This is a genomic window from Sporomusa acidovorans, assembly GCF_900101845.1.
Taxonomy (GTDB): Bacteria; Bacillota; Negativicutes; order Sporomusales; family Sporomusaceae; genus Sporomusa; species Sporomusa acidovorans.
The window spans coordinates 1-57,671 of sequence record NZ_FNAM01000009.1; the positions used below are offsets into that span (position 1 = coordinate 1).

Here is a 57,671-nt window from a genome sequence, read left to right on the forward strand (position 1 = left end):
AGCAATCGCCTGAATAAAATAGCTGCTTTGGCGGAGAATCCCATAAATCGGCAATTACTATCCGGATCGCAAATACTCTATCAGGGACAGACCTATACTCTTACTATTTTATCTGGCGGCAACAAACCTGAACTAGTATTATCAACCGGCAGTCTCCAGGTAAAAGTACCGCAGCATTATGTTGACCATCAGCAGGTCTCTAGTCTCACCGAACAAATAGTAAAAGCCTGGTTTGTCAACCAGGCTAGAACTTTATTTCTTGAGAAAACTAAGCAGTGGGCCGACGCAATCGGCGTCTGCCCCGCCAAAATAACGATTAAAGATCAAAAAACCCGTTGGGGCAGTTGTTCAAGTCTCGGCAATATCAATTATAATTGGCGAATCGTCATGGCTCCCCCCAGGATAGCCGATTATTTGGTTATTCACGAGTTATGCCATATACTTGTTCCTAATCATTCGGCAAAATTTTGGGAGCAGGTCAGACGCTTCTGCCCTAGCTATCAGGAATGCCGGAAGTGGCTGAGTGATAACGGCAAGCTTTTATCCCGGTTATTCTAGTTATTTGTAGGAAGTAGTTGTTTATCCTCGAGATATTTCAATAATATTCCGGCTGTGGTACTAGTGATTTTCAAACAAGTACGGCGCTGCTCCTGACTGCCAAATTCATGAGGGTTAAGTATCCGGCAACAAGCCGCGCCAAACTGCTTGGTAAAAACTTCATGAAATTCATGGGCACTGCCATAAACCGGTCCGCGACTTTGTTCTTTATTCACCCTGCCTTGGAGCATTCCAAGTACCATTGTCGCACCGGAAAGTGCCCCGCACATACAACCCGCATGTCCCAGACCACCACCAAAACCTGAGGCCATCCGCAGCGCTTCATCAGAAACATCCAATTTGTAAAAATCCCGGAAAGCCCTGACAACCGATTCGGCACAATTATACCCTTCTTTAAAATATTGTCCGGCCAAATCCTTGGCCGTTTCCTTTTGATTTTGTTCGCTCATTACTTGTCCCTCCGTTGCTGTAATTTTACCTATAATCTAGCTTCCTGTTTTACCATTTCATAGGGTAAAGAAATTTTTACGATCGTTCCTTCATTTTGCTTTCCGCTAATTTCAAGCCCACATTGCGGGCCAAAATAATGCTGAATACGTTTATGAACATTGATAATTCCCAAACCAGTAGTTTGACCTTTCCCGGCAACTCTCTTTTCATTACGGAAAATATGCTCAATTTGATTTTTAGTAATGCCAATGCCGGTGTCGGTTATTATTAGTTCATATTGCCCATCATGAATATCACCAGCTATCTCAATCGTACCGCCATCCCGTTTTGGCTCAAGTCCGTGAATAATTGCATTTTCCACCAAAGGCTGCAATGTCATAACCGGAATTTTCTGATCCAATAACTTCTCTGGAATGTTAATTGTGGTTTGAATTCGATCCCCGAAACGCATTTTTTGTATCAGCAAATAATTTTGAATATAACGAACTTCTTCATCAACAGTGATCATTTCATCAATATTCCGCAAATTGTTGCGCAACAAGTCTGATAAAGCATAAACCACTTCTTGTGTACGGGGTGCTTCTTCTAAAAGGGCAAGACGAGCAATGGTATTCAAGGTATTAAATAAAAAATGAGGATTTACTTGCGATTGCAGAGCCTTTAACTCAGTTTCTCTTAGCACTTTTTCTAAATCGGCCTTCGCTTTCAATTCATCCATTAATTGTTTTTGTACAATGTTTGCCATAGCGATCTCTACAATGTAATTTGTCATTATATACAGTAAATCAGCAGCTGCTCTAACACGTTCTTCGGGAACCACCCGAATTTCTGTCAACATACCTAGCACAGATTCTTTATTAAGATTCAGATCAGCTACTCCTTTAAGTACTTCATCGGCAATATTTTCTCCGTCCTGTGGCAGTATGACCTGCCCTGCCAAAAAACCGCCTAAATGCTGCTGATTCAGACTAATGGGCGCTCCTAAATCCATGAGCCCCGCATGGCAACGATAAACAGAAGGACGCGACAAACTTGCCGCCATTCTCCCCCCACAATCATCAGAACCCATACAACGGGCCAGCCCTTTGGAAGTGGAGCGAACATAATTGCAAAACCGGGTAAAATTGCTAGGGATTGTTATTGGCTGCCCGGCACTATCCACAATTACGGCAGCCAGACCCGTAGCATCGGAAAATTTATCCTGGATTTCCTGTAGCACTTTAACATTAACAATATCCGCCAAGGTTAAGCCGTGATGAACTTGCATAATAACTCCTCCCCATGGCAATAGGTCCGGAAAATACACAAGACTATTTTTAAATGACTATGAATATTTTGCCATCGTCACCTTAAATTCCTGCTTAAAATCTAATATTCTTGTATAGGTAAAAAAAAGCACTCCTATAAAAGGAGTGTCTGCTAAATGCGTTTGGTTATCAGGAAGGCTATAAAACCGCCAATCGCACCGGTTACTAACTGCGGCCAACTCATTGCCAGCATAATGCCGGCAGCAAGTTTGGGTGAAATAGCGATAAATGTCAACAGCCAGGCAAATAGTACATATAACAATCCACTTTTTCCTAATGTTGCCAAAGCAACACGCAGCGCCGGGCGCTGCCTGCCTGCAAATAGAAATAAACAAACATATGCTGTATTTCCTAACGCCACAGGAATAATAAACACAGGCAATGGCAATAATTGCTGAAAGTACGCCACCACTGGTGTCACGACCGCAATAACAAGTGCTGACCATAACCCTATTTTTTCAGTTGCAATAAGCAGTGAAGCGTTAACCAAACTTCCAATAAGAAAAGTAGATAAAAATGGCGGCAAAGGAATAAAAAACCGTAAGGACTGAAAAATCAAGGTAAGCGCCAGTAAGAGCGCTGTTCTCGTTATCGTCCGATTGTCCGACATAATAACGTCATTACCTCCGGCGACGGCTATTATAATCGCGTCCAAACATCATATAGGCTAAAAGTCCCAACAGAATAAGATTGCCGAGCATACCGCCGATTATGCCCAGATCAACTAATACATTAACGACTGTTAAACCGCCAAGAAATAACATAGACCGTTTCATATCGGTAAATGGATCGCGCCGCAACAATAAGTAAGAAATCCCAAGTACCGCCAAATCGATAATTACCCAGGCCAATGTGCTGAAAACAACATATTTTAGCATACTGCCGACAATCATAATAGCTAATATTTGAAACCATATTTGATTCATTGCTATTCCCCCTTCTTTTTCTGGATATGTCTGTTGTTAAAGAAAGTATTCCCTAAAATAAATTATGCCCGGATTTCCAAAATTCCTGCCTTTAAACCTTTTACTTTGGATAATATCAAAAAACCAATAAAAATTTTTTTATTAATGTTTATAGTTTCCATAGTTTGAGCATACTTTTTAATGAATATCATATTTCCAAGGAGTGAAAACCATGAGTGACGAAAGAGATTACTCTTTTACTTTGTTTGCACCACACCGCGTGCGCCAGCCAAAAAATGACCAGCCGGCAGTAGAAGTGCGCCCCAACGGCCGAATTGTTTTCAACAAAAATGCCACACAATTACTGGAAAATAATAGTTTTTGCATGCTTGGCTATGATCCGGAAAAGCGTGCTTTAGGCATTTTACCGGTAGAAGAATTGAAACCAAATACATTTCCCGTACGTTACGCGGCAAAAGGCGCTTACATTGGGGCAAAAAAATTCTTTAAGCATTTTAACATTTTACCAAGCCAGCTAGTCGAAAATACGCCGTTCAAAAGCGGTGAATTTATTGGCATAAATTTATAGCTTCTATTGTTTTCAATTTATCATTCGTCCTATGCAAAAGTTACTCTGTTTGAGTAACTTTTGCTTTTTATCATTTCGCATTAAAGAAGTTAGCCACAGGCCGGGTGATATATTGCTCCGTCACTGGTGGTTGACTTCCGCTTTTGCAGCATACCGCCTCCTAAATCTTTATGCTTTGATATAGCCAGCAAGGTATTTCTTAAAAAAGAACTGTTTTCTCTTGTCAATTATTATTAAGTTGCTGTAAAATTAAAGCAATACATTACTTTTTTAATATAGGAGCAAATATCATGGACAATCAATTAAAAAACCTTAGCGCACCCGAACTTAAAGCTGCTTTTGAAGCCTATGGGTATATAAGTGATAAAGAACTGTTAACTACTATTTATCTGGCTTTAAAACTGGAAAAACCGCTATTGATTGAGGGCGCTCCCGGTGTTGGAAAAACTGAAATTGCCAAAGTTCTTAGTAAAGTTTTTGATACTGAACTTATTCGTCTACAATGTTATGAAGGTTTAGATGAAAATAAAGCCCTATATGAATGGAATTATCAACGGCAATTAATTAAAATTCAAATGAGCCGCGATAATACCTCCGGCGAGGCCATTTCGGAACAAGATATTTTTTCGCCCGAATATTTATTAGAACGTCCGCTGTTAAAGGCTATTCGTGCCGAAAAACGCGCGGTCTTACTTATCGATGAAATTGACAAAACCGATGAAGAATTTGAAGCTTTCCTATTCGAAATACTTTCAGACTTCCAAATCTCAATTCCCGAACTGAGCACAATTAGCGCTAAACACATTCCTATCGTAGTTTTAACAAGTAACCACGACCGCGAACTTTCCGAAGGCTTGCGCCGTCGTTGTGTTTATCTGTATATCGATTATCCTTCGATTGAAAAAGAAATCAACATCATTCGCACTAAAATTCCAGAGGCCACGGAGAAACTAGCGCTGCAAATTGCAACTGCCGTCAATCACCTGCGGAATAATTTAACACTGAGCAAACAGCCTTCCATTGCCGAGACGTTGGATTGGACAAGATCGTTGCTTGCTATGCATGCCGATCATTTGGATCCAGCTTTAGTCAGACAAACAATGGGCCTGCTGTTTAAAAATCGCGACGATTTGCTGGCATTTCAAAAGGATTTAGGACCAGATGGATTATGTTCTGCAGTCAATCAGACGACAGGCCCTAAACCCCCAATTTTTCATTGCCATAGTAACGCAAGCTGTGAGGGTTAAATCTTGAACTCACTTACAGATAACATTGTCGGGTTTATTCAAATTTTGCGCCAGCTCGGAGTACGAATTAGCATTGCGGAGACTATTGATGCTGTCGATAGTTTAACGGTTATTGACAGCTTTGATCAGGCTGAGTTTCGGGCAGCATTAAAAAGTACCTTAATCAAAAATGCCGAAGATCAAGCTGCATTTAATGAAGCCTTTAACTTGTTTTTTGTGCCGCCCGAAACCAAGCGGGAACAACGCACTGCCTGGGATTCTAAGCAGCAGCATGATCTGGAGCAAACAAAACAGGCAGAGGAAGAGTTAGTTTTCCAGGGACAGCCGTTGGAGATTCCCAGCGAACTCAAGGATGTTTATAAACGCTTGTCTGATCAGGAAAAAGAGCGGATTCAGGAGTTTTTGGAAAAAACCTCCACCGGCCATAAGGTTACAAAATCCTTTCAGCCGGTAGTAGAAAATTTACTGAAAAGTTCTCTTTCATACTGGCAGCGCCAGTTGTCACCCGAAGATTTAGCACAGCTTGCTGCGGCCCGTCGCCAGTTGCTTGGTCATGAAGAACTTGACCATGTGGTAGATTCGGCGGCAGGAATAGGTGGCAGCGGCCGCAATCCACTGCTGTATAAAAATATGCAGGACATTGCTGAGCACGAAATCCCCCAAGTTACAGCCCTAATTAAACGGTTGGCCAGCCGCCTGACTACCCGTATCTCCCGGCGCTTCCGCATGACTGGCCGGCGCAAGCTTATTGATATTCGCAGAAGTATTCGCCGCAATATGCATTATGGCGGTATTATGATTTCTTTAAAATATAAAACGAAAAAAATCCATAAACCGAATATTGTCGTTCTTTGCGATGTTTCGGCTTCGATGACAAAATTCGTTCGGTTTACCCTCCCATTGCTGTTTGGCCTGGCCAGTGTTGTAAAAAATATCGAAAGTTTTCTTTTTGCTACCGATCTGGAACAGGTAACCGGTTATTTTCGCCGTGACGCGGACTTTGCCCAAGTATCCGAAAAATTGCTGGCAAACTCCGCACAGATAGGCCAGGGTACCAACTTGTTTATTGCTTTATCCAGTCTCGAAAATAATTACAGGCAATTACTCACACCTTCTACGCTATTGTTCATTATCAGCGATGCCAATACCTTAGCGCCGCTAGAAACGGCAAATCAGTTGGCGGTTATTAACAAAAAGGTTAAACGGGTTTTGTGGCTGAATACCCAGTCCAAAGACCGCTGGCCGCAAAATAGTTCTCTCCCCTTGTTTGTCAAGCATTGCGACATGTTCGAATGTTATTCATTGGCACACTTGACAAAGATATTATCCCTTAACTTAATCCGGAATTAATGATAAAAAACAAAAGGATGTGTTCTCTATGTATTTTGACGGACCTTCGCTGTTGGCGCACTATCAACGCTGGTTAACTACGTATCGTGAACCAATCGAAGAAAAACTTGCCACTGCTCTCAGTCACCGGGATCAAAAACAAGCTGTGCATAATGCAATGGAAGTACTCCTAACAGAAGTTTTACCAATGGCTATTGCGGAAATGATCCTGTATAACAATGGCCGCCTAGAAGAGGCCATCCAGGAGCAGGGTGGCGGTTGTTCAAGCTGTGCGAACAACATCATTGAGTAAAAAAATGCTGGAAGGCCATAGCGCCTCCAGCATTTTTTTTATGAACATGACGTACAATTTCCACAACCCTGGGCAGGAATAGACGAACCATAGATGCCCAGGCGTTTGCCAAATAAGGTAGTTTCGGTATCGACACGTAAAGGTATTTGATCATTGTAGTTGATCATCGAACTATGGGTGTATACTGTGACGTCATTAATGACGATAATTTCAAAATTATCTTTTTCATGATCTTCAGGTTTTCCCAGTCGCACGGACGGGACGGCGGCAGCCCGCGGAGTGCCTCAACCGGGTATTAAACGCTTTTCAATCTTGACTGTTATTGCCCCGCCTTCCTGGCCAATGAACTCTTTTGCCTGCTCAACAATCCTTAAATTCATGACGTTTCTCCTTTCTTCTCTGCCATGTTTTACGGTTCAGGCGGAAAATAGTATAGCTCTGCCTGCAAACTTCTTTAATGCGGAATATATATTTACTATTTGCGCTTACATTCTTCATCTATAAGTTTCCAGTAAGCGTCCTGGATTTTATGAGTAATCGGTCCAACGCTGCCGTTGCCAACAGGCTGGCCGTTTAAAGCTATAATAGGGGTAATCTCACTACTGGTCCCTGAAACAAAAGTTTCTTGTGCTGATTTGGCAAATTCCTCATCAAATTTTTTCTCAACAACGATTAGACCAAGTTCGGGAGCAATTTTTTCAATAACCAAAGTCCGGGTTACACCGGTTAAAATTAGATTGCATGTAGGATGTGTCCACAGAACATCATCTTTGATAACAAAGAAATTGCTGCTAGTACCTTCCGTAACAATGCCGTCACGGACCTGAATACCTTCAAAGCAACCTGCGTCCTTGGCCTTTTGTTTTCCCAGCACATTGCCGAGAAGATTGAGTGATTTAATATCACACCGCAGCCATCTTTCATCAGGAATTAATAATCCTTTAGCACCTTCTACTTTATTTTTATCCGGTACCGCACTGACAGGACGAATTGACATGGTTAAGCGTGGTACGACCTGTTCAGGAAATCCGTGCGCTCTGGGCGACACGCCACGCGTAATCTGCAGGTAAATAGCACCATCCTTAATACCACTTTCTTTTATAAGCAACGCATGGAACTCAACCAATTCTTCATAAGTATAAACTGCGGGGATCGTTAATTCCCGCAGGGAGCGGTACAATCTGTCAAGATGCAGCTTTAGTGCAAAACAATAGCCGTTGTACACTTTTGTTACCTCATAAACACCATCCCCGAACTGATGCCCCCGATCTTCCATAGGCACAATATTTTCCTGTAAATCTATTATTTTCCCGTCTAACAAACCAATTGGCTTCATAGTAAAAAAGCCTCCTTACGTTTTATAAAAGTCTCTTGCAGTCAAACTAGTTTAAACCTATAATTAATGGTGATATCTTGCTCTATTTTTAATCATCGAAATAGTTCTGATATACAATTTCTAAGCTGCGCCAGCAACAGGGCCGTAAGCATCGTAAGGAGCAATGAAATCTATGGCTAATCAACGTATAGTTGCTCTAGATTATATCCGCGGTATTTCCATGCTCGGAGTGCTTGGCATTCATACAGGTGCCTATTCGCTCACATACCCGGCTGTCAATCCACATCTGTTCGCTTTATACGAAATCGTTACCCGCTTTAGCGTGCCGATATTTTTCTTTGTATCGGCTTTTGGCTTATTTATCAGCCAACCACTCAGCAGGGATTTCCACTACCCAACATTTTTAAACAGACGTTTTAAAACTGTGCTTTTACCCTATTTAGCCTGGTCCATTCTTTATATGCTGCATTATACCTGGATAAGCGGCGACACAAATCTCTGGCACCGGCCGCTGATTTACGAATACTTTTTATTTGGGTTAGCTTCCTATCAGTTATACTTTTTAGTGATTCTAATTTGGTTCTATGCACTCATGCCCCTCTGGCGACAACTTGTCCGCTTTATTCTCAAGGCTCCAACCGTAAACTTACTTGGCTTGTTATTGGTACAAATTGCTTTTAACTATTACTCCAGTTATATCCTTAAAGCAACCTATGACAATTACTATCTAAATTTGGCAATCCAACACCGTATGAGTTATTTAGTCTTTCATTATTTGTTTATCTTCATTCTTGGTGCTGTTTGTGCAGAACGCTATTCTCAGTTCCTTAATTTTCTTAAGGAAAAGAACGGACGAATTACGATTTGTTTTTTTCTTACATTAATTGGAATGCTAATCCACTATTATTATCTTGTTTACCATAACCAGTACACATTAGAGGCAACCGCTAACACGGTTCATCAGCTAAGCCCCCTGGGTGTACTTTATACCGTGGCTTGCTGTTTATTCTGGTTTAAAATCTTCTCCGGTCCCCTTCCTGTTTACTTAACGGCACCGTTTAAGCTATTAGGTAAGTATTCTTATCCAATTTATCTGATTCACCCCTTAGTTATGTATTATTTAATTATTGAACTTAACCAAATGGCCAAATCGTTAACACCGCTGACAACAATTTGTTTTTACTTCGCAACCCTTGTTGTCAGTATTGGTTTAGCGTTTATGATTAATCAAATCGGCCAGCGGATTCCCTTATTGGGTTTACTGCTTAGCGGCTCATACGCCAACAAAAATAGGCTTCAGGGAAAAAGTTAATTTTATGCAACCAACTAAGGCGGACGATTAGTCCGCCTTTTTGCTTAAGATAAATAACCTATTTTTTTTAAGTGTTCGCGCTCCGCAGTGCTGATAACATTTTCAGCATTAAACTCACTTTCTTCGCCTGGCAGACGCTTATGACGGCGTTTTATCCGTACACAATACAAGAATAACAATTGACAAAATCGTTTGATCGATTTATGCTGCCCAGCATTGGACTGACAGCTGGCCCATTCCTGATAAATTTGCTCAATAATATCGGCTGCCGTTGCGGTAAAGTTTTGCCGTGAAACAAACTCGACCAATTGCAGGCATTCACGGATCAGTATATAAAGCGCCTTTTGGCGAAATAAATCATTCATAGGTCCGGAATTCAGTTCAGCTACTAGCAGGCGGCGACCTGTCTCCAACAACGGGTAAACTACCGGAAAACTCTCCGCCAGGGTTCGCTGCGTTACAGCCAGCCGTGACGCCTGCATGGCACCGCCGAGCGATTGCCGCCAAACATTAATATTTCTAGCCTGCACTGCCAAATCAAGACTGAACATAGCTATCTGCCCATTTAGCTGACTAAAGGGATTGAGACTATCCATACTGGCTAAATGAATACATTCCGCAACAATATTTTCTAATGCCTTGGCTGACAACATCTTTTTGTCAGCCAATTGTTTAACATATTGTGTTATTATTGCAAACATAGCGACATTACCGGTCTTTACTACCTGATGCAGCCAGGCAGATATTATCCCTGCCACTTGTTCATGGATTGATCCGTCTGTCGTTTCCGTTGCCAGCCAGCCTGCCAAATTCGCCTGGATTTCCCGAATAAGTCCGTCGTCCTTCCGGCGTAAAGCAATTAACCCTATGAGTCGTATGGCCCTGATAAAAGCCATATGCACGGTTTCATCCTTTAGAATTCCCGTATTGGTAAAGATAACCTCGACCGCACGTGCCGCCAAAAAGTTCTTTCGCTGTTTTAAACTTACTACGGCAATTAAGCCAAGCTGTTCGATGGCCGCCGGCAATTCTGCCGCAGTCATATTTTTTAGCAGAGGCCGAAAGGCATCGATAGCGTGACCGGCAGCATCTAGCTGGTTAGAGCGCAAAGCCAAATAAATAGACGCAGTTAACCGTACCGGTTCACCAACCCGTGCTAGACCATGGCCTAGCGCCAGTTTCAATAAATCAAGGGCCTGGTAAGCATCAGCGGATTTTCCGGTAGTTATACTGGTATTTAAAATTTTATAAAGCTGACGCATAATCGGTTTGCCAGCCGTCCTATTCACCTTGGGTTTAGTAGATAGTCCCCGCAAATAGGACTCAATATGCCTAAAGCGCCAGTCAAGCCGCCTGGTGTAGAACCACCAGGCGGCTATACATATTGCCACTGCCGCAACCGACATTAATAACCACACTGCCATAAGGGTATCTCCCTATCTAGCGTTAATTTCTCCCTGATATACTATACCTCTGGAAGCATCTACAGTAACTACCGTCCCATCCTGGAGACGGTCTGTTGCACCTTCAACGCCAACAAGTACCGGCATGCCAAAACTTACCCCTACGATAGCTGCATGGGAGGTCAGTCCACCCTCTTCAGCAATAATAGCGGCTGCCTGAGCGGCATAAGGAGCAATTTCCTCATCAACACTATTGACAACTAAGATATCTCCCTGCCGAAACTTAGTTTTTAGTTCCTTAAGAGAAGTAGCCACAACGATTTGACCAGTAACCGCTTTTTGGCCAATCCCTGTGCCACGCAACAGAATATTGCCAACAACATGAACCCTGATCATATTCGTTGTTCCTGACAACCCAGCCGGTACACCTGCCGTAACTACCACTAAATCACCGTCTTTAACAACCCCGGCCTGCAGCGAAGCGGCTACCGCACTTTGCACCATTTCATCAGTATTATTGAAACTAGGTCCTAAAATGGGATAAACACCCCATAACAGCAGCATCCGCCGCACTGTTTTTGCGCTGGGCGTAACAGCCACAATGGTAGACTGCGGACGATATTTGGATACCATGCGTGCAGTATAACCCGACTGTGTGGAAGTCACAATAGCGGCAGCCCCTAATTCATGAGATATTTGGGCAGTAGCATGGCTGATCGCATCGGTCGTAGTACGCTGCAGTTGAATACCTTTCCCCACTAAAATATCCCTATGATGCAAGGAGGTTTCTGTACGGACGGCAATCCTTGCCATAGTCTGTACGGCCTCCAAAGGATACTGTCCTGATGCCGTTTCTCCGCTAAGCATAATTGCGTCAGATCCATCGAAAATGGCATTGGCAATATCGCTGGCCTCCGCCCTCGTAGGCCGGGGATTTGCCACCATGGACTCGAGCATTTGCGTGGCTGTAATAACCGGTTTGCCTGCCTTATTGCATTTTTGTATCAGCATCTTCTGCACCAACGGTACTTCTTCGGCCGGAATCTCTACACCCAGATCGCCTCTGGCCACCATTATTCCATCTGATACCTTGATGATTTCATCAATATTTTTTACACCCTCGGCATTTTCAATCTTAGGAATAATATCCATCGAATAATTGCCATCTTCAAGGATCTTGCGAATCGCTAACACGTCAGCTGCCCGCTGAACAAAAGAAGCAGCAATGAAATCCATGTGATTTTCAATTCCAAATTTAACATCCGCAATATCCTGCTTTGAAAGCGGCGGTAAATTAACAGCAACTCCGGGGGCGGCAACCCGCTTGCGGTCACCGATTTGGCCACTGTTGTTTACGGTAGTAATAATTTCATCGCCTTCCACGGCATCTATATGAAGGCTTACCAAGCCATCAGAGATTAGAATAGTTTGACCCGGAGCAACCTCCTGTGGCAAAAGTTTGTGATTAACGGAAGCGATTTCCTTGGTACCGACTATATCTCGACCTGTCAGTACAAACTTCTGGCCTTTCTCCAGCTTGACCTTGCCTTCTGCAAACAGCCCTAAGCGCATTTCCGGGCCTTTCGTATCCAGCATAAGAGCAATCGGTTTTTTTACATTGTTGGCAGCCTCGCGTACCCGGACAATTCTTTTTGCATGTTCTTCATGCGAGCCATGGGAAAAATTAAAACGTGCAACGTTCATGCCGGCTTCCATCATGGACTCTAAAACACCTGGTTTATCTGTACTAGGACCTACAGTACAAACAATTTTGGTTTTTTTTAGCAACTATATCACTCCTTCATTTCTACTATGATTACCGTATTACGTGTTGACATAGGATAGCATTTGCTTCATTGGCTTCCGATTCCAAAACCAAAATTTCATACAAGCCATCTCCAAAGGCCGAAACCACACCCGCTGGGCGTATATTGGCAAGCACCCCTTCTTTACACAGTACATCTTTATACATTTCCGCCTGTGCCCGATTAGAAGCTATATATACTACGGTCCACATAAAGTATCCTCCTATTAGCTTCTTTTACTAATAACTACCTCAAGAACTAGCCATGAGTTTATTATTATAACTCTGTTCTCCAAAATCGACTGTATTCCTGCTAAAAAAAATGGTTTTTTCTGACAAGCCCTTGCAACCTATAATTCATCAAAATGCCTGCTTAGGTCCGGGTGTTACCAGTGCTTACTTCTTTCTCCCCTATTTGAAAAACTTGTCTAGATATAATTCACCATCTATATGATTTTTCCTTTTATTATAGAATGAGTATATCTAAAGAAAAATAGCCCGAATAAAGTCCCGGCTATCATAAATATTAATTAGTTCAATAAATTCAACGCGGAAACTGCCATGATCTCTACCGCATAGCTAAACCCGCTTTCATCCATATCAAATTTAGGATGGTGATGCGGATAGACGATTCCCTTTTCCTTATTGCCAACACCAATGCACATAAAGCAACCCGGTACCTTTTGCTGATAATAGGCAAAATCTTCGCCAACCATAACCGGTTTCATCTCGATGACGGCATCCTTGCCAAGCACGTCTTCAGCGGATTGAGCAACAACCTTTGCCACCTCGGGATTATTAATAACAGGCGGGAAGCCATAAACGCTTTCCAGACTATAAGTAGCGCCTGCAGCTGCGCAAATACCGCGGCAAATTCTATCAATGCAAGCAAAGATGGTTTCACGAGTGTTTTGCGAAAATGACCGGACCGTTCCCTGTAGGGTCGCGCTGTCAGGTATAACATTAAAGGCGTCGCCGGCTTTAAAAACTCCGACAGATAGTACAGCCAACTCATTGGCAGCCACATTATTGCCGGTAATGGTCTTTAACGCCAGCACAATTTGGGCGCCGACAGACAAAGGATCTATCGTTTGATGCGGCATAGAGCCATGGCCGCCTGAGCCCTTAACCGTAATGGTGAATTTGTCGGGTGAAGCCATCAATGGCCCATAGGTTAAACCCATAGTACCGACTTGCAGCGGCTGCCACAAATGCGTGCCAATCACCGCATCCACACCATCCACCGCACCAGCGGCAATCATCGCCAGCGCGCCGCCGGGAAGTTTCTCTTCACTTGGTTGAAACAGCAATCTGATTGTACCTGTCAGTTCTCCCTTAATTGCGCTAAATACTTTGGCAATGCCTAGCAGCACAGCCGTATGGCCGTCATGACCACAGGCATGACAACAGCCGGCGTTTTGTGAGCGGTACGGCTTATCAATTTCATCTTGAATAGGCAAAGCATCAATATCGGCACGGATGGCAACTGTTTTGCCCGCTTGGCCACCGATAATGTCAACGATAACCCCTGTACCGGCGACTGAGCGGGGGCTTAGCCCCATAGCGATAAGCTCAGCGATAATTTTTTTCTGAGTTTCAACTTCTTCCCCGCCGGTCTCTGGAAAGGTGCGAAAATGCCGCCGCAGAGTAATGACAAAATCGTTCCCGTCTTTTACCAATTGATGAATACGCTTGTTCATATGTGTTGTCCTTTCCTATTCGTAATAGCAAATTGCTCATATTGTTGTTTTCCTTACACACATAATATAGAAAATCCTGCTTGTTCTTCTTTAAAACTTCAACATGTTGAAAAAAAAAACAAAGGCCAGACCTGTGCAAGGTCCACCCTTTTTCAATAAAACTACCAATAATATATCACTTTATTTCTCTCATATGTAATATAACCATAACGAAGTTTTTCCACCCTCTGGGCATCGGCTTTCATTTGTATCAAGTTCGTCTCCTGGCCATTACCATTAGCCGCCCCAACCGAAGAAATCATCATCATCATGAAAACAAGTATGGAAAAAAAGGTAACAAGTATCTTCTTTTTCATATCTACCAGCCTTTCGTACTACTACTGGTAATATTCGCGCCCTTTTGGTTAGTTCCTGCAACTACCGGCCAGGCTGCTTTTAAGAATTATTTTCCAGCAATTTAGGAGACAACTTCCGTAATTCCAACCATAAATATGCCGCCGTCAGAATAGACGAAACAACATCAGAAACCGGCATGGCCAGCCAAACTCCGTCTAATCCAAATATACGGGGCAGTATGATAATTGCCGGTATCAAAATAATAACTTGGCGGGACATGCTAAGAAAAATCGCATACCCGGCCTTGCCGGCAGCCTGAAAATAATTGGCGCCAATAATTTGAAAACCAACAATAGGCAGCACTAAGGTAAATATTTTAAGTCCATTCGCCCCCATAGCAATAAGGTCGGTGTTGTCATTAAACAGGCGAATAATTTGCGTGGAAAAGAGTTGTGTTATGGCAAAGCCAATAATGGAAACTACGGTGGCCGCATATATTCCCAGTTTCATAACTTCTTTTACGCGATCATAATTTTTAGCGCCATAGTTATAGCCAAGTATTGGCTGAACCCCTTGACTAATGCCAAATATCGGCATCAATATCAACATCCCTACCCGGTTAATTACGCCAATTGCTGCGACTCCCAGTTCTCCTCCATAGCGGAGCAGGCTGAAATTAAATAGCACGGTTACAGTGCTGGCAGCAATTTGCATTAAAAATGGCGACAAACCAATTTTACAAATATCGTAAACAATATTTTTATCAAGGCGCAAATTCGAATAGCGAAGCTTAAGAACACCCTGATCGCCGGCAAGATAGCGAAGTACCCATGCCGCCGCGACTGCCTGTGCCGCAACGGTAGCTAACGCTGATCCTGCTATTCCCAGTTTAAACCCAAAAATAAACAACGGGTTTAAGATAAAATTCAAAAACGCTGCAATCAACATCGTTGCCATTGCCACTCTGGGATTGCCTTCAGCCCGGATAATGTTATTAAGCCCAAAGCCAATATGCATAAAAATGCTGCCTAAAAGTATGATTCTGGTAAATTCGCGGGCATAGGGCAGTACATGCGGTTCAGCCCCCAATAATACCAATAGCTCATCCAAAAAAACAAGGGCTAACACTGAAGTCGCTAAAACAGCTACAATCATTAAACTAAATGCATTTCCAAGTATAACCTCAGCTTCGCCGCGGTTTTGCTCACCTAAACGAATTGATACCAGTGTGGAAGCGCCAATGCCAATCAGCATACCGATCGCCATTAAAATAATCATAATGGGAAAAGCGATCGTTACGGCAGTAAGGCCGATATCACCAACCCCGTTGCCGACAAAAATACTGTCTACAACATTATATAAAGCATTGACTACCATCCCGACAATGGCAGGTAAAGAAAACTCCCATAAAAGCTTGCTGATCTTTTCTTGCCCTAAAGCTTCGGATTGATCCATACACTTTCCTCCACAAATTCTAATGATAATTTATACTATGCGATTGTGTCGTATTGCAGCTAATGACATCATGCAAATTGTTCATTCTATATTATAACCTTTTTGGGCTGGTTTTGCCTAAAGCCATAACAAAATGCGAAAGAAAATGAGATTGCCATGAACATCCCCCGCCTGGCAATGATTTGTTTTACTCCAACAGGCGGAAAATGCAGCACAGCAATCTCGTTCTTGCTTTTTCTCTATCGCCTTCCAGACTACTGAAAAGAACACTTATTAGCGATAATTTACTTCCGTATTCACACAGGTGACCAACGATTTGCCCGCTAGGCCAAGTAAAAGGTTATTGGCTGCTAGCATCGCCATCTTGTTACGGGTTTCTATCGTGGCACTGCCAATATGCGGAACAACAAGAATATTGGGCAATGTAAGCAGCGGATGATCTGCCGGCAATGGTTCCGGATCTGTAACATCAAGCGCCGCGTAGGCGATCTCGTTATTAACCAAAGCCGTATATAAGGCCTGTGAATCGACAACCGGACCTCTGGCTGCATTAATCAAATAAGCTGTCGGTTTCATTTGCGCAAACTCTTCTGCCCCGAACAGGCCTCTACTTTCGGGGGTCAATGGCGTCAATACAATAATAAAATCAGCTTCTGCTAAAAGTTCCGAAAAAGTGCGATACTCGACTTTTAGCTGTTCCTGATCAGTTCGCGGCCGGCGGTTATAATAAATCACCTTCATCCCGCTGACCTGCGCTCTTTTGGCAACCGCCGCTCCAATCGCACCCATACCGACAATACCAAGCGTCTTATTATATAAATCTATACCTAATGGGAAATGCACTCCTGGCCGCCACTTTCCGTCCCGTACCCAGGCCCAGCTTTCATGAATGCGCCTGGCCGCGGTCATAAGCAGCCCAAAGGCCAAGTCCGCCGTGGTCTCATTCAGTACGCCGGGGGTATTGCCAAATGGAATTTGCCTGCTGGTACAAGCCTTAATATCTATATTATCATAGCCAACTGCCGGCTGGACAATAACCTTTAAACCTGGCGCTGCAGCCAACAGCGTATCATTTACTTTAATGTTTCCGGTGACAAACAATCCCTCTGCTTGTTGTAACCATGGTATTAAATCCGCTAGCTGCGGCGGCGTAGTCTCCTGCCACTGATAAATTTCACACTGTTGCTTAATTGCCGCCAGCGCTGAAGGCAAAACCTGTCCTGTAATGACTACTTTATGCTTATTCATATCTATCCCACCTACCTTTTACTAGGTAATTCGCCGTCTTTTCCTTTCCACCTTCTCTACGAATTGCAGTTTTCTGGATTAAATGCAAGAATTTGTTATAAAGCCAAAACCCCTTCGCGTGATGTGAAGGGGTTTTACTTGCTATTGAAGAGATTCTATTCGCGAAACTACCTGCTCCGGTGTCATACCGGCCGCATCAATAACCGGCGCTTTCGTAACTGTGTTTTGTATATCCATTAGGTTGTTATCCATGCCCATAACGACACAGGCCATTACGTTTTCCGCGTTTTTAGGACTAACTACGGTGTAGCCTCTTTTTTCTAAAGCCTGTTTAATTGATGATAAATTATCTTCAACAGCCACTTTTTTTGCCACAAAGAACACCCCCCTTCCTACTTTATTATGGCCCAAAGATAAATTCTCCATTACTTGAACTGAAAGCTGATAGCAGCCGCTTTGACTGATTGCGTGATATGACCGCGGGAAATAATAAGTTCTTTTTATTCAGCAATCTGATACACCGGATAGGAACCAAAGTTTTTATGCCACAAACATTTGGCTTCAACAGCATGGACAGCGGCGGCAATATTACATTCGGCAATACTGCCCTCCATATCAAAAAAGAAAATATACATACCCAACCCGGTACGCGCTGGGCGCGACTCAATACGGGTAAGATTAACTGCTCTTTGCGCAAATTCACCTAATATATGATATAAACTGCCTGGACGTTCGCCATTGATCTGGCAGACCAGAGTCGTTTTGCATTTGCCTGCTACCTGAGTAACCGGTTGCTTTTCCAAGCCGATAAACCGCGTAGAATTGGAAGAGTTATCCTGAATATTGGTTTTTAATACTGTTAAACCATAAATTTCACCGGCCTTTAGGCTACCTACAGCCGCAAATAACCCATCACTGGCTGCCACGATTCTAGCAGCTTCGGCGGTACTATCAACCGGTTTCAATTTGGCCTCGGGATATAGATTTTCCAGTGTTTTCCGGCACTGAGCCAGAGCTTGAGGATGAGAAACAATAGCCGCTATTTCTTGACTTCCTTTTTTCGCCAGCAAATTGTGCTTAACCGGTAGGATTACTTCTTTTGTAATATATAAATTAACGTCATGGGCGATTGTATCCAGCGTAATATTGACCGAACCCTCCAATGAATTTTCTACAGGTACAATACTTTCATCAACTTCGCCTGCGGCAACAGCCCGTATGGCGGTATCAATACCGATAAACGGTTTGAAACGTGCACCGGTTTTACCATACAAGCGTAAAACCGTTTCTTCACAATAAGTTCCCTGCGGGCCTAAGTAACCGACTGTCCTTATCATATGATCCCTCCATAAAATAAAAAACCCCCGTCCCCGAAAGGACGAGAGCTTATCTCGCGATACCACCTTTATTATCCGCCTTGCGGCGAATCTCTCATAGAGCACAGGCCATTGCCGATACTCCCCTTCGCTGATAACGGTGAAGGTCTCCGGCTCCGCCTACCATCTGCGCCGTTTCCGGCTAGCTTTCAGCAAGCAACTCCAAGGTGAACTTCAGCAAACCCATGCATACCGGTTCCCACCCTCCCGGCTCTCTGGAAAGCAATCGATCTACCTACTTTTCCTTTTCATCGTCTTTTACCTGTTATTTTTCCTAATATAGCATGCAAACAGTATCTTTTCAAGTATAAACTTTAGTTTTTACTTTGTTTTCATTAAAAAATTGCTCAAAATAGTACTGCCTTGCGGCGTTAAGATGGATTCCGGATGAAACTGTACGCCTTCAACGTCAAATTCCCGATGGCGAAGCCCCATAATCAGATCATCCTGGGAAGTGGCTGTGACCTCCAGGCAATCAGGCAGCCCGTTTCTGTCAACAATTAAGGAATGATATCTGCCGGCAGTAAAGGGCCTGGGCAAATCCCGGTAAATTCCTTTTCCCTTGTGAATAATATATTCAGCTTTGCCATGCACCGGCTGCGGCGCCCGGATAACCTTCCCGCCAAATACCTCACCGATCGCCTGATGGCCAAGGCAAATGCCCAAGATGGGAATCTTGCCGGCAAACTGATCAATAACGGCTTTACTTATGCCAGCTTGAGCGGGTGTTCCCGGCCCTGGTGAAATAATAATACCACGATAACTGGCATCTTCTATTTCCTTGACTGTTGTTTTATCGTTGCGAATGACAGTGACCGGATAGCCTAAATTCGCTACATACTGATAGACATTATAGGTGAATGAATCATAATTATCAATCAGTAATATCATGGTATTCATCCTCCTCAATGAGCTGCATTAAAACCCTGCCCTTATTCTTGATTTCCTGGTATTCCGTCTCCGGCACGGAATCAGCGACTATCCCCGCCCCTGTCCGCACCGTAACTTGCTGTCCGTCAACGATTAAGGTGCGAATGGTAATACAGGTATCCATATTTCCCCGAAAATCGAAATATCCTACCGCACCGGCATAGGGACCGCGTATGTCGCCCTCTAACTCCTGAATAATTTCCATTGCCCGTACCTTGGGCGCGCCGCTTACCGTACCTGCCGGAAAGCAGGCAGTCAACACATCTACCGCCGAGAACCTCGGGTCAATCTGACCTGATACTTCAGAAACAATATGCATAACGTGAGAATATTTTTCCACTTCCATCATCCGGTCAAGTTTGACCGTTCCGGGAAGGCTGACCCTGCCAATATCATTGCGGCCTAAATCTACGAGCATGGCATGTTCCGCTAATTCCTTGGCATCGGCCAGCAATTCGGCAACCAGTTCATCATCTTCAGCCGGCGTCTCGCCCCGCCGGCGTGTGCCGGCAATTGGACAAGTCAGAACTTTTCCATCTTCTAACTTGACCAGTCGCTCCGGCGAGGCACCAACAAGCTGCTTATGGCCGAAATTTATATAAAACATATAAGGTGACGGATTATCCTGTCTTAACTGCCGGTAGAGCGTAAACGGATGCCGTGTCAGTTTGTAATGGAAAGGGCGCGACAACACAACCTGAAATATGTCGCCGGCCGCAATATACTCTTTGCCTTGCTTTACCATGCGGATATACCGTTCTTTAAGCAAAGCTTCCTCTTCCTCACTACTTCGTTCTGCCCGATTATCCCCCTCCGCTTTTCCAGCCAAATTTTGCTTGGTTTCCGGTAAAACTACAGGCTGTTTAAGCTTTGCAACAAGGTGTTCCAGCTCATCTATCGCCTGATCATATTCTTTTGCAGCCTGCGCACCGGGAGTATGTTGTATCAAATTGATCAGCCGCGTGGAATGAGTCAGATGATCCATAACAATGATATATTTGCAAACTAATAATTCCATAAGCGGTAAATCATCAGGTATTGTCAAGCCGCATACCCTTTCCCAGGTAGCCACTGCTTCATAGGCGGCATACCCGACCGCCCCGCCGGCAAAAGACGACAGTGCGGATATTTCCGGCATGGAAAATCGTTGCAAGAAATCTTTTAGCAATCCATGCGGTTTTCCTTGCTGGTGCGAGATACGGCCATCTACTAAAACATCAGTATGGTCATGATAGGCAGTGAACGTTGCCAACTGCCTTGTTCCCAAAAAGGAATAACGACCAAAGTTTTTTCCGGTTTGCGCACTCTCCAGGATAAAGCCCGGGTCGTCGCCCACCAGTTTATAATACAAAGACACCGGTGTTTCCATATCTGTTGATAGCTCCATACACACAGGAAATACGGTATAGGCTGTTGCCAGCCGGCAAAATTCTTCTTTTTCCGGAAAAGCCTTCACCCTTGCTCCCCCCTGTCAAGCGCCAGTCTGAGTGAGGCGGTAAATTCGCGCACAGCAGCAACGTCCTGTTTCATCAAGCGTTCCATAACTGCGCTGCCGACAATAACGGCATCAGCCTGTTTAGCCGCCTGCCGCGCTGCTTCCGGAGTGCCAATACCAAAGCCAATAGCCAGCGGCAGGTCGGTTTCCCGGCGTACGGCAGCCAACAGCGGTGCAAGCTGGCCATAATCAATATGGCGCACGCCGGTAACGCCGGTATTCGAAATGCAGTACAAAAAACCGGCAGCCTGGCTGCAAATGGGTTTAAGACGCTCAAGGGTAGTTGTGGGCGCAATAAATTGAATAAGGTCTATTCCCATTTGCCGGCAGAGAGGTTCCACAGCAGCCGATTCCTCCAGCGGCAGATCGGGAATAATCAAACCGCTAATGCCGGCCTGAGCAAAGTCTGCGGTAAATTTATCAATGCCATACTGCAAAACAATATTGTAATAGGTCATAATCGCCAGCGGGATTGTTGTTTCTTGCTTAAGCTTGGTTACCAATTCAAGAGTTTTCCCAACCGTAGCCCCTGCCGCTAGTGCCTGGGCAGCCGCCTGTTGGATGATCGGACCGTCAGCCATCGGATCAGAAAATGGCAGGCCAATCTCCACCAAATCGGCTCCTGCTGCTTCGACCGCCTTAACAGCTTCCAAAGTTGTATGATAGTCGGGATAACCGGCCGTAATATAGATAATCAGCCCCTTACGGCCGGTTGATTTGCAATTGCATAGCTTTTCTGCCAGTTTCATTCTGCCGATCCCTCCATTACTTTTGCTACCATCTCTACGTCCTTATCCCCCCGTCCGGACAAACAGACAATAATTGCATCGTCTGCCGCTGTTTGGGGCATCAGGTACTCTAAATAGGCTACTGCATGGGAACTTTCCAAAGCCGGAATAATGCCTTCCACCCTGGCCAGCCGTTCAAATGCCGCCAAAGCTTCTTTATCCGTCACTGCCGTATATTGTACCTTGCCGGTATCTTTAAAGAAGGAATGCTCCGGCCCGACGCCGGGATAATCAAGACCGGCCGATACCGAGTAAGCGGGAATTACCTGCCCGTCACTATCCTGCCGCAGATAACTCAAGGCCCCGTGCAAAACCCCTGGTTTTCCGTATGTCAGCGAAGCTGCGTGTTCGCCGGTAGCCAGCCCTTTGCCGGCAGCCTCGACACCAATCTTAGTTATTGTGTCATTATCCCGGAATTGGTAGAATATTCCCATGGCATTACTGCCGCCCCCCACGCAGGCGATCACGTATTTCAGCCTTTCGCCGGTCTCGGCAATCTGCGCTGCCGCTTCCTGGCCGATAACTGCTTGAAAATCTCTCACGATTATGGGGTATGGGTGCGGGCCGACCACAGAACCGATAATATAGTGGGTGTCCTGAATATGAGTAACCCAATATCTAATAGCTTCACTGGTCGCATCCTTCAAAGTGCCGCTGCCGCTCGTCACCGGCACAACCTTGGTTCCTAACAATCTCATGCGAAAAACATTAAGCGCTTGCCGCGCCATGTCTTCTTCTCCCATAAATACGCAGCATTCCATGCCAAACAGCGCAGCCACCGTGGCACATGCCACCCCATGCTGTCCGGCTCCGGTCTCAGCAACAATGCGTTTTTTCCCCATACGCCGCGCCAGGAGCGCCTGGCCGATTGCGTTATTGATCTTGTGCGCACCGGTATGAAGCAAATCTTCCCGTTTCAAGTAGATTTTTCCCCGCCCATAATGTTTGGTTAAATTGGCGGCATAATACAACCGGGTCGGTCTGCCGGCATATTCCCTAAAATAAAAGTTCACCTCTGCTTGAAACCCGGCATCGTTTTTTAATTTATAATAGCTTTCTTCCAGCTCAAGCAGCGCCGGCATAACCGTTTCCGGCACAAACTGTCCGCCATATTGCCCAAATCTTCCTTTTTTATCAGGCATCATAACCTCTCCCTTCTTGTTTGGAACCAATCAAAGCCAGTTCCCAGGTCTTAGCTGCTATATTATCGGCCGTAACCAGACTCTCCCCTACGAGAATGCCGTTTACACCGGCTGATTTTAATTTTTCAGCATCATGACCATCCTTAATGCCACTTTCACTGATAATCAGGCGGCCCGGCTCACAATAAGGCAACAACCTAAACGTTTGCTCAATATCAGTCGTAAAAGTCTGTAAATCCCGGTTGTTAATCCCTATCACTCCGGCATCAGTCTGCTGCACCCGTTTTAGCTCGGCCAAGGTATGCACTTCCACCAAGCAGTCCATTCCCAGTTTACGGGCGATTTGCAAAAAACGCACCAGTTCGCCGTCTGATAAAATAGCGGCGATCAGCAGCACCGCGTCAGCGCCGGCAGCCCTGGCGGCATATAACTGATACTCGTCAATGATAAATTCCTTACACAATACCGGCAGCTCAACATTTGCTTTGACCCGCATAATATCATCCATGCTGCCGCAAAAAGCAGCGTTGGTATGCACCGACAGGGCAGCAGCACCTTGACTGGCATAAATTTGTGCAAGTTCAATCACCGTATACCGGCTGCACAATCTTCCTTTAGCCGGCGAAGCCAGCTTGCATTCGGCAATTAAAGTCCAATCCTTGCGGGAAACTGCGCTGCTAAAAGCAAAGCATCCTGGCATTATCTCACCTAGCCCCGCAATCGGCCTGCCTATTTTGGCGGCTGCCACTGCTTTTCTTGTTTGTTGGACAATTTTAGCTAACATAGATTACCCCTCTGCCGAACAGCGGCAATAAACCGCTCTATTTTTGCTGCATCCTTAACCCCATCGGTCTCAACGCCACCGGAAACGTCTACCCCATCCGGCTTAAGTATTTGGATGGCTGCGGCCACATTGTCCGCTGTCAAACCGCCGGCAACCAGTAAAGGCCGTGGTGCCTGCATTGCCAGAATTTGTGCCTGCCGCCAGTCAAAAGGCCGGCCTGTTCCGCCCTGCTGTCTCACGCTGAAGCTGTCAAATAAAGTCCATGCCGCCTGATAATCCTTAAAGGCCGCTCCACTAACGCCCGGTTTTATCGGGAATGCCTTAATAACCGGATAACCAACCTGGCGGCAGTATTCCGGGGATTCGTCGCCGTGAAGCTGCACATAATCCAGTTGGCACTCTTTGGCCACGGTTTGCACTTCACCTAGCGGCGCATTGACAAACACACCCACTTTTTTAATTCCCGGCACCTGCAGGGAAATTGCCTGTGCCTGTTTGGGTGTAATCTGCCGTTTGCTGTCTGCAAACACGAAACCGATTAAATCTGCGCCAAAATTCTTGGCAGCCAGCGCCGCATCCAGGGTGCTAATACCGCAAATCTTTATGATAATGGTAGGTCCCCCCTGTCCTGACAGTTTTGTGTAAAGGCTTGTAACGCTTCCAGTTTAGCGTAAGCGCGACCGCTGTCGATGCTTCTTGCGGCCAGCGCAATTCCCTCCTCCATATCGCCGGCCGCATCGGCCACAACAAGCGCAGCCGCCGCATTCATGAGGACAATATCCCGTTTGAAGCCTTGTTCCCCCTTAAGAAGCTCAATAATAATCTGAGCATTAGCTTCGATGGTCCCCCCCTGATAATCAGCCACCGTGCAGCGTTTAAAGCCATAGGCTGCCGGCTCAATTACATAGGAGCGGATTTTCTCGCCGCGTACTTCGGCTACCTGGGTTGGCGAAGCGGTTGATATTTCATCAAGACCATCCAAGCTATGCACAACCAGGGCACTTGTCACGCCTAATTCGGCCAGGGCGTGAGCCACTTTGCCAGTCAACTTCGGATCATATACGCCAATGAGCTGACAATTGGCATTTGCCGGATTGGTCAATGGCCCCAGCAAATTAAACACGGTACGAAAACCGAGTTCTTTGCGGGGCTTAACAGCATACTTCATAGCCTGATGAAAACTAGGAGCAAAAATGAACCCAACCCCAATCGTATCAATGGCCGCCGCTACGGCCTCAGGCGACAGTTCTAGCTTAATCCCTAATGCGCTCAGTACATCCGCACTGCCACAAGAACTGGACACCCCCCTGTTGCCATGTTTCGCTACGTTGAGTCCGGCTCCGGCCAAAACAAAAGCTGCTGCCGTTGAAATATTGAACGTTCCCTGTCTGTCACCGCCAGTTCCACAGGTATCAATAATTGTTTTGGCGCTGCATGTTACCTTTAGAGCCTGACTGCGCATGCTCTCGGCAAAACCGGCAACCTCAATACTGCTTTCTCCTTTCATTCTCATAGCGGTTAAAAAAGCGCCAATTTGAGCCTCACTGGCCTGCCCGGACATAATTACCTGCATAGCCTCGCGGGCATCCTCTCTGGAAAGATCTTGACCAGTAATTGTCTGAGAAAGATAGTCTTTTAACATATCCTTATCCTCCTTTAAAAAAATAAAAAAGACCATTTCACCTCAAGGGGCGAAATGGTCGCGGTACCACCCTATTTTAAAAAATGCAGGCTGAAAATAAAAAGACCATTTCACCCCAGGGGCGAAATGGTCGCGATACCACCCTATTTGAAAAGCCTGACACTTTCCCTTATTCAGGTACGGGATAATTATATTTCTTATCCGATACCCTAGCCCGCTAACGGGGGCAACCGGCCCAGCCTACTTGCGTACGCGTTTGGTGAGCAGCTCACAGGTCCATTCCACATGCTCTTAAGGCCGGTCATCACACCTCCGGAAATCCGGTCACCGGCTCGCTGAACGAAAGTGTACACATGTACTCGTCCTGTTCACAGCTGTTTTACAATTCATCAATTTTATTAAAATTTTAGCGCATGATTTTTATCTTGTCAAGGCCATTTTTACCTTTCCTTAATAATTTGCGCAATCGTCTGCGCCAGTTCCTGTAGTGTTCCCTGATAATCTGTATTTATGACTGCATTTTTCACATTCAATAAACAATCTGTCACCAAATAAGTTGTCATGCCAATCCGGGCAGCAGCCAAATCTTCCTTAACATCGTTTCCTACCATCAGGCATTCTGCCGGCAGCCGGCCAAGATGAGCGGCGATTTCCAAGTAATATTCTACATGTGGCTTACAAAAATGACTTTGCTCATAACTGGTAATTAGTTTAAAATTAATATCATCTACCCCTGCCCAGGCAAGCCGTTGTCGAACTGCGCTGGCAGGAAATATCGGATTTGTCGCCACAACCACGTCCAGTCCGCACTCGATTACGGCCATAATGGCCTGACGGGCGGCGGCAGCCCGGCGGGTTATTGATTTTACTAAAACAAAATCAGTCTCATAAAACTCGTCAATAACCGGTAGTAAAATCTCCCTGGCAACGCCAATCTTATGTAAAAAGTCCTCCAAAAACACCTGCTGATTCGTTTTCGTCTTGTCCTTATTCCTAACCATGACATCTGTGGAGGCAAGGAGCTGGCTGACAAATTTCTTCGGATCGATTACCTGAGCCACTTTAGCCCCAATATGCGTCAAATATTCACGCGCAAAGTCGTCCTGGTTAAGTGGCAGCAGGGTGCCGTCAAGATCAAACAATACACTCTTAATCATTCGCTATACTCCTTCGAGTTATGTTACCTTCGGTTTGCTATAGTATCGGAGAAGGAATCCACCGTTTTTTATTGTATATTATCTCGTGAGGTGTTTCCATGCGCGTACATGCAATCTTTGTTTTAGTCGCTTTTCTGTGGGGACTTAACCCGCCTGTCATGAAAATTGGTCTTATGTATATACCCCCGCTGCCTTATAATGCTGCCCGTATGTTTGTAGCCCTGGCGGCCGGCTGGCTGGTCCTGCGGGGTATGGGTGTCTGGGTGCCTTTTAAGCGTGACGATTGGAAAGCACTCAGCATCTCCAGTCTTGGCTTTTTCTCTTTTCAAATCTTTTTTACTTTTGGCCTCCAGCTAACCACATCAGGCAATGCATCCCTTATATTGGGCTGTCTTCCTGTCAGTGTTGCCATTATCAATCATATTCACCGGTTTGAACGAATAAAACTGGTAGTGATTAAAGGCATCCTCATTTCCCTTGTTGGCGTCACGCTAATGGTGGCTGGCACCGGTAAGGAAGTCAGCCTTTCGGGTGATCATATTCTTGGTGCCCTGCTGCTGCTAGCCGCCCAGATGAGTTATGGCTATTACACAATTTTTTCCCAGCCTTTGTCAGCTACTTACTCCGCCTATCAAATTTCCGCCTATATCTTACTGGTTTCCACCGGACTATTTTCCCTGGTTTCCTTGCCCGCGGTACTCACCGTAGACTGGCAAGCCGTACCCTGGCCGGGCTGGGCCAGCTTCTTATACTCAGGAATTTTCCCCTTGTGTCTGGCCAATTGCCTGTGGGTATGGGGAACAGCCAAAGCAGGCAGCACCATGGCTTCCTTATATAACAACCTGTCCCCTGTTTTTGCGATCTGCGCCGGCTACTTTTTCCTGGGTGAGACCTTTGGTTGGCTTCAATTCATCGGCGCTGCCATTATTTTAGCCGGATTATACATAGCCAAGGGAAAAACTACCAATGCCAAAAACAGAGTGGAAAAATGTACGAATTCTAATTAACTTTCCACTAGCCCGCATTCCCTCCAGCCGGAATGCGGGACTTGTTTTTTATTATGCGTTTCCTGCGGCTTTAACATTTACTTTGACATCATAAAATGTACTGCCTTTGCCCTTATCAGTCAGGCGTTGTGAAGTCAGGGCATTGACGGAACGGTTGCCCGGAACATGCTCAAGCCACCATACGCCTTCTGCAACCACAATCCCGGCCGGAATTTTAGCCGAAATCTTTAACGTAAAGACCACTTCACCGCGTTCATTACTGGCAAATACAAGCTGACCGTCTTTTAGTCCTTTGCCGGCAGCATCTTCCGGATTCATTTGTAAAAGCATTTTGTTGGCCGTTGTTAACTCTTCCCTTTCATTGAAAGATGAGTTTAATAAACGTGGGTCCGGAGAATTAATCAGCCAAAATTCGGCATCATCCCCATGTGGTTTTATATATCTAGGCAACTTATCGTCTTCGTGGGGATTAAGGATTTCTATTTTTCCTGAAGGTGTCTTAAACTGAGTCTTGTACCCGTCAGGCAATGGCAATTCAAGCGGCCTTCCCGCCTGCAATGGTTGAAGTGGCAGCTTTGCCAGCCAGGGAGATGGATTCCTTAGCATAGCATCAATGAGTTCATCCGCAGATTGGCTGAAAAAAGGCTCCTTGATCTCCATGGCCCCCGCAAGTAAGGAAAATACTTCCCAATTTGATTTTGCCTGCCCTACCGGCGCAATCACCGGGTAGGCACGCTGGACCACATAATTTCCATAGGAACGGTACAGATCACTATGCTCAAGCGAAGAAGTCGCCGGCAAAACAATATCGGCATATTTGGCCGTGTCTGTCATAAAGCGTTCGTGAACAATTGTGAACAGGTCTTCCCGGGCTAACCCTTGCAAAACCCGGTTCTGATCAGGCGCTATAGCGGCCGGATTGGAAATATACACATACAGGCTTTTTATTGGCGGATCAGTTACTTCGTTCAAAGCCTGACCCAGTTTATTCATATTGATAATGCGCGTTGGCTGTTCTAAAAATTCCTCATGAGTAATCGCTTTAATAGCAAATGCTGCTTCTGTAGATGTGCCAGCCAGTAATCCGCCGCCGGGTTTTCCCCAGGCCCCCACAATACCAGGCAAACAGGTAATGGTTCGGACAGTCATGGCGCCATTACCATAGCGGGACAGACCGCTTCCCAAACGGATAAACGGCGCCTTGGCTGCCGCATACTGTCTGGCAAGCTGTTCAATTTCACCGGCGGCAATGCCGGTTATCTGACTGACTGTCTCCGGTGAATAATCAGGCAGCACGGCTGCTTGCAATTCTGTATACCCTTGCACGTGTTGGCTGATAAAATTCCGGTCCTCCAGTTTATCCCGTGCAATAACATGCATGATGCCAAGTGCCAGAGCGCCGTCAGTACCCGGCCGGACTACGATAACTTGATCAGCGACTTTAGCTGTTGGCGTCTCATAGGTATCAATGAGCCAAACCTTGGCGCCTCGTTTTCTGGCAATGGTTATGTCATGCATAATGTGAATATCTGTTGCCAACGCGTGAATACCCCAAAGAATAATTAAATCACTCTTGTGAATCTCATTGGGGTGTGGCGCCATTGTCTTCCCCATAACGGCGCTCCAGCCATGCCCTTTGGCCGGTGAACAAATCGTTCGCTCCAGCCGCGAAGCCCCCAGGCGATAAAAAAAAGGATGTCCGGCATTTCTCTGAACTAACCCCATAGTTCCTGCGTAAGAATAAGGCAGTATGGCCTCCGCTCCATGTTGATTAACGATTTGTTTCCAGTTCCCGGCAATTCGTTCGATGGCTTCGTCCCAGGAAACCTCTACAAAATTACCGCTTCCCTTACTACCGCTGCGCAATAAAGGTGTTACGATGCGCCGCTTAGAATGCACTGTTTTTTCATAATGCCCCATCTTGGGGCAAAGCATTCCCCTTGTAAAAGGATGATCCGGGTCACCCTCAACCTTAATAGCTCTTCCATTCTCTACGTGAACAAGCAAGCCACATGTGTCCGGGCAATCGTACGGGCACACTGAACGCATAACTTCCATATCTCATTCTCCTTATTAATTTTAGAATATAATAATTATATAGTACTGCAAGTTGATAATCCCAACAACTATTGTACAATAATTTGCAAACAATTATAGATGTTTCGTTATATTGTTCACCCAGTACGGATCCAAACAAATTCTTTCAACACACACTAGACTAAGTCTTAATATAATGCTAAAATTTTATTAAAATTGTGCAAATTCATAGGAATCAAGCCAATCTACCGCACCAAGGCTTTCGCTATTACTAACCGTTTCCCTACAGAAACAGGGGGTGATGAATATGCAAACACTTAATACACTGTATGAAGACTTCATTGGCTTATCCCGGTTCGTCCAGCAAAATCATGGAATTTTCCTTGATTCCGGCCAACAAACCATTTTGGTGCAAATCTTCAGCGGACATTGTGAAAAGTCATTTCTTGCACAATTAACTGCTGAAATTAAAAGTTTACTCCCCCATGCCGTTATTATCGGTACAACAACTTCCGGCGAAATTGTGAATGGACAGGTAGTTGGGCTGCAGACAGTTCTATCCTTTTCCATTTTAAAAAAAAGCGCCATCACATCCGGTTTTTTCCGCGCAACCGGCAACCGTGATTTCGAATTAGGTCAACACATTGCCGCCAAGCTGGGGAATGATCGGACAAAATTATTGATTCTGTTTGCCACAGGACTATCCGATCCGCAGGAGATGCTGATGGGAATTCAATCCTTTTATCCAAGACTGCCTGTTGCCGGTGGAATAGCCGGCAATAACTCTTTTACAGAACAATGCTCCGAACAATACTATGTAATTTGCAATGACCAGATACTTGCCAGTGGCGTAGTTGGCGTTGCTATAGAAGGTAACGACATAACCGTCAATTGCTATTCTCACTTAGGGTGGCAGCCTATTGGCAAAGAAATGACTATAACTAAGACTGACGGACAGCGAATTTATACAATTGACGATATACCGGCCTATGAAATTTATAAAAAATATTTGGGGCTTGACAAAATCGGCGATTTCTGCAATGTTCTTGAGTATCCCCTGATTGTTGAACGGCAGGGAATCCGTTCAGCCAGCACACCTTACACTTATTATGAAGACGATTCAATCGGGTTTGCCGCCAAGTTGTTTGAGGGTGAAAAAGTCCGTTTAAGCTTTGGGCATGTTGGCATGATTTCAGAGGCAATCAGCGTCTTATGCGAAACAATAAAAGCGCACCCGGCAGAAAGCATTTTTATTTATTCTTGTGAATGCCGCAGAGGATTTCTTCAGGAGCTTAGCAAAATTGAAACCAAGCCACTGCAGGAAATAGCTCCTACTGCCGGATTCTTTACTTTGGGAGAATTTTTTCACATTGGCAATACGAATCAATTGCTTAACGCCACAATGACCGTACTGGTATTAGCCGAATCGGCTAATACTAGTGTGTCCGCAGTTTCAAAGTCATGCCTAAAACAGACTGAGCAAAAGAGGGAATGTAATAACTATGTGAATGATCATGTAACCAAAAGAAATACCGGTGTTCTCAAAGCGTTAACCCATCTGGTTAACACGGTTACTTCCGAGCTGCTCGAAATGAACCAAAAACTGCAATACCTCAGTTTACATGATTCTCTTACCGGACTTTATAATCGTACCTTTTTTGAGCAGGAAATTGCTCGACTTGAATATTTGAATGACCAAATCGGGATCATTGTCTGTGATTTAGATTGCTTAAAAACGGTAAATGATATTTGGGGACATGCCGCCGGCGATAAATTTCTCAAACTTGCCGCCAAAATTATTTCCGGGTGTTGTTCAAAAAACGATATTGTCGCCAGAATCGGCGGCGATGAATTTGCTGTCATTGTTAAAGACGCAGAATATTCGTTACTCAAAAATCTCCGTAACCGGATTGTGAGTGAGGCCGCTACTCAAAGACATCTTCATCCGGAAATGCCGCTTGATATATCAGTAGGAATCGCCCTTAGGGAACAGGTTGGAGAAAGAAGTATAAAAAATGCTTTTGTAGCAGCCGATGCAAATATGTATCAACACAAATTGACCAAAAAGAAAATTTTGTCTACACAAGATTTTACAAAAAAACCGGACAAACAGAATAACCGCTGACTTCTTTGAAAGGTAAGTTTTTTTATATGCAAGCTTTATTGGACAACTCTATATAAAAAGACAGACAAAAATCCCTCACATTGACATTCCAGTGCGCGGGATTTTTGTATTTGCTAACAAGCCTGCTTTATTTTTTTTATTTCTTCAATTAACACCGGCAATATTTCTAAAACATCGCCAACGATTCCAAAATCAGCAAACTTAAAAATCGGGGCATCTGCGTCCTTATTGATCGCAATAATAACATCAGAAGTCGACATTCCGGCCAAATGCTGAATAGCGCCGCTGATCCCGCAGGCTATGTACACCTTGGGTGCTACTGTCTTACCGGTTTGGCCAACCTGATGAATAGCCGGTTTCCAGCCGGCGTCAACTGCTGCGCGGGAAGCACCGACCGCACCGCCCAGTAAAGCAGCCAATTCCTCAATAAGCTCAAAATTTTCCGGTTTCCCCATTCCCCTGCCGCCGGCAACAATAAACTGAGCCTCCTCGAGATTGCAGGCGGCAGTATCAGCTAGCGCTAAAATTTCAACCAGCTTGGTACGAATATCTGTCGCCTTAATCTTACCTTCAACACGAATAAGCTCACCCTGGCGGGATTTATCAGGTTCCGGGCGTTTGAATACATTCGGCCTGACCGTCCCCATTTGCGGACGATGGTTAGGACAGAGAATTGTGGCCATAATATTGCCGCCGAACGCCGGTCTTGTCCAGGCAACAAGGCCGGTCTCTTCATCAATGCCCAAATTGGTGCAGTCAGCGGTTAGCCCCGTTCCTACACGGCAGGCTACCCGGGGGCCAAGGTCGCGTCCGTCGTTCGTTGCCCCCATAAGGATAACAGAAGGCTTATAGGTATGAATCAAGTCAGTCATCGCCCTTGTATACGCATCTGTGCTATAGTGTTTATATTCCTCGCCTTCTAGCAAATAAACTTTATCGGCACCACTGGCAAACATCCCCCCGGCCAAGGATTCTATACTGTCGCCAATTAGGATTGCTGCTAATTCCTGCCCCATAGCATCAGCCAGCTTGCGGCCTTCGCCCAGAAGTTCATAGCCGACATTGCGGGCTTTTCCCTGAAATTGTTCAACATATACCCAAACACCCTTATATTCACTTAGATCTACCGCCGGTTCTGCGGCGGCGGGACGGGCAATAGCCGTTACAGCGCACACATCAATACAGGCGCCGCATACTGTACAAGCGTCCGTAACGGTGGCTTTATCCCCTTCCATGACAATGGCACCGAACGGACAGGCGCTGACACAGGCACTACAGCCAATACACTGTTCTTTATCTAAAATTACAGCCATCTTTCATTCCCCCTGTTATCAAATAATTTTCGCCTGATTTAATTTAGTAAGCAGACGAGTTACCGCCTCACGGGCGTTTTCTTCCTGAATAATCTCACCTTGAACCCGCTGCTGGGGGGTAAAGATGCGGCGCACCTGGGTAGGCGAGCCTTTAAGGCCAATACGTTCAGGCTCAACCGCTGCATCATCTGCCGTCCAGATGGGAATTTCTTTACGGTTGGCTTTCATCCGTCCTTTGATACTGGGATAACGTGGTTCATTGATTGATTTGACTACACTAAGGAGCACCGGCAGCCTGGTTTCGATGACTTCATAACCTTCTTCGTGCTCACGTTCAGCCCTGACAGTATCACCATCAATAGTAAGTTTAGAGACATAGGTAATTTGGGCAATATCCAAATGTTCGGCAATCTCCGGCCCTACCTGGGCAGTATCGCCGTCAATAGCCTGTTTACCACAGAAAATTACATCAAAGTTGCCAATTTTCTTAATTCCTGCCGCCAGAGTGCGACTGGTAGCCAAGGTATCTGCGCCGCCAAAAGCGCGGTCACTCATTAAAATCGCTTCATCGGCTCCCATGGCGAGGCATTCTTTCAACGCTTCTTGGGCTTGTGGCGGTCCCATTGAAATAACGGTTACCCTACCACCGTGCTTTTCTTTTAATTGCAAGGCTTCTTCCAACGCATTTTTATCAAAAGGATTTACAATACTTGGTACGCCCTGACGAATCAGTGTATTTGTCTGAGGGTCAATTTTAACTTCGGTGGTGTCAGGCACTTGCTTGACACAGACTATTATTTCCATGTAGTACCTCCTGTTGTAAATGATAAGCATGGTAACAAACTATAACATTTCTTATTCTAATATTATTTACTGGAAAACTGCAACATTTTTTGTAAAACTATATAAAATCCAATAACAATTTTCTTAAACTTTTCCGGCGTACCGGTATCATATCCTCTCACAGGCAAGAAAGCTAAGTGCTATAATAGAATAAACAATCCAAACATCCTGGAGGCAAATAGCAAGTGAAGTTACTCGTAAGTAAAAAAATAAGACGATATCTATTATTCTTAGTTATGATTACTGTAGCCGTGGTTGAGGTTCCCATTATTGCTGTCGGCCAGCTTACAAAACCGGTCCCCAGTGATACCATCATTGTTTTGGGAGCCAAGCTGATCGGCAAACAACCGAGCACGATGCTCAGGTTGCGATTGGATGAGGCAGTACGGCTCTATACCGCGGGCTATGCACGGGCAATTATCGTCAGCGGTGCTCAGGGTGCTGACGAAATCGCCACGGAGGCAAGCGTTATGCACGACTATTTGGTTGCCAAGGGGATTCCAGCGGCAAAGATTCTCCTAGAAGATCAATCCTACAACACACATCAAAATTTACTCAATTCCAAAGAAATTATGCGGGAAAGAGGGTTTCGCAGCGCCGTCATAGTATCAAATGCCTCGCATATCAGACGGTCCTTAGTACTTGCCCGACAGCTGGGTATCGAAGCCAGCGGTTCAGCGGCGCCTATGGCTGACAATGCTTATCTTACGGCTAAACAATATGCCCGCGAGGGGGCGGCTATGTTATCACTTTTTGTGCTTAACCAACAGTAACCGTCCCTTTCCCCAGCAGGGTTTCGATCGCCGCAAGCGCAGCCGGGGACGGCTCAATCCAAAAATCCCGCTCGGTTTTGATAACCCGCCGGCTATCAATTAGATGCAGATAAACCGCAGATGAACCGGTATATTTATTGAGTAGTTCTTTCAGTCCGTTTAAAACAACTGATGTTTCCTGATCTTTACGCAACGTAATTCTTACTTCGGCGCCGGCGCTGCCAAGCGGAACAATTTCCTCGGCCATAATTTTGGCCCCTTCTTCATGAATATTGAGACGCCCGTAAACCATCACCGGTAAATCGGGAGCCAAGAGACGGCCTGTTTTTTCGAAAGTCCGGGGAAATACAACAACCTCTACCTGCCCGGAAAAATCTTCAAGCGTAACAAAGCACATCATACTGCCATTTTTGGTATTAATGCGCTTAGCATTGGCAATTAGTCCCCCCACCCGGATAGGCTGCCCGTCGCTATACTGCCCTTCTGTCAATTTCGCCAATTCAGGCAAAGTCGCAAGTTTGCTCCGATATTGATCGAGCGGATGACCGGTTACATAGAAGCCGGTTATTTCCTTTTCCAATGCCAAAAGTTGTTCCTGCGGCAATTCGGGTATATCGGGCAACACGACGTCATTCACACATTCCAGCGTATCCTCACCAAACAGACCTAATTGGCCGCTTGCCGCATCCTTTTGCCGGCAGGCAGCCACTTCAACCGCCTGTTCCAGCACTTCCAACAACTGTGACCGGCGGGCCTTGAGTGAATCGAAGGCCCCACACTTAATCAAACTCTCAATCACCCGCTTATTAACCAGCCGCATATCCACCCGGGCGCAAAAGTCAACAAGCGAGGTAAAAATCCCCCCTTTTTTCCGGGCGGCAATAATACTTTCGAGGGCATTATCGCCGGCATTTTTTACCCCGGCCAAGCCAAAGCGAATCGCTCCATGGTCAACAGAAAAAGCCTTGCCGCTGGCATTGATATCCGGCGGTAAAACGTCAATCCCCCGCCGCCGGCATTCTTCAATATAATAGCCGACCTTATCATTCGCTCCCATGACGCTTGTCAGCAAAGCGGCATAAAATTCCTGAGGGTAGTGCGCCTTGAGATAAGCAGTCTGGTAAGCGACCAGAGCGTAAGCGGCGCTGTGGGATTTATTAAAACCATAATCGGCAAAATGCGTCATGAGTTCGAACACATCTTGCGCCAATTTGGCATCAATTCCCCGTTCGGCGGCCCCTTTTAAGAAGTTTTCCCGCTGCGCGGCCAATACGGCGTGCTTTTTTTTGCCCATTGCCCGCCGCAAAAGATCGGCTTGTCCTAAAGTAAAACCCGCCAATACGGAAGCAATTTGCATAACCTGTTCCTGATATAAAATAACGCCAAAAGTATCTTTTAGAATAGGCTCAAGCAACGGGTGCAGGTAGGTCACTTGCTTTTTTCCATGGCGGCCGGCGATAAAATCAGATACCATGCCGCTGCCAAGCGGCCCCGGCCGGTAAAGCGCCACCAGTGGGATCAAATCGTCAAACCGCTCCGGCCTGAGATCTTTCACAAGATTAGTCATGCCGCTTGATTCCATTTGAAATACGCCTGATGTGTCACCTACGGAAAGCATGGCACAGGTTTTGCTGTCATCAAGCGGAATATGTTCTATATCAAGCTCTTCACCCCGATTTTCTTTGATAAGCGCGATGGCATCGCCAATAACCGTCAAGGTTCTGAGTCCCAAAAGGTCCATTTTTAACAGACCAATTTCTTCAATCCGGTCTTTATCATATTGAGTGGTAAGAAAACCCTCACTTGACAGCTGCAACGGCACAAAATGCGTTAGCGGCTCTTGGGCAATCACGACTCCTGCCGCGTGCGTCGACGCATGGCGAGGCAGACCTTCGACCGCCATAGCCAGATCAATGAGCTTTTTTACTGTATCATCGGTATCATACAGGCCTTTTAGTTCCTGATTGGCGGCCAATGCCTTATGTAATGTAATACCAAGCTCAGCGGGCACCAGTTTGGCAATTCGGTCAACTTCTCCATAAGGCAGGTTTAGGGCCCGTCCTACATCGCGAATAGCCGCCCTTGCCGCCATGGTACCAAAGGTGATAATCTGTGCCACCCGGTCACTGCCGTAGCGTTCTACAACATATTCAATAATTTTGCTGCGGCGTTCATAGCAAAAGTCAATATCAATATCAGGCATAGACACTCGTTCCGGATTTAAAAACCGTTCAAACAGCAGGCCGTATTTAAGAGGATCAATACTAGTTATCCCCAACAAATAGGCGACAATACTGCCTGCAGCCGAACCACGCCCGGGTCCGACAGGAATTGATTGTCGCCGGGAATAGTTGACAAAATCCCAGACAATCAGGAAATAGCTGGGATAACCCATTTTTTTGATGACGTCAAGTTCATAATTAAGACGCTCTGTCACTGCCGGCGTTGTTGCCGGATACCGTTTCGGCAACGCATCCTGGCACAACCGGGTTAAATACTCAAAATCGCTGATTCCGTCAGGTGTAGGAAAATCAGGAAGATAAATCTTCCCGAAATCAAAAGTAACATTGCAGCGTTCCGCGATCTTGCACGTATTGGCCAGTGCTTCCGGATATTCCGCAAAAAGTTCCGCCATCTCGGCTGAGCTTTTCAGGTAAAAGTCGTCGCTGGGAAACTTCATCCGTCCCGGATCGTCAACTGTCTTACCGGTTTGAATGCACAGCAGAACATCATGACATTCGGCATCCCGTCTTTCTATGTAATGAGCGTCATTGGTGGCAACAAGACCCAAACCCAGTTTTTGCGCAATTTTTACTAACTGCCGATTGGCTTGTTTCTCTTCCGGCATCCCATGATCCTGGAGCTCAATATAAAAATTATCCGCACCGAAAATTTCCCGGTACTCACTTGCCAGCCGTTCAGCTCCGTCAATATCTCCCCGTAAAATAGCTGCGGGAATCTCACCGGCAATGCAGGCACTTAAGCCAATAATCCCCTCAGCGTAACTGCGCAATATTTCTTTGTCAATCCGGGGTTTATAGTAAAATCCCTCACTAAACCCGCGGGAAACCAATTCGATAAGATTCCGGTATCCCTGCTCGTTAGCGGCAAGTAAAACCAAATGATAATAGGACTCCCCCTCGCCGGCCGCTTTATCAAAGCGCGAGCGGGGCGCAACATAGACCTCGCAGCCGATAATGGGTTTAATCCCTTGCTTATTAGCTTCCTTATAAAATTCGATAATTCCATACATAGTACCGTGGTCGGTTACCGCTACAGCCGGCATTTCCAGTTCTTTGGCCCGGCGAACCAGGTCGGTAATTCGTCCGGCTCCATCTAGCAGGCTATACTCTGTATGGTTATGAAGATGGACAAACATAAATTTCACATATCCTCCAGTATAAATGTTTATTCTTTAGTTTACCACGACTGCACCGATATGTGAACGCTTACGAAATTCACAATTTTAATTGCAGGTATTAATCCTGCCTATGTGGAAACTGTAAAATAGAAAAACATAGCTTGCGCCAAGCCTTGGACGATGCACAAGCTCATGTTGCTTTAAGTTTGTTTGAAAATAAGAATCCAGAGGTGTTGTCCGCTTGCATCAAATCGGTATTTTACAATTAACACAAAACCTGGACGACGCAGTACGCGGCTTTAAAACCGGACTGACTGAAACAGGCCTGTCTGTCCAATTTCATTACCGCAATGCTGACGGTGCATTGCAGGATTTACCGCAGCTTGCCGAAAATTTAGCTAAACAAAATGTCGAACTTATATTTGCCTGTTCCACCCCTGCGGCCCAGGCGGCTGTACAGCTAGCGGAAAATATTCCGGTAGTTTTTACACCGGTATTTGATCCGGTAAGCGTTGGCCTGGCTCAGACTATGGCAAAACCGGGCGGCAAAGCCACCGGGGTAGCCGGAATGGTGCCGGCCGCCGCCAAAACAGCTTTTATCCACGAACTTCTTCCCTCTGCAAAAACAGTCGGTATTTTATATCATAACACCGACGCGAATGCTGTTTTGGAAGTTCATAATGTTAAAGCGGCCGCCGGTTCTACTTTTACCCTTGTCGATCTGCCTATCAATAAAGCTGAAGATTTATCTACTTTGTCTGACCGGTTAACCCCGTCGCTTGACGTTCTGTTTTTACCCATTGGCCGCGTTGTGGAAGAAAATTTTGCCAGTGTGGCCTATTATGCCGAAACAGTCAACCTGCCGATCATAACCTCGCATGCGCCCAATGTTCCGTTAGGTGCATTAGGTGCATTGGTAGCCAACCATTATGCCCTCGGGCATGCCTGTGCCGCTAAGGCAAGACAAATTCTTGCCGGCAGCTTACCCGGCGACATCCCCGTCGGTATCGTCGACAATCCGGAAATTCAGCTTAACGCTTTTGTTGCCGCTAATCTCGGCATTGAACTGCCGCCAGCATTACTAACAAAGGCTGCCGAAGTTTTCGAATAATATCTTTTGACATATGGAGTGAACTACATGCTGTTAACGCCGCAATCTGTTGAACTGTTAGCCCCTGTCGGCACCTGGGACGTGCTGGAAGCCGCAATTGCCGCCGGGGCTGATGCCGTATACCTTGGCGGCAAGCGCTTTAATATGCGTCTTCACCGCACCGATACTAATTTTGATGATGAAAAATTGGCGCGTGCCATTGCCTATGCCCATAAACACCATGTCCGGCTCTACGTTACTGTCAATAACCTGATCAGTGAACGGGAACTTCCCGGTATGCGTGAGTATCTCAAACTATTGGAACAAATTCAGCCTGATGCGCTGATTATCCAGGATTTAGCCATTTTAAAACTTGCCCGGGAAATGAAAATTTCACTGCCGTTGCATGCCTCGGTTATGATGAATACGCATAATGAACATTCGGTCAAATCACTGATGGATTACGGCATTACCCGGGTAGTAGCCAACCGTGAGTTAACCTTGTCGCAGCTTGCCTTGCTCAGGGAACGCACCGGTATTGAGCTGGAATACTTCATTCACGGCGACATGTGCGTATCGCACAGCGGCCAGTGCTATCATTCGGGAATCGTATTTGGACAAAGCTCCAACCGTGGCCGGTGCTTAAAGCCGTGCCGCTGGCCTTATCAGTTGGTGGATACCGTAACCGGACAAAATGTTGCCGCCCATGATCCCGGCCCTTATAAACTGGCTATGAAAGATATGTGTATGTACACCGCCCTGCCGCAATTAATTCAGTCCGGCGTATGCTCATTCAAGATAGAAGGCCGCATGCGTACGGCTGATTTTGTCAGCCGGGTTGTAAAACTTTACCGCCGGGCCATTGACCGTTATATTGCCGATCCAACCGGTTATTCCTTTGATCCTGCAGACTGGCAGGAACTTTACGAGTACCGTTCCCGTGACTTCTCTACCTGTTATGCGCTCGGCAATCCCGGTGCCAGCTCAATCGGCTATAGCGGCGAACGCGAGCCGCGCTTTTTCAGCCAAGCGGTTAAGGAAGCCGGACTGGGGGCCACTGTTTCGCTGCCTGCGCCAGCGAAACGGCCCTTGACAGAACGCCCTGTTTTGGCTGTCCGGGTGGCTTGTCTTGACGCTCTAGCCAGCGCATTACAGAATGGGGCCAATGTCGCCTATATTGGCGGCGAAGCCTTTAAGCCCAATAAACCCTGGACGTTACAAGACCTTAAAGCCGCTGTCGACCTCGCGGATACCTATAAGGCGCAAGTCATTGTGACCACACCCCGTGTTACCATGGAACGCGAATTAGGCGAAGCCGAACAGTTGTTCAAAGATCTGAAAACCATAAAACCGCATGGCATCATGGTTGCCAACAGCGGTATGCTGCGTTTGGCACAGAATACCCTAACACTGCCCATTCAGACTGACTTTTCTTTTAATCTGTTTAACCATCTGACTGCCGCCTGGCTGAAAGACAATGGCGCCTGCAAGGCTACAATCTCCCTGGAAGCCACTTATGAGCAAATTGCGGAACTGGCACACAACAGTTCTTTACCGTTAGAATTGATCGTCCACGGCGCCCTGGAAGCCATGGTACTTGACCATTGTGTTCCTGCGGCAGTTCTGGAAAAAACGGCGGCGTATCCCTGCCGGCATGTTTGTTTAGATAAGCAGTACTCGCTTGTAGACAGCGCCGGTGAACGCCACGACATTAAAATTGACCAATATTGCCGTAACCATATTTTATTTGCCAAAGATTTATGCCTGCTCCCCCATCTGCCCGCTCTGATGAATGCAGGCGTCCGCCACTTCCGGATTGAAGGACAGCATTATCCGCCGGAGCTTGTCGGCTCAGCCACGGCGCTCTACCGAACAGAACTCGACAAGATTTTCCGGAATGACGGCTATACGTATGACAAAACGCGGGCAGATAAACTGGCTGCCGCCAGCCCGCGGCCGCTCGGCATCGGTGCTTTCCGCTACCGGATTTCCCGCTAGACGGTAATAATAAACATTATCATGATTCCAATTCAGAGGTGAGTGTATGAACAACCTGGAAAGCAGTCAATATATTGGCCCGAAAGAAATCCTTAAAAAAAAGCACGAGTACATCATTCCCTGTGTGTACCACTTTTATGAAGAACCGATGCAGTTAGTCAAGGGCGAAATGCAGTATCTTTATGATCATACCGGCAAACAGTATCTCGATTGTTTTGCCGGTGTGTCAGTCGTTAATTGCGGACATTGCCATCCCGAAATCACCAAAGCGATCTGTAACCAAGTTACTACCTTACAGCATACCTGCACCATCTATCTCACGGAAAACATTGTAAATCTGGCAGAACGTCTCGCTCAGCTTACTCCCGGCCGCCTGCAAAAAACATTTTTTTGTGCCAGCGGCACCGAAGCCAATGAAGGCGCCGCCTTACTCGCTTCCATTTACACCGGCAAGCAGGAATTTATCAGCTTGCGACAAGGCCTTCACGGCCGCACAAAGCTGACTATGAGCCTGACCGGCCTGTCAATGTGGCGGACAGATACCAGCCCGGTAGGCGGTATTAGTTTCGCTCCCAATGCCTACTGCTATCGCTGCCCTTGCGACAAGCGGTATCCTGAGTGTGATCTGGCTTGTGCCAATGAAGTTGAAACCATCATAAAAACAGGTACCTCGGGGCAGGTAGCTGCTTTTATCGCCGAACCCATTCAGGGCAATGGCGGCATCATTACCCCGCCTCCCGGGTACTTCAAACGAATAAAAGAAATCCTTGATAACTATCATATTTTACTGATCATTGACGAAGTCCAAACTGGCTTTGGCCGTACAGGAAAAATGTTTGCCATCGAGCATTATGGTGTGGAACCTGACATAATGACCATGGCCAAAGCTCTCGCTAACGGCGTTCCTGTCGGCGCTTTCACTTCCCGGCCGGAAATTGCCGATACTTATACCCGCCCTGGTGCTTCAACACTGGGCGGCAATCCGGTAACCTCGGCTGCCGCTTTAGCTACGCTCGACGTAATCACCAAAAATAACTTACCCGACCGTGCTGCTCAACTGGGTGAATACCTAAAACACGGCCTGACCGAACTGCAAAAGAGATTTCCCCTCATTGGCGATATTCGCGGTCACGGCCTCATGCTAGGCGCAGAACTGGTCAATCCGGACCATTCTCCGGCTGCAATTCAGCTTGACACTATTCTAGAACAGATGAAAAATCGCGGTTTCTTAATTGGCAAAAATGGTCCTGACCGTAATGTTATGGCTTTCCAACCGCCGCTGGTAATTACGCGCGACGACTTGGACAATTTATTAAACAATTTATCTGACGTATTAACTCAAGCAATAAAAAAGATATCATAACAGGTAGCAAGTTAGCCATGTACCACCCGCATCCGACGGTTATTCTTCCGGGTGCGGGCATCTTTTTTACCTAATAATGGCATTAATACGTTCTGCCGCCGCTGCCCTGCCAGTAAAGAGGCCGAATGCGACACAAAGATCACTAAGGCAAAAGCCGCCCAAGCACCTGCAAAAATCCGGCCCGCAGTTGACCCCATAAATACCGGAAGATTGACGGCAAACAGTATAAGCATCGTACAAAGCAGCATCAAACTAACTAACGACCCAAACTTACCCATCTTATGTCTAAATCCCTTCATGGCCATTCCTCCCCAATTAGTTTTTTAAATGAAATATATGATAAAAGACTACTAATTATCAATAAAAAAAGCGCTACTTATCTAATAAGATAAATAGCGCTTTTCAATCAATAAATAACCTCTTATTGCATTTCATTTTTCACCCGTACATAAGTGGGTACTGAATAAGCAAAAATTTTTTTATCCACCTCAATGCTGGAATAAGCATAGAGTATAACTCTTTCCGACACTCGCTGTACAGTACCGCCCAGAACATAAGATACTCCGTTAAGAAAGTCACTCATCCGCTGTTGCGTAGCCATATCTACCTGTTGATAATTAACAATAATAGCAACATTTCCTTTAAGGTAGTCGGCATAGGTCTGTACATCGTCGAATGAGGTCGGCAGATCAACAAAAACTTTAAGATTTCCTGATTGCTGACTATGTACCTTTAATTTAGGGCGACGTTCAGGCTCCTGTTCAGGCGTTTCCTGCATAGCAAGCGTTTCAGTTTTTTCCGGCGCGGCCTCTTCCTCTATTGGTATTAAAAAATTAGCTAATTTATCCATTAACCCAAGCGCCACTGGTAAACGCCTCCTCAAAAAAGTTCATAATTCACTCCATTTTTTAGGAGCTATTCGACAAGGTTTATAATAATTCCTGCCAACATAAGATTAAAATTCGTATTATTGGAAAAAAGGGCGAAATATCCTAGTTTAACTAGGACTTTATTACTAGAGAAAAGACAAATTTTTTGCCATTATCGGCCTTTTTCACAACAATATAGCATCCAAATAAAGATGTTACCGGCAGGATGCAGGAAAAAAGGAGGTTAAGCGCTAGCAGTGTAGCGCTACTAACCCCCTGATTAAGAAATCTTTATTGGATTTTGTCGCCTTACGCTTCTTTTTTACGTTCACGGCCGCGGATATGCCGATCTAAAATTCTTTTGCGCAAACGAATGCTTTTCGGCGTAACTTCTACAGCTTCATCATCATTAATATATTCCAGCGCCTGTTCCAAACTTAAAATTCGCGGCGGTGTCAACCGCACCGCCTCATCCGTACCGCTGGCCCGCATATTGGTTACGTGTTTTTTCTTGCAGGGGTTTACATCCATATCCAGTTCTCTGGCGTTTTCCCCAATAATCATCCCTTCATATACCGCCTGCCCGGGTACAACAAACATAATGCCCCGGTCCTGGATACTATTAATACCATAAGCGCTGGTTTCTCCCTGCTCAAAGGCAACTAACGCACCCCGGGTTCGGCCGGGAATATCGCCTTTATAGGGCACATAACCATGAAAAACATGATGCATAATGCCATTTCCCTTGGTGTTGGTCAAAAACTCTGACCTAAATCCAATCAACCCGCGAGCCGGAACAATGAATTCCATCCGCAAGTAACCGGCCAGTTCGACCATATTGACAAGTTCAGCCCTTCTGGTACCCAGGCCTTCCATAACCGGCCCCATAAATTCCTGCGGTACATCAATTGTCAAAAATTCCATTGGTTCGCAGCGTTTGCCGTTAATTTCTTTATAAATTACCTGCGGCTTGCCAATCTGCAGCTCATAGCCCTCACGCCGCATTGTCTCAATTAAAATTGACAAATGCAGTTCACCGCGGCCTGCCACCTCAAAGGCATCCGGGCTGTCGGTTTCACTAACGCGCAGACTGACATTGGTTTCCGCTTCTCTAAACAGCCGTTCCCGCAAATGGCGCGAAGTTACAAACTGCCCCTCCCGCCCGGCAAACGGGCTGGTATTTACGGAAAAAGTCATAGCCAGTGTCGGCTCGTCAATGCGAATGGCCGGCAAAGCTTCCGGATGCTCCGTGTCGGCTACCGTATCGCCAATATTAACAGACTCAAGTCCGATTATAGCAATAATATCGCCTAAAGCCGCCGCTTGGACTTCGGTACGCTTTAAGCCTTCGTAGATATACAATTTGCCGATTCTTCCCTTGCTTTCGCTTTCGCCGTTGAGGAGAGTAACAGTTTGCCCGCTGCTAATCCTTCCCCGTACAACCCGGCCAATAGCAATCCGCCCCACATAGTCATCATAATCAAGGGTGGTAATCATAACCTGTAAGGGCCCGTCAATATCACCCTTGGGGGCAGGTATCGTCTTTTCAATGCATTCGAACAGCGGTTTTAGGTTATTACCATCATCCGCCATATTCATTTTGGCAATTCCCTCGCGGGCGGTTGCATAAACTACGGGGAAATCAAGCTGCTCATCATTGGCATCCAATTCAATGAACAGTTCGAGCACTTCATCTTCGACATCTTCCACGCGCTCGTCCGGGCGGTCAATTTTGTTGATTACAACAATTGGTTTAAGTTTTTGCTCCAGAGCTTTGCGTAAAACATATTTAGTCTGCGGCATAGGACCTTCAAAAGCATCGACCAGCAGCAAAACACCATCGACCATATTGAGTACCCGCTCCACCTCGCCGCCGAAGTCGGCGTGTCCCGGAGTATCGACAATATTAATTTTTGTATTGTGATACATCACCGCCGTATTTTTCGATAAAATGGTAATGCCGCGTTCCCGTTCAAGGTCATTGGAATCCATAACGCGTTCGACAACATGCTCATTCGCACGGAAAACTCCGCTTTGTTTGAGCATGGCATCAACTAGAGTGGTCTTGCCATGATCGACGTGGGCAATAATAGCGATATTACGTAAGTCATTGCGTTCCATATAAAATAATAGCCTCCCTATAATAAAGAAAACATAGCCTGTCGAGTCTTAGGAGAAAGCGGCAGCCAATGTTGCACGTATCCGGTCAAAGAGATATTTTCTGACAGGATAAGTAAAAGGATGCATTGTATTTTGCACCCTTTTGTAGTGTCATGCACAATTCACTATATTATACCAGATTACCGGATGTCAATCAAATTTCTGCCGAAATTTTTACGACCACAAATCAGTAAGCGTCTTTTTAACAAAAACCCGGACTTTTTCCATACGTTTGAGTACATCTTGCAGCTTGTTGCCATTGATAAGAACCAAATCTTCGAGCTTGCGCCGGAAATCGCCGTATTCTTTTTCCAGTTCGTCAAGATATTCTCTAAGCTGTTGGACCGCAGGCTCAAAGGCGATAATCGCCGAAGGCTCGACCTGCCAGCTGCTGCCAGTCATCTTGACAGCATCACCATATTGCGGTATGTAGGTGGGTATGTCAAACTTCTCCTTGATAAAAGCGGCGAATGGTTCCGACATTTCTTGCTCGCCATGAACAATAAAGATGTTTTTCGGCTTAGACTTAAAATTTCCCAGCCAGGTAATTAGCTGCTCTTTGTCGGCATGTGCGGAAAAACCGTCGAGGTTAGCTATTGTGGCCTTAACGCTAATTTCCTCTCCCATAATTCTTACTTTTTTCACGCCTTCCAATAGCCGCCTTCCCAAACTCCCCTGGGCCTGATACCCCACAAACAATACGGTACTCTCCGGCCGCCACAAATTATGTTTCAAATGATGGAGAATGCGCCCCGCATCCGCCATACCGCTTGCTGAAATAATAATGGCAGGATGATCCAGACTATTAATCGCTTTGGATTCCTCCGCAGTTTTGGCATAAGTCAATTGCGGCAAACGCAAGGGATGATCCTGATCTTTATAGAGCATATCATAGGCTTCACGGTCATATTCCTGGGAATTTTTCAAGAATATATCCGTGGCTGAGATAGCCAGCGGGCTATCGATAATCACCGGAATATCGGGAATCTGGCCGCTTTTAAACAAGTGATGCAAATGATAAAGGAGAGTTTGCGTACGCCCCACTGCAAAGGAGGGAATAACAATATTGCCTCCCTTTTTTACGCTGTCATTGATATATTGCGCTAAGCGTTCGACCGGATCGCCGGGGTCATGCATCCTGTTCCCATAGGTTGACTCAATAATAACATAGTCGGCTTGATCAATGATTGCCGGATCGCGGATTATGGGCTGATCCGGCTGACCCAGATCACCGGAAAATAAAATTTTCGTTGTCTCCCCATTTTCCGTTACCATAATTTCCACCATCGATGAACCTAAAATATGACCGGCTTCCCGAAAGGTAATCGTCAGTTCTGCCGATATCGCAAGTGCCTTATCGTAAGGAACGGGAGAAAATTGCGGCAGGCAGGCATAAGCCTCATCTACCGTATATAACGGTTCCAGCGGCTTGCGTCCGGCACGCTTCCCCTTGCGGTTGGCAATCTCCGCATCAAACTCTTGGATATGACCACTATCCGGCAACATAATACTGCACAACTCTGCCGTTGCTTTGGTAGCATAAATAGATCCTTTAAATCCCGACTTGCACAAGCGAGGCAGCAAGCCACTATGATCAATATGAGCATGAGTTAAAAATACACCCTCAATTTCGGCAGGATTGTACAGAAAAGGCCGCCGGTTAAGTGCAGTAACAGCCTTTGATCCCTGAAACATCCCGCAGTCAACTAAAAATTTCTTTTGCCCCGCTTCCAATAGATAAGAAGAGCCGGTTACCATTCCGGCAGCGCCCAAAAACGTTAGTTTCATTGGCTTGGCTCCTTTTCATTTAATTGTGCTGGTATTTTCTAAATTCTACGTCCTGGGCCTTTTTCCCTGCACTAAACTAGTAAAAACCGGGACCATAGTCCCGGTTTACCTGTTACCGATTAATCTTATTAACCTAACTTACTTACGCTTCCCCCAATATTTTTACTTCCGGATGAAGCGCAACGCCAAATTGCTGATAAACACGCTCTTGCACCTTGCTGATTAATGTAAGCACATCCTGAGCTGTCGCGCCACCGGCGTTAACAATAAAACCGGCATGTTTCGTAGAAACTTGCGCGCCGCCCACGCTGGCGCCTTTTAGTCCTGCCTGTTCAATCAGCGTGCCGGCAAAATGGCCTTGGGGGCGCTTAAACGTACTGCCCGCACTCGGCATTTCAATCGGTTGCTTGGTTTGACGCTTAGCGGTATAGTCGTCAAGAAGAACGCGAATCGAATGATTCTCACCGCTTACAAGCGCCAATTCTACCTCGCAGATTAGACAACCATTTTCCTGAAATACACTATGCCTGTAGCCAAATTCCAATTGATCCCGTACAAACCGTCTTAACGCACCATCTTGACCTACGGCCGTAACCGCCTGCACTACCTGGCTCATCTCACCCTCATAGGCACCGGCATTCATAAATACTGCACCGCCAATACTGCCAGGAATGCCGATGGCAAATTCAAACCCTGTCAGATTATATTTCGCAGCGTATTTGGATACCTTAGCTAAGAGCGCCCCGGCACCGGCATAAACAATGTGCCCTTTGTGCCGCAGGTAACCCATTTCTGATCCAAATTTTAAAACAACGCCGCGAATTCCCCCGTCCAATACCAGCACATTAGAGCCATTCCCCAATACAGTAATAGGTACATGATATTGTTTAGCAATATACAAAACGTTGGACACTTCCTGAACTGTGGCGGGAAAAACAAGATAATCAGCCGGACCACCGATTCGAAAAGTCGTATGTTTGGACATAGGTTCATGAACAAGCAGTCTTTCCGGGGGAATAGTATCTTTTAATTCGGCAGAAAAATTCACATTCTTTTTTACCAGCATATTATTCTTTGCCAAATATATCCATTCCTTCGGCGACCGCATCGCCAATTATTTTGTAGATGTCAGCAGCTAACTGCTGAAAGCGCATATGGGCGTGAATAAAGTCCCTGGCTTGGGGATTCAAAACAATAAGCTCATACATCTTCTGTAATTCCTGAGATTTTTCTTTATCCTCCGGGTTACCGGCCATTAGATCATATTCTGCTGCCAGTTTTTTCTTAAAAAAATCCTGTACCATTTTTTTGCTGGCTGCATCCTTATCAAGATTTTGTTTAGCAGCTAAGAAGGCTTGATACTCGTCAGAATTTCTTAATGATCTCCCTAAGTCGTGAGCTTTATCATGCACTGTCATGAAGATTCCTCCAGTTCACCATCTATTTTATGCGTAAGGGTAGGTCTGTATACGCTAAAAATCCCTTTTCAACATACCGTAATAATAATCCTGCATAGTTTTAGCATCTTTAGCCTGGGTACCTGCCGACTCGCAGATAATCCGCGGGGAATACCCGCAGTCCGCAATAACAGCTACCAACGGTTCGTAAGGCGGGCCAAATGGATCGCCAAAACTCCAGTGCCGTTTCTCGCCTGCCCTGGTAAACTCAATAGGACTAAAATGGATATGCAGATTTTTTGCTGCTTCCGTTCCCAGTAACTCGCCAATTTTCTCAAATACAGCGGAGAATTCCGGACCTGTTGTATACAAACCGCCTGTCACGGCATGCAAATGACCAAAATCAACAGCTGGCCGAACCCTTTTATCCAGTTGACAAAATTCCAATACTTCATCAAGCGAACCAAGCTGATTTTGTTTACCCATAGTTTCCGGCAAAAGCAGCGGCCCTAGCAATCCTTGCTTGTCGGCCGCTTCTAAAACCCTGACAAATAAACGTTTAGCCCGCTCCATGGCCTGACGACGGTCAGCGCCTTTGCCAGGGCCGCCAATGTGAAACACAACTCGGTCAGCTCCCATCCATTTCGCTACCTCCAGGGAGCGGAGAAAATGTCGCATGGTATTAGCTGCTGTCGTCTCATCCTCGGTCGCGAGACTAATATAATAAGGGGCATGAATACTAAGCTTAATAGCAAATAGCTCAGCCTTCTGACCAATTAATTCAGCCGTTAACTGCCTGATCGTGACCCCACGGCTACACTGATATTCGTAAGCCGTAAGCTTTTGGGCTGCCAACCATTCCGGCATATCTGCCGAGGCCTTAAAACCTGTTTCATAGAACGCATCCGGGTTACCCGCCGGGCCAAATTGTGCAAACATGATATCACCATCCTAACGGCTAAACCCTACCTAAGTCCAGGAAACTCCTGTTGTCTAAGCGCTTCATACACAGCAACCGCCACTGAATTCGACAGATTGAGTGACCGGGCATCCTCAATCATGGGAATGCGAACACAGTTATCCGGATATTTGTTAAGTAGCTGCTGCGGTAAGCCGGCAGTTTCTTTACCAAATACCAACAAATCGTCGGCTTGGTAAACGATATCGCTATGGCGTTTTCTGGCTTTGGTAGTGTTAAAATAAAAATTATGTCCTGGATATAGTTGTAATACTTCGGCGAAGTTTTCGTGGACATGTACGCTGACTAAATGCCAATAATCAAGACCGGCCCGTTTTAAATACTTGTCCTCAATAGAAAATCCCAGAGGTTTTACTAAGTGTAATTCACAGCCAGTAGCTGCACACAGCCGGGCAATATTTCCTGTGTTACCGGGAATCTCCGGTTCTACCAGTACAATATGCATCAAAATCACTCCCAATATACGAAGGTAAAAGGCTAAAGTAAATTCTATTCTACACGCAAAATGAAAATCCTACTCTCGAATGATCCAGATAAAGAATGTCCTGCAGTTTTTTTATGCAGTTTGGAAATACTCGCATAGCCTGCATCATACATTATAAGGAACGCTAGTATTACAAATGGGAGGATAAAAATGGCTGGAGAAAAAATCAGGCATATGTTCCCTGGTGGTAATACCCCCCAAGGCTTTTTCTCGTATTATGATTACATAATACCTTTTGATGCCGCAAGAATTTTTATATTAAAAGGCGGGCCTGGTGTCGGCAAATCAACATTTATGAAAAAGATTGGTCAAACAGTTGCTGAACGGGGATACACGATCGAACATCATCACTGCGCAAGTGACCCAAATTCGCTGGACGGACTGGTTATCCCGGAGCTTGGCGTTGCTTTAATTGACGGAACCTCTCCGCATATTGTGGATCCAAAGCATCCGGGCAGTGTTGATGAAATCCTGAATCTTGGCGAATACTGGAATGAAAAGAAGCTGGTTGATAACAAGGCTGAAATATTAGCCTGCACCAAAGAAATCAGCAAGCGTTTTCAGCGGGCCTATCGAATGTTAACCGCCGCCAAAGCTATCTACGATGATTGGGAGGCCGCAAACGGCGAGGCCATGAATGTTAACCTGGCCAATCAAAAAACAGCAGAGACTCTCGAACAGATTTTCGGCACCATATCCACCAGCGGCTACGGCAAAAACCGCAAACTTTTTGCCTCAGCCATTACACCGATTGGTCCGGTAAACTATATTGACTCCATTATGAGCGGTATGGCAAAACGCTATATCATTACAGGCCTCCCCGGTACAGGCAAAGCCACTTTGCTGGCTAAAATAGCCGCTACAGCTATCGCCAAAGGATTGTCGATTGAAACCTACTATTGCCCCCTTGATCCGTGTAAAATAGAACACATCCTTATTCCTGCCCTGGATACCGCTCTCATAACTTCAACTCCGCCGCATAATCTGCCTTTCGGTAACGCTACGGCGATTATTGATATGAATGATTGTCTGGATTCAAGCATTATCGCCCGCTTAGAAGCTGTTATTGATTATGACCGGGGAATTTTCTGGGAACTGTTTAGTAAAGCAGGCGCCTACATTAATGAAGCTAAAAAGCTACATGATGAGCTGGAAACATACTATATACCCAATATAAATTTCAGTGGTGTAGATACTCTTAGAGTAAAAACTTTGGCACGAATCGCCGGCTATACAGCCAAACAATAGACATTAGCCAAAGAAGCTTTGCGGGATTTTTCCACAAAGCTTCTTTACTATTTTACTTATTATTTACCTTTCGGATTTACATTTTAATAATCCTAGCTTTGTGAATAATCGGGACAACCGCAAACCCAAAAAGGGGATTCTCCGGACATCATTTTCTGTCAGTCCCCCAAGCATTAACAGGACGGCAGCGTAAATAATACCTGCCAGACAAATTGCGAACAGAGTGGCTATTGCATCACCCACTCCATCCCTCACCATTAATTGATAAATAACATCAATACTTGCCGCCATAATAGCGGCAGCAAGAATACTTTTCCATAATCCCCGCAGGTCCATGCGGAAACCGGTATATTTAGCAACAAAATACAAATTGAGTAGAGCCGCCACACCAAAATCGGCGTTAGTTGCCCAGCCTGCACCTTGTATTCCCAAAGCCGGCATAGCGGTTAGATTCCAGTTTAACAGTACTTTGGCCGCCGCCGCAATCCCCATGTTGATAACCGGCAATACAGTATAACCCATCCCCTGTAAAACGCCGGTTGTTACCTGATGAATACCCAGCAGATATACGCCCCAAGAAAGTACTCTGACTACTTCCCCTGCCGCCGGCGCATGATAAACAAAAGCGGCAATTGGTGTCCCCAAGACCCATAGACCGGCAACCGCGGGAATTGTAACGATAGTAGTCAGGCGCATAGCCGTTACCGCTCGTTCACGGATCTGACCGGTATCTCCTAGGGATTTAGCCTCAGACACAGCGGGTACAATACTGGTGGCCAGCGCCGCCGTTATAATCGTGGCGAGATTAACTAACGGGACCCCCATACCCGTCAAATAACCAAATAACTCCGTCGCTTGTTCAACGGTATACCCGGCTACCTCAAGCCGTGCAGGCACAATTAACAGGTCAAGATTTTGCACCAATGGCAGCATGATGCTAGCCAGCGAGACCGGCAGCGCCAATACTACAATACGCCTTACAATGCTGCCCGCCGGTTCATGTATGTACAGTTTAGGCTTTTCCTGGGGTAATTCTTGTTTACATTTTCGCTGCAACCGCCAATAGTAATAAAGCAATACACCCAGTCCGGCTGCCGCACCGGCACCGGCTCCCATACTTGCCCCCCCGGCGGCATACTCAATGCCTCTGGGAAGCAACCAAACAGCAAACAACAGCATGGCTCCCACGCGAAATAATTGTTCAACAATTTGAGAGACAGCGGTAGGAGTCATATTCTGCCAGCCCTGAAGATAACCGCGAAAACTGGAAAGCAAGGTAACCAATAAAATTGCCGGCGATAATGCCAGCAAAGCATAATAGGCCCGCGGATCCCGGATAACCTTGTATTCAATCAACCACTCGGCGCCAAAGTAGACTAGCGTACTTAAGGCAATTCCGGTTGCAGTAAGAATCGCCAGCGATAAATAAAAAACCCGGTTAGCCCCCCGGTAATCCTGTAAAGCTACCTTTTCAGCCGTAATGATGGAAATAGCCACTGGAATACCGGCACTCGACAGGCTAAGAGCCAATAAATAGACAGGAAAAGCCATTTGATACAGGCCAATCCCTTCCCCACCCAGCACACGGGATAATATAATCCAATTAAGTGAGCCGATTACTTTTACAACCATTCCACCAATCGTCAGCACAAGTGTTCCCTGAAGAAGACGGTTAGGCTTACGTTTTATATCGTCCTGCTGCTTCATAGTTTTACACAATTCATCCCTTCACAGAATCGGACTTAAGCTCATTATACTATTCATTATAATAGTAGCAGTTTTATTTAGCTAGATTGTTGTGTCCGGTTCTTACGCAAGTAATATACTGCGGCAGCTACAAGCACAGCGACAACTACCAGACTAATCTCATGTCCCATCGCGTTTAAGTCCCGCCAGTTTTCCCCCAGCGCCTGTCCGGCGTAAATTAAAGCCACAGTCCAAGGGACAGAACCCAGCAAAGTATAGAGGATAAATTTACCGGGATTTACCCTGGCAAATCCGGCCGGCAATGAAATAAAGGTACGGACAACCGGCAATAACCGGCTAAAAAAAGTCGCCTTCAAGCCATAACGGTCAAACCATTTTTGGGCAGTATCAATATGCGATTTAGACAGCAATAGATATTTTCCATACTTTTCAACAAAAGGCCTTCCACCGTAAAAACCTACCAAATAGGCAACCACAGACCCTATTAACCCGCCTGTCACCCCGGCAATAATACTCAGAGTAAAATCAAGCTTGCCAAGGTAGACTAAATACCCCGCAAAACCAAAAATGAGTTCACTCGGTACAGGTATGCATGCACTCTCCAGCGCCATACCGATGATAATACCGGTATAACCCCAAAGAGCAATATAATCTACTACTATTTGAAAAAACTGTTCCGCAATAATCGCCTCCTCTGTCTTCCTATTCTAACACGATTAGATAGAAAACTGCAAAAAAACCGCTATTCATAAAACAGCGGTAAATGATCATAGTTTGTATTATAAATAAAATATGGTAATATAGTAAAGAGTGAAACTATGTTTTGGTAGGTGTAAATTTTTGAAACGATTTTTTTTTATTGCTGTTCTAACAATCGCTATGCTTTACATTCTGGAAGTTTCGGAAGCGGTTGGACTAAATAGCTTTAAACCTAATTTAGAAGTTAACCATATAGCTAACGAATATATTTTAAAATGGCAACGGGTACCTTATTTTGCTTATTACGAGGTGGAGGCTTTAAGTATGCCGCCAACCGCTGATAACCTGAAGAGCGACGGCAGTCAACGCATTGCCATTTACCGAACATGGAAAAACCAATTGGCAATTGACGAAAATTTTCCCTTTCGCACCTACTGGCGGGTGTCTGCCCAAACCATATTCCATACACCTTTGGGAAAATACTCCGACTATGTGAATTTAGCGGAAGCCAGCGGCAGTACGGTCAAAGATTTCGACAAAGTCAAACCTGAGCCTACTTCGCTTTATCCTGCTGCCGCTCCTGCCTCCATCCGGCCAATGCTCACCTGGAAACTTGTGCCCGGTGCCGTATATTATGAGCTTGAGTTTCTCACAGAACCACCGGAAAATCCTAATGAAATTTCTTCTTCTGAGAAGCAGCTGCGCTTAACCCGCGAAGTTTTTACCAACGGCTATAATGCCGATTTGGCCTGGTATAACGGCAATCATATTTTCTGGCGGGTACGCGCATTGAATCAAAAAGGCAATCCTTTGGGCGTCTTTTCCGATGCGACTGAAATTTGGATTGATCACAACCTTATCCCGGTAATAAAGCCCCTCCCCAATAATCATCAACCGCCAAACCTGCCTGCGCCTCTCTATCCCGCCTATTCCTGGATTCCCGTATTTGGCGCTCTGAGCTACGAAATCGAGCTTACCAGCCAGCCACCGGAAAACCCCGATGGTATTGAGCCGTCCGTATACCGCATTTGGAGCAAAACAGTAACAGGCTTAACTGACTGTTATGATGATCAGCCGCGGATTACTCCCGGCAAATATTATTGGCGGGTACGCGGTATTGATGCTGCCGGCAATCCGGTCGGCGTCTATTCGGACGCCACTGAATTTACTGTCGATTTAACCCGCGGGCAGTATGCAGCAACCTTTGGCGACAGTATTACCCATGGCGGGGGAGCAATCTCCTATTCTCCTGCCGATTTTGACTACAGCTATCAGACTTATCTCCATTTTCCCGCTGTAAATCTAGGTAAAAGCGGTGATACCTCAGCGGCTATGCTGGCTAGATTTGACCAGGATGTGCTCCCCTTTAAACCAAAGTATTTAATTATTCTCGGTGGCTCCAACAGCCTGCGTGGCGGCGTTCCCGCCGAACAAGTAATTACCGAGCTTTCAGGCATTCGTGACAAATGCCTGATTAACGGTATCCGCCCCATCTTTCTAACTCTGCCGCCAATTAATCCTGACGCAATTAGCGAAGCTTTTAATGAGGAAACGGTTTCCAATTGGCGGACTGAGTTTGACACTGTCAATAATTTTATCAAACAGCAACGCTATTTTATTGACATAGAACCTTACCTGGCCGACAGTAACCGGGAACTTCCCGATTATATGGCAATTGACGGCTTACACCTCGATATTGAAGGCAAAAAGCTAATTGCCCAAATAATCAATGCCAACTGGACCAGAATTATTCGCTAAATTTTAAATTTGTCCCCCGTATTTTCCAGTATTTAATCTTCTCCACGTACAAGTTTCTCCTTTTCGGTCAATACTTCAATCATGATCAATGCGCCCAGTCTAAATCCGTACAGAAATGATTCGGAGGCTTCCATCGAACTTGATTGAGAATGCAAATCCAGCAGGTTATCCAGTTGATTGTAATCATCTTCTGGAAGCTTCTTTTGCCACATTTCTAACGTGTCAGATATTCTTTTGTTTAATGGTCGGTATTCGGGGGCTTTTGGAAAAATCAATTCAGCGGGATATATATTGCCGTTATACAACTCTTCCAAAATAGACTTCATATTTCATCCACCTTCTTTCTGTTTTGGAATATACCGAGCGCAGTGCTAATATTCGATAACGCTTTCCCTGTGAAAATTGCCATTTGTATATACCCCCCGTTATTTAGGCCGCCCGTAAACTTGCCGTCCGCGCGGCGCCTTTTTGGGGGGAATTTAAAAGCCGCCTGTGCCAGGTATGCTTACCTACACAAGCGGCTTGATTTCATACTTTGCCATCGTTTGGAGACTTTGCTCACTTGTTTTGAAGCAAAACTCCCCGTGCTGTGATGCTTGCGGAAAGTCGCACAGCTAATCGCCACGCACAATTTAAAAAATACCCAAACATACCTTTGCTTGTACGAGAAGAAATAATTGGGTATAATAAATATTGTCGTCGTGGACAGTTAACTGTTACGTGTAGGTGGTCGTGCACCTGCGCGTGCCTGAAAGTGGTGGTGCACTTTCAGGACGCGGCGACATTTAAATTCCCATCCATTTTTAATTATAGTGCTTATTGTAAATTTTGCAAGAGATTCCGGCGGATATTACTGGAATTTCCTTTACTAATTTGTTTGTGGACCAGCGTTATTCACTGAATTGCTGTTCAAGCCGCAGCAACGCGTCGCGCCGCGCCTTGGCATTGGCAAAAAAGGCGTGAATGCTGTTTCTGTCTTTTTGCCGAATTTTTTCGGCTACGTCGCTTATGATTTGACTGAATTTGTCCAGGCTGTCGGCAATGGGCTCGGTATTGGTCATACAAATATCCGCCCACATATCGGCATTGGAAGAGGCAATTCGCGTTGTATCCCGGAAACCGCCGCCAGCCAGCTTAATGCTGGTTTCCTGATCTTCGGAATACTGGAGTAAAGTTACCAGGGCAGCCGCCCCAATATGAGGCATATGACTGATTAAGGCGGTACACCGGTCGTGCTGAGCGGCATTCATTTGCGTTATTCTGGCTCCTGTCCAGCTAATCACCTGGCATAATGTTTCCATAGCCCGGGAGTCGACCTTTGCATCAGGTATAACAATATACCATTTATCACGAAAAAGTGTACATTCTGCGGCTTCTATGCCGCTTTTTTCACGTCCGGCCATGGGATGGCCGGGAATATAATGAACTTCCCGCGGTAACACTGCTGCGATTTTTTCCATCAAATAAGTTTTGGTACTGCCGGTGTCAGTCAAAATAGCGCCTTTTTTTACATGGAATGCTATTTCGCTTATATGTGCCGCTATTTGCAGTACCGGCGTACACAAAAAAACTATATCGGCATTTTCTACACCGGTTTTATAATCGGTAGTTATCAAGTCGGCGGCCCCGCACTGTTTGGCTATGGTTAATGCTAATTTATTGGTGTCAATCCCGACAATCTCTATATTGGATCCCTGAGCGGCTTTGATAGCTAAACCAAGTGAGCCGCCAATTAACCCCATGCCGATGATGGCAATCTGCTTAACAGCCGGTCTCATGCCATTTTCCTGCCCACTACTGCAGCAATAGCGCCCACTTCATTCATTAACGCCTGGAAGTTATCCGGAGTCAAAGATTGATTGCCATCTGATAACGCTTCTGCCGGATTAGGATGAACTTCAATCATCAAACCGTCGGCGCCGCCGGCAACAGCCGCTTTGGCCATAGGTCTGACCAATTTCCACACGCCCGTACCATGGCTGGGATCAACAATAACCGGCAGATGGCTCAAATTTTTAAGGACTGCCACCGCACTTAAATCCAGTGTGTTGCGGGTGTAATCCTCA

54 protein-coding genes and 2 other annotated features (1 of these 56 running past the window's edge) are annotated in these 57,671 nt (G+C 45.7%); of the genes, 14 read left to right on the plus strand and 40 right to left on the minus strand.

The window, feature by feature from the left end; all coding sequences use genetic code 11:
• The coding region (locus tag BLR65_RS08180) for a M48 family metallopeptidase (RefSeq protein ID WP_093793704.1) at positions 1-558 on the plus strand (558 nt) is incomplete at its 5' end.
• Here the strand turns inward: BLR65_RS08180 and BLR65_RS08185 are convergent.
• The 4 genes from BLR65_RS08185 to BLR65_RS08200 all read right to left on the minus strand — a co-directional run bounded on the left by BLR65_RS08185 (position 555) and on the right by BLR65_RS08200 (position 3,241).
• The gene (locus BLR65_RS08185) at positions 555-1,007 is read right to left on the minus strand and encodes a C-GCAxxG-C-C family (seleno)protein (protein WP_093793705.1); all 453 of its coding nucleotides are present in this window, start codon (positions 1,005-1,007) and stop codon (positions 555-557) included. The genes BLR65_RS08180 and BLR65_RS08185 overlap by 4 nt on opposite strands.
• 29 nt (positions 1,008-1,036) lie before the next feature.
• Positions 1,037-2,275, minus strand: a complete 1,239-nt coding sequence (locus BLR65_RS08190) for a sensor histidine kinase (protein WP_093793706.1) — start codon at positions 2,273-2,275, stop codon at positions 1,037-1,039.
• A 152-nt stretch (positions 2,276-2,427) separates the two neighbouring features.
• A complete protein-coding gene (locus BLR65_RS08195; RefSeq protein WP_093793707.1) occupies positions 2,428-2,925 on the minus strand; it encodes an ECF transporter S component in 498 nt (165 codons plus the stop codon).
• A gap of 10 nt (positions 2,926-2,935) precedes the next feature.
• Positions 2,936-3,241, minus strand: coding sequence for a hypothetical protein (locus BLR65_RS08200; RefSeq protein WP_093793708.1), 306 nt, complete (start codon positions 3,239-3,241; stop codon positions 2,936-2,938).
• Positions 3,242-3,452: 211 nt separating this feature from the next.
• On the opposite strand from BLR65_RS08200, the gene BLR65_RS08205 reads away from it, so the two are divergent.
• From BLR65_RS08205 to BLR65_RS08220, 4 genes are all read left to right on the plus strand, one after another.
• Positions 3,453-3,809: a hypothetical protein gene (locus tag BLR65_RS08205; protein WP_093793709.1), complete on the plus strand. Its 357-nt coding sequence runs from the start codon at positions 3,453-3,455 to the stop codon at positions 3,807-3,809.
• 290 nt (positions 3,810-4,099) lie between these two features.
• Positions 4,100-5,056, plus strand: coding sequence for an AAA family ATPase (locus BLR65_RS08210; RefSeq protein ID WP_093793710.1), 957 nt, complete (start codon positions 4,100-4,102; stop codon positions 5,054-5,056).
• A gap of 3 nt (positions 5,057-5,059) precedes the next feature.
• Positions 5,060-6,406 carry a vWA domain-containing protein gene (locus BLR65_RS08215; protein WP_093793711.1) on the plus strand — a complete coding sequence of 449 codons (1,347 nt, stop codon included), beginning with the start codon at positions 5,060-5,062 and terminating at the stop codon, positions 6,404-6,406.
• Positions 6,407-6,434: 28 nt separating this feature from the next.
• Positions 6,435-6,698: a hypothetical protein gene (locus tag BLR65_RS08220; protein ID WP_093793712.1), complete on the plus strand. Its 264-nt coding sequence runs from the start codon at positions 6,435-6,437 to the stop codon at positions 6,696-6,698.
• Between the two features lie 38 nt (positions 6,699-6,736).
• Here the strand turns inward: BLR65_RS08220 and BLR65_RS29010 are convergent, their stop codons facing one another.
• Positions 6,737-6,952, minus strand: coding sequence for a hypothetical protein (locus BLR65_RS29010; RefSeq protein ID WP_143122533.1), 216 nt, complete (start codon positions 6,950-6,952; stop codon positions 6,737-6,739).
• A gap of 221 nt (positions 6,953-7,173) precedes the next feature.
• Positions 7,174-8,034, minus strand: coding sequence for a D-amino-acid transaminase (gene dat, locus BLR65_RS08225; RefSeq protein ID WP_093793713.1), 861 nt, complete (start codon positions 8,032-8,034; stop codon positions 7,174-7,176).
• 172 nt (positions 8,035-8,206) lie between these two features.
• Here dat and BLR65_RS08230 point away from each other — a divergent pair, with 172 nt between their 5' ends.
• A complete protein-coding gene (locus tag BLR65_RS08230; RefSeq protein ID WP_093793714.1) occupies positions 8,207-9,346 on the plus strand; it encodes an acyltransferase in 1,140 nt (379 codons plus the stop codon).
• 44 nt (positions 9,347-9,390) lie between these two features.
• Here BLR65_RS08230 and BLR65_RS08235 read toward each other — a convergent pair whose 3' ends face one another.
• The 17 genes from BLR65_RS08235 to BLR65_RS08315 form a co-directional block, all read right to left on the minus strand.
• Entirely contained in the window at positions 9,391-10,770 is a 1,380-nt protein-coding gene (locus tag BLR65_RS08235) for a hypothetical protein (RefSeq protein WP_093793715.1), read from the minus strand.
• Between the two features lie 12 nt (positions 10,771-10,782).
• Positions 10,783-12,537 carry a pyruvate kinase gene (pyk, locus tag BLR65_RS08240; protein ID WP_093793716.1) on the minus strand — a complete coding sequence of 585 codons (1,755 nt, stop codon included), beginning with the start codon at positions 12,535-12,537 and terminating at the stop codon, positions 10,783-10,785.
• Between the two features lie 28 nt (positions 12,538-12,565).
• The gene (locus BLR65_RS08245) at positions 12,566-12,766 is read right to left on the minus strand and encodes a hypothetical protein (RefSeq protein WP_093793717.1); all 201 of its coding nucleotides are present in this window, start codon (positions 12,764-12,766) and stop codon (positions 12,566-12,568) included.
• Positions 12,767-13,083: 317 nt separating this feature from the next.
• Positions 13,084-14,253, minus strand: coding sequence for a M20 metallopeptidase family protein (locus BLR65_RS08250; RefSeq protein ID WP_093793718.1), 1,170 nt, complete (start codon positions 14,251-14,253; stop codon positions 13,084-13,086).
• 161 nt (positions 14,254-14,414) lie between these two features.
• Positions 14,415-14,609 carry a hypothetical protein gene (locus tag BLR65_RS08255; protein ID WP_093793719.1) on the minus strand — a complete coding sequence of 65 codons (195 nt, stop codon included), beginning with the start codon at positions 14,607-14,609 and terminating at the stop codon, positions 14,415-14,417.
• A 79-nt stretch (positions 14,610-14,688) separates the two neighbouring features.
• Positions 14,689-16,044, minus strand: a complete 1,356-nt coding sequence (locus BLR65_RS08260; RefSeq protein WP_093793720.1) for an MATE family efflux transporter — start codon at positions 16,042-16,044, stop codon at positions 14,689-14,691.
• Between the two features lie 273 nt (positions 16,045-16,317).
• Positions 16,318-17,292 (minus strand): 2-hydroxyacid dehydrogenase, encoded by a 975-nt coding sequence (locus BLR65_RS08265; RefSeq protein ID WP_093793721.1) that lies wholly within the window; start codon positions 17,290-17,292, stop codon positions 16,318-16,320.
• Between the two features lie 141 nt (positions 17,293-17,433).
• Positions 17,434-17,667, minus strand: a complete 234-nt coding sequence (locus BLR65_RS08270; RefSeq protein ID WP_093793722.1) for a YkuS family protein — start codon at positions 17,665-17,667, stop codon at positions 17,434-17,436.
• Positions 17,668-17,792: 125 nt separating this feature from the next.
• Positions 17,793-18,629 carry a prephenate dehydratase gene (gene pheA, locus BLR65_RS08275; protein WP_093793723.1) on the minus strand — a complete coding sequence of 279 codons (837 nt, stop codon included), beginning with the start codon at positions 18,627-18,629 and terminating at the stop codon, positions 17,793-17,795.
• A 34-nt stretch (positions 18,630-18,663) separates the two neighbouring features.
• Positions 18,664-18,929: a binding site (T-box leader), on the minus strand.
• Positions 18,930-18,989: 60 nt separating this feature from the next.
• The gene (locus tag BLR65_RS08280; protein WP_093793724.1) at positions 18,990-19,559 is read right to left on the minus strand and encodes an anthranilate synthase component II; all 570 of its coding nucleotides are present in this window, start codon (positions 19,557-19,559) and stop codon (positions 18,990-18,992) included.
• Positions 19,543-21,054, minus strand: coding sequence for an anthranilate synthase component I family protein (locus BLR65_RS08285; RefSeq protein ID WP_245692611.1), 1,512 nt, complete (start codon positions 21,052-21,054; stop codon positions 19,543-19,545). Before BLR65_RS08285 ends, BLR65_RS08280 begins: the two co-directional genes overlap by 17 nt.
• Complete coding sequence (gene trpA / locus BLR65_RS08290; RefSeq protein WP_093793725.1) at positions 21,051-21,842, minus strand: tryptophan synthase subunit alpha; 792 nt, start codon at positions 21,840-21,842, stop codon at positions 21,051-21,053. Before trpA ends, BLR65_RS08285 begins: the two co-directional genes overlap by 4 nt.
• The gene (gene trpB, locus BLR65_RS08295) at positions 21,839-23,023 is read right to left on the minus strand and encodes a tryptophan synthase subunit beta (protein ID WP_093793726.1); all 1,185 of its coding nucleotides are present in this window, start codon (positions 23,021-23,023) and stop codon (positions 21,839-21,841) included. Before trpB ends, trpA begins: the two co-directional genes overlap by 4 nt.
• The gene (gene trpC, locus BLR65_RS08300; RefSeq protein WP_093793727.1) at positions 23,016-23,807 is read right to left on the minus strand and encodes an indole-3-glycerol phosphate synthase TrpC; all 792 of its coding nucleotides are present in this window, start codon (positions 23,805-23,807) and stop codon (positions 23,016-23,018) included. Before trpC ends, trpB begins: the two co-directional genes overlap by 8 nt.
• On the minus strand, positions 23,801-24,442 hold the full coding sequence (locus BLR65_RS08305) for a phosphoribosylanthranilate isomerase (RefSeq protein WP_342741376.1): 642 nt from the start codon (positions 24,440-24,442) through the stop codon (positions 23,801-23,803). Before BLR65_RS08305 ends, trpC begins: the two co-directional genes overlap by 7 nt.
• A complete protein-coding gene (gene trpD / locus BLR65_RS08310; protein ID WP_093793729.1) occupies positions 24,409-25,449 on the minus strand; it encodes an anthranilate phosphoribosyltransferase in 1,041 nt (346 codons plus the stop codon). Before trpD ends, BLR65_RS08305 begins: the two co-directional genes overlap by 34 nt.
• 114 nt (positions 25,450-25,563) lie before the next feature.
• Positions 25,564-25,830: a binding site (T-box leader), on the minus strand.
• A gap of 59 nt (positions 25,831-25,889) precedes the next feature.
• On the minus strand, positions 25,890-26,606 hold the full coding sequence (locus BLR65_RS08315; RefSeq protein WP_093793730.1) for an HAD family hydrolase: 717 nt from the start codon (positions 26,604-26,606) through the stop codon (positions 25,890-25,892).
• A 98-nt stretch (positions 26,607-26,704) separates the two neighbouring features.
• Between BLR65_RS08315 and BLR65_RS08320 the strand changes: the two genes are divergently transcribed.
• Positions 26,705-27,613: a DMT family transporter gene (locus tag BLR65_RS08320; protein ID WP_093793731.1), complete on the plus strand. Its 909-nt coding sequence runs from the start codon at positions 26,705-26,707 to the stop codon at positions 27,611-27,613.
• Between the two features lie 51 nt (positions 27,614-27,664).
• On the opposite strand, the gene BLR65_RS08325 is transcribed toward BLR65_RS08320, so the two are convergent.
• Positions 27,665-29,671 carry a molybdopterin-dependent oxidoreductase gene (locus BLR65_RS08325; protein ID WP_093793732.1) on the minus strand — a complete coding sequence of 669 codons (2,007 nt, stop codon included), beginning with the start codon at positions 29,669-29,671 and terminating at the stop codon, positions 27,665-27,667.
• 286 nt (positions 29,672-29,957) lie between these two features.
• Between BLR65_RS08325 and BLR65_RS08330 the strand changes: the two genes are divergently transcribed.
• Positions 29,958-31,775 (plus strand): sensor domain-containing diguanylate cyclase, encoded by a 1,818-nt coding sequence (locus BLR65_RS08330; RefSeq protein ID WP_169717018.1) that lies wholly within the window; start codon positions 29,958-29,960, stop codon positions 31,773-31,775.
• A 113-nt stretch (positions 31,776-31,888) separates the two neighbouring features.
• On the opposite strand, the gene BLR65_RS08335 is transcribed toward BLR65_RS08330, so the two are convergent.
• Both BLR65_RS08335 and BLR65_RS08340 read right to left on the minus strand, forming a co-directional pair.
• The gene (locus tag BLR65_RS08335) at positions 31,889-33,088 is read right to left on the minus strand and encodes an electron transfer flavoprotein subunit alpha (RefSeq protein WP_093793734.1); all 1,200 of its coding nucleotides are present in this window, start codon (positions 33,086-33,088) and stop codon (positions 31,889-31,891) included.
• Positions 33,089-33,106: 18 nt separating this feature from the next.
• A complete protein-coding gene (locus BLR65_RS08340) occupies positions 33,107-33,892 on the minus strand; it encodes an electron transfer flavoprotein subunit beta/FixA family protein (RefSeq protein ID WP_093793735.1) in 786 nt (261 codons plus the stop codon).
• A 224-nt stretch (positions 33,893-34,116) separates the two neighbouring features.
• Here BLR65_RS08340 and BLR65_RS08345 point away from each other — a divergent pair, with 224 nt between their 5' ends.
• On the plus strand, positions 34,117-34,704 hold the full coding sequence (locus tag BLR65_RS08345) for a YdcF family protein (protein ID WP_245692614.1): 588 nt from the start codon (positions 34,117-34,119) through the stop codon (positions 34,702-34,704).
• Here the strand turns inward: BLR65_RS08345 and BLR65_RS08350 are convergent.
• Positions 34,691-38,083 carry a DNA polymerase III subunit alpha gene (locus tag BLR65_RS08350; protein ID WP_093793825.1) on the minus strand — a complete coding sequence of 1,131 codons (3,393 nt, stop codon included), beginning with the start codon at positions 38,081-38,083 and terminating at the stop codon, positions 34,691-34,693. The two genes, BLR65_RS08345 and BLR65_RS08350, sit on opposite strands and share 14 nt — an antisense overlap.
• 223 nt (positions 38,084-38,306) lie before the next feature.
• Here BLR65_RS08350 and BLR65_RS08355 point away from each other — a divergent pair, with 223 nt between their 5' ends.
• Genes BLR65_RS08355 through BLR65_RS08365 form a run of 3 tightly spaced genes read left to right on the plus strand, consistent with a single transcriptional unit; the run spans position 38,307 to position 42,516 of the window.
• Complete coding sequence (locus tag BLR65_RS08355; RefSeq protein ID WP_093793736.1) at positions 38,307-39,176, plus strand: ABC transporter substrate-binding protein; 870 nt, start codon at positions 38,307-38,309, stop codon at positions 39,174-39,176.
• A gap of 27 nt (positions 39,177-39,203) precedes the next feature.
• Positions 39,204-41,153 (plus strand): peptidase U32 family protein, encoded by a 1,950-nt coding sequence (locus BLR65_RS08360; RefSeq protein ID WP_093793737.1) that lies wholly within the window; start codon positions 39,204-39,206, stop codon positions 41,151-41,153.
• 46 nt (positions 41,154-41,199) lie between these two features.
• Positions 41,200-42,516, plus strand: coding sequence for an aspartate aminotransferase family protein (locus BLR65_RS08365; protein WP_093793738.1), 1,317 nt, complete (start codon positions 41,200-41,202; stop codon positions 42,514-42,516).
• Positions 42,517-42,527: 11 nt separating this feature from the next.
• Here BLR65_RS08365 and BLR65_RS08370 read toward each other — a convergent pair whose 3' ends face one another.
• From BLR65_RS08370 to trmL, 8 genes are all read right to left on the minus strand, one after another.
• On the minus strand, positions 42,528-42,815 hold the full coding sequence (locus BLR65_RS08370) for a hypothetical protein (protein ID WP_093793739.1): 288 nt from the start codon (positions 42,813-42,815) through the stop codon (positions 42,528-42,530).
• A gap of 122 nt (positions 42,816-42,937) precedes the next feature.
• A complete protein-coding gene (locus BLR65_RS08375) occupies positions 42,938-43,381 on the minus strand; it encodes a cell division protein SepF (RefSeq protein ID WP_093793740.1) in 444 nt (147 codons plus the stop codon).
• Positions 43,382-43,694: 313 nt separating this feature from the next.
• Complete coding sequence (gene typA, locus BLR65_RS08380; RefSeq protein ID WP_093793741.1) at positions 43,695-45,506, minus strand: translational GTPase TypA; 1,812 nt, start codon at positions 45,504-45,506, stop codon at positions 43,695-43,697.
• 213 nt (positions 45,507-45,719) lie between these two features.
• Positions 45,720-47,333: an MBL fold metallo-hydrolase RNA specificity domain-containing protein gene (locus BLR65_RS08385; RefSeq protein WP_093793742.1), complete on the minus strand. Its 1,614-nt coding sequence runs from the start codon at positions 47,331-47,333 to the stop codon at positions 45,720-45,722.
• Positions 47,334-47,475: 142 nt separating this feature from the next.
• Positions 47,476-48,399: a UDP-N-acetylmuramate dehydrogenase gene (murB, locus tag BLR65_RS08390; RefSeq protein WP_093793826.1), complete on the minus strand. Its 924-nt coding sequence runs from the start codon at positions 48,397-48,399 to the stop codon at positions 47,476-47,478.
• Position 48,400: 1 nt separating this feature from the next.
• Positions 48,401-48,751 (minus strand): YlbF/YmcA family competence regulator, encoded by a 351-nt coding sequence (locus BLR65_RS08395; RefSeq protein WP_093793743.1) that lies wholly within the window; start codon positions 48,749-48,751, stop codon positions 48,401-48,403.
• 54 nt (positions 48,752-48,805) lie between these two features.
• Positions 48,806-49,669 carry a TIM barrel protein gene (locus BLR65_RS08400; protein ID WP_093793744.1) on the minus strand — a complete coding sequence of 288 codons (864 nt, stop codon included), beginning with the start codon at positions 49,667-49,669 and terminating at the stop codon, positions 48,806-48,808.
• A 26-nt stretch (positions 49,670-49,695) separates the two neighbouring features.
• Positions 49,696-50,154: a tRNA (uridine(34)/cytosine(34)/5-carboxymethylaminomethyluridine(34)-2'-O)-methyltransferase TrmL gene (gene trmL / locus BLR65_RS08405; RefSeq protein ID WP_093793745.1), complete on the minus strand. Its 459-nt coding sequence runs from the start codon at positions 50,152-50,154 to the stop codon at positions 49,696-49,698.
• A 189-nt stretch (positions 50,155-50,343) separates the two neighbouring features.
• Here trmL and BLR65_RS08410 point away from each other — a divergent pair, with 189 nt between their 5' ends.
• Positions 50,344-51,441 (plus strand): PRK06851 family protein, encoded by a 1,098-nt coding sequence (locus BLR65_RS08410; RefSeq protein ID WP_093793746.1) that lies wholly within the window; start codon positions 50,344-50,346, stop codon positions 51,439-51,441.
• A gap of 63 nt (positions 51,442-51,504) precedes the next feature.
• Here the strand turns inward: BLR65_RS08410 and BLR65_RS08415 are convergent, their stop codons facing one another.
• Positions 51,505-53,148, minus strand: coding sequence for a putative polysaccharide biosynthesis protein (locus BLR65_RS08415; protein WP_093793747.1), 1,644 nt, complete (start codon positions 53,146-53,148; stop codon positions 51,505-51,507).
• A 77-nt stretch (positions 53,149-53,225) separates the two neighbouring features.
• Positions 53,226-53,759 (minus strand): DedA family protein, encoded by a 534-nt coding sequence (locus BLR65_RS08420; RefSeq protein WP_093793748.1) that lies wholly within the window; start codon positions 53,757-53,759, stop codon positions 53,226-53,228.
• A gap of 229 nt (positions 53,760-53,988) precedes the next feature.
• Here BLR65_RS08420 and BLR65_RS08425 point away from each other — a divergent pair, with 229 nt between their 5' ends.
• A complete protein-coding gene (locus BLR65_RS08425) occupies positions 53,989-55,605 on the plus strand; it encodes an SGNH/GDSL hydrolase family protein (RefSeq protein ID WP_093793749.1) in 1,617 nt (538 codons plus the stop codon).
• A gap of 32 nt (positions 55,606-55,637) precedes the next feature.
• On the opposite strand, the gene BLR65_RS08430 is transcribed toward BLR65_RS08425, so the two are convergent.
• The 3 genes from BLR65_RS08430 to aroF form a co-directional block, all read right to left on the minus strand.
• Positions 55,638-55,931 carry a DUF6809 family protein gene (locus tag BLR65_RS08430; protein ID WP_093793750.1) on the minus strand — a complete coding sequence of 98 codons (294 nt, stop codon included), beginning with the start codon at positions 55,929-55,931 and terminating at the stop codon, positions 55,638-55,640.
• A gap of 564 nt (positions 55,932-56,495) precedes the next feature.
• Complete coding sequence (locus tag BLR65_RS08435; RefSeq protein ID WP_093793751.1) at positions 56,496-57,383, minus strand: prephenate dehydrogenase; 888 nt, start codon at positions 57,381-57,383, stop codon at positions 56,496-56,498.
• Positions 57,380-57,671 carry the final stretch of a 3-deoxy-7-phosphoheptulonate synthase gene (gene aroF, locus BLR65_RS08440; protein ID WP_093793752.1) on the minus strand. Its footprint extends 725 nt past the window's final position, so 292 of the gene's 1,017 nt are visible here — the last part of the coding sequence; its start codon lies off the right edge, out of view; its stop codon occupies positions 57,380-57,382. The genes BLR65_RS08435 and aroF overlap by 4 nt, the downstream gene beginning before the upstream one ends.

What these genes read in the sequence shown, in the direction of transcription:
- BLR65_RS08385 (WP_093793742.1), bottom strand. Translation starts at nt 47,333, where the DNA reads ATGAAACTAACGTTTTTGGGCGCTGCCGGAATGGTAACCGGCTCTTCT.
- trpA (WP_093793725.1), bottom strand. Translation starts at nt 21,842, where the DNA reads ATGAAACTGGCAGAAAAGCTATGCAATTGCAAATCAACCGGCCGTAAG.
- BLR65_RS08335 (WP_093793734.1), bottom strand. Translation starts at nt 33,088, where the DNA reads ATGGCTGTAATTTTAGATAAAGAACAGTGTATTGGCTGTAGTGCCTGT.
- BLR65_RS08400 (WP_093793744.1), bottom strand. Translation starts at nt 49,669, where the DNA reads ATGTTTGCACAATTTGGCCCGGCGGGTAACCCGGATGCGTTCTATGAA.
- BLR65_RS08230 (WP_093793714.1), top strand. Translation starts at nt 8,207, where the DNA reads ATGGCTAATCAACGTATAGTTGCTCTAGATTATATCCGCGGTATTTCC.
- BLR65_RS08370 (WP_093793739.1), bottom strand. Translation starts at nt 42,815, where the DNA reads ATGAAGGGATTTAGACATAAGATGGGTAAGTTTGGGTCGTTAGTTAGT.
- trpD (WP_093793729.1), bottom strand. Translation starts at nt 25,449, where the DNA reads ATGTTAAAAGACTATCTTTCTCAGACAATTACTGGTCAAGATCTTTCC.
- BLR65_RS08410 (WP_093793746.1), top strand. Translation starts at nt 50,344, where the DNA reads ATGGCTGGAGAAAAAATCAGGCATATGTTCCCTGGTGGTAATACCCCC.
- murB (WP_093793826.1), bottom strand. Translation starts at nt 48,399, where the DNA reads ATGCTGGTAAAAAAGAATGTGAATTTTTCTGCCGAATTAAAAGATACT.
- BLR65_RS08420 (WP_093793748.1), bottom strand. Translation starts at nt 53,759, where the DNA reads ATGGCGCTGGAGAGTGCATGCATACCTGTACCGAGTGAACTCATTTTT.
- dat (WP_093793713.1), bottom strand. Translation starts at nt 8,034, where the DNA reads ATGAAGCCAATTGGTTTGTTAGACGGGAAAATAATAGATTTACAGGAA.
- BLR65_RS08260 (WP_093793720.1), bottom strand. Translation starts at nt 16,044, where the DNA reads ATGGATCAATCCGAAGCTTTAGGGCAAGAAAAGATCAGCAAGCTTTTA.
- typA (WP_093793741.1), bottom strand. Translation starts at nt 45,506, where the DNA reads ATGGAACGCAATGACTTACGTAATATCGCTATTATTGCCCACGTCGAT.
- BLR65_RS08245 (WP_093793717.1), bottom strand. Translation starts at nt 12,766, where the DNA reads ATGTGGACCGTAGTATATATAGCTTCTAATCGGGCACAGGCGGAAATG.
- BLR65_RS08315 (WP_093793730.1), bottom strand. Translation starts at nt 26,606, where the DNA reads ATGATTAAGAGTGTATTGTTTGATCTTGACGGCACCCTGCTGCCACTT.
- trpC (WP_093793727.1), bottom strand. Translation starts at nt 23,807, where the DNA reads ATGTTAGCTAAAATTGTCCAACAAACAAGAAAAGCAGTGGCAGCCGCC.
- BLR65_RS08195 (WP_093793707.1), bottom strand. Translation starts at nt 2,925, where the DNA reads ATGTCGGACAATCGGACGATAACGAGAACAGCGCTCTTACTGGCGCTT.
- BLR65_RS08365 (WP_093793738.1), top strand. Translation starts at nt 41,200, where the DNA reads ATGAACAACCTGGAAAGCAGTCAATATATTGGCCCGAAAGAAATCCTT.
- BLR65_RS08430 (WP_093793750.1), bottom strand. Translation starts at nt 55,931, where the DNA reads ATGAAGTCTATTTTGGAAGAGTTGTATAACGGCAATATATATCCCGCT.
- trpB (WP_093793726.1), bottom strand. Translation starts at nt 23,023, where the DNA reads ATGCCTGATAAAAAAGGAAGATTTGGGCAATATGGCGGACAGTTTGTG.
- BLR65_RS08340 (WP_093793735.1), bottom strand. Translation starts at nt 33,892, where the DNA reads ATGGAAATAATAGTCTGTGTCAAGCAAGTGCCTGACACCACCGAAGTT.
- BLR65_RS08190 (WP_093793706.1), bottom strand. Translation starts at nt 2,275, where the DNA reads ATGCAAGTTCATCACGGCTTAACCTTGGCGGATATTGTTAATGTTAAA.
- BLR65_RS08395 (WP_093793743.1), bottom strand. Translation starts at nt 48,751, where the DNA reads ATGACAGTGCATGATAAAGCTCACGACTTAGGGAGATCATTAAGAAAT.
- BLR65_RS08280 (WP_093793724.1), bottom strand. Translation starts at nt 19,559, where the DNA reads ATGATATTACTGATTGATAATTATGATTCATTCACCTATAATGTCTAT.
- BLR65_RS08205 (WP_093793709.1), top strand. Translation starts at nt 3,453, where the DNA reads ATGAGTGACGAAAGAGATTACTCTTTTACTTTGTTTGCACCACACCGC.
- BLR65_RS08330 (WP_169717018.1), top strand. Translation starts at nt 29,958, where the DNA reads ATGCAAACACTTAATACACTGTATGAAGACTTCATTGGCTTATCCCGG.
- BLR65_RS08325 (WP_093793732.1), bottom strand. Translation starts at nt 29,671, where the DNA reads ATGGAAGTTATGCGTTCAGTGTGCCCGTACGATTGCCCGGACACATGT.
- BLR65_RS08250 (WP_093793718.1), bottom strand. Translation starts at nt 14,253, where the DNA reads ATGAACAAGCGTATTCATCAATTGGTAAAAGACGGGAACGATTTTGTC.
- BLR65_RS08185 (WP_093793705.1), bottom strand. Translation starts at nt 1,007, where the DNA reads ATGAGCGAACAAAATCAAAAGGAAACGGCCAAGGATTTGGCCGGACAA.
- BLR65_RS08265 (WP_093793721.1), bottom strand. Translation starts at nt 17,292, where the DNA reads ATGAATAAGCATAAAGTAGTCATTACAGGACAGGTTTTGCCTTCAGCG.
- trmL (WP_093793745.1), bottom strand. Translation starts at nt 50,154, where the DNA reads ATGCATATTGTACTGGTAGAACCGGAGATTCCCGGTAACACAGGAAAT.
- BLR65_RS08415 (WP_093793747.1), bottom strand. Translation starts at nt 53,148, where the DNA reads ATGAAGCAGCAGGACGATATAAAACGTAAGCCTAACCGTCTTCTTCAG.
- pheA (WP_093793723.1), bottom strand. Translation starts at nt 18,629, where the DNA reads ATGATAAGGACAGTCGGTTACTTAGGCCCGCAGGGAACTTATTGTGAA.
- BLR65_RS08360 (WP_093793737.1), top strand. Translation starts at nt 39,204, where the DNA reads ATGCTGTTAACGCCGCAATCTGTTGAACTGTTAGCCCCTGTCGGCACC.
- BLR65_RS08255 (WP_093793719.1), bottom strand. Translation starts at nt 14,609, where the DNA reads ATGAAAAAGAAGATACTTGTTACCTTTTTTTCCATACTTGTTTTCATG.
- BLR65_RS08210 (WP_093793710.1), top strand. Translation starts at nt 4,100, where the DNA reads ATGGACAATCAATTAAAAAACCTTAGCGCACCCGAACTTAAAGCTGCT.
- BLR65_RS08320 (WP_093793731.1), top strand. Translation starts at nt 26,705, where the DNA reads ATGCGCGTACATGCAATCTTTGTTTTAGTCGCTTTTCTGTGGGGACTT.
- BLR65_RS08220 (WP_093793712.1), top strand. Translation starts at nt 6,435, where the DNA reads ATGTATTTTGACGGACCTTCGCTGTTGGCGCACTATCAACGCTGGTTA.
- BLR65_RS08200 (WP_093793708.1), bottom strand. Translation starts at nt 3,241, where the DNA reads ATGAATCAAATATGGTTTCAAATATTAGCTATTATGATTGTCGGCAGT.
- BLR65_RS08435 (WP_093793751.1), bottom strand. Translation starts at nt 57,383, where the DNA reads ATGAGACCGGCTGTTAAGCAGATTGCCATCATCGGCATGGGGTTAATT.
- BLR65_RS08235 (WP_093793715.1), bottom strand. Translation starts at nt 10,770, where the DNA reads ATGGCAGTGTGGTTATTAATGTCGGTTGCGGCAGTGGCAATATGTATA.
- BLR65_RS08350 (WP_093793825.1), bottom strand. Translation starts at nt 38,083, where the DNA reads ATGTTTGTCCATCTTCATAACCATACAGAGTATAGCCTGCTAGATGGA.